At 70.9% G+C, this 56,498-nt stretch carries 48 protein-coding genes, 3 pseudogenes and 1 riboswitch (2 of these 52 only partly in view); of the genes and pseudogenes, 28 read left to right on the top strand and 23 right to left on the bottom strand.

Features of this window, described 5'->3' with window-relative positions; translation table 11 throughout:
* From OVA15_RS06920 to OVA15_RS06910, 3 genes and pseudogenes are all read left to right on the top strand, one after another.
* A pseudogene (locus OVA15_RS06920) lies at nt 1-249 on the top strand (recombinase family protein); it begins 340 nt to the left of the window's first position.
* Nucleotides 134-1,435, top strand: a pseudogene (locus OVA15_RS06915) (Mu transposase C-terminal domain-containing protein); the annotation flags it as partial. The pseudogenes OVA15_RS06920 and OVA15_RS06915, both read left to right, overlap by 116 nt.
* Before the next feature lie 45 nt (nt 1,436-1,480).
* Nucleotides 1,481-2,239, top strand: coding sequence for an AAA family ATPase (locus OVA15_RS06910; protein WP_197017399.1), 759 nt, complete (start codon nt 1,481-1,483; stop codon nt 2,237-2,239).
* 33 nt (nt 2,240-2,272) lie between these two features.
* Here OVA15_RS06910 and OVA15_RS06905 read toward each other — a convergent pair whose 3' ends face one another.
* From OVA15_RS06905 to OVA15_RS06890, 4 genes are all read right to left on the bottom strand, one after another.
* The gene (locus OVA15_RS06905; RefSeq protein ID WP_053447721.1) at nt 2,273-2,461 is read right to left on the bottom strand and encodes a hypothetical protein; all 189 of its coding nucleotides are present in this window, start codon (nt 2,459-2,461) and stop codon (nt 2,273-2,275) included.
* Between the two features lie 609 nt (nt 2,462-3,070).
* Complete coding sequence (locus OVA15_RS06900) at nt 3,071-4,873, bottom strand: acetyl/propionyl/methylcrotonyl-CoA carboxylase subunit alpha (protein ID WP_204782061.1); 1,803 nt, start codon at nt 4,871-4,873, stop codon at nt 3,071-3,073.
* 381 nt (nt 4,874-5,254) lie between these two features.
* Nucleotides 5,255-6,022, bottom strand: a complete 768-nt coding sequence (locus OVA15_RS06895) for a response regulator (RefSeq protein WP_268143956.1) — start codon at nt 6,020-6,022, stop codon at nt 5,255-5,257.
* The gene (locus tag OVA15_RS06890; protein ID WP_268143954.1) at nt 6,019-7,368 is read right to left on the bottom strand and encodes a sensor histidine kinase; all 1,350 of its coding nucleotides are present in this window, start codon (nt 7,366-7,368) and stop codon (nt 6,019-6,021) included. The genes OVA15_RS06895 and OVA15_RS06890 overlap by 4 nt, the downstream gene beginning before the upstream one ends.
* A gap of 137 nt (nt 7,369-7,505) precedes the next feature.
* Between OVA15_RS06890 and OVA15_RS06885 the strand changes: the two genes are divergently transcribed.
* Entirely contained in the window at nt 7,506-8,255 is a 750-nt protein-coding gene (locus OVA15_RS06885) for a GAP family protein (protein ID WP_259871018.1), read from the top strand.
* 12 nt (nt 8,256-8,267) lie between these two features.
* On the opposite strand, the gene OVA15_RS06880 is transcribed toward OVA15_RS06885, so the two are convergent.
* The 3 genes from OVA15_RS06880 to OVA15_RS06870 form a co-directional block, all read right to left on the bottom strand.
* Complete coding sequence (locus tag OVA15_RS06880; protein WP_053447716.1) at nt 8,268-8,597, bottom strand: branched-chain amino acid transporter permease; 330 nt, start codon at nt 8,595-8,597, stop codon at nt 8,268-8,270.
* Nucleotides 8,590-9,411, bottom strand: coding sequence for an AzlC family ABC transporter permease (locus OVA15_RS06875; RefSeq protein ID WP_061711383.1), 822 nt, complete (start codon nt 9,409-9,411; stop codon nt 8,590-8,592). The genes OVA15_RS06880 and OVA15_RS06875 overlap by 8 nt, the downstream gene beginning before the upstream one ends.
* A gap of 132 nt (nt 9,412-9,543) precedes the next feature.
* Nucleotides 9,544-10,182: a Maf family protein gene (locus OVA15_RS06870; protein ID WP_268143950.1), complete on the bottom strand. Its 639-nt coding sequence runs from the start codon at nt 10,180-10,182 to the stop codon at nt 9,544-9,546.
* Between the two features lie 303 nt (nt 10,183-10,485).
* Between OVA15_RS06870 and OVA15_RS06865 the strand changes: the two genes are divergently transcribed.
* The gene (locus OVA15_RS06865) at nt 10,486-11,556 is read left to right on the top strand and encodes a lipoate--protein ligase family protein (RefSeq protein WP_053447713.1); all 1,071 of its coding nucleotides are present in this window, start codon (nt 10,486-10,488) and stop codon (nt 11,554-11,556) included.
* A gap of 23 nt (nt 11,557-11,579) precedes the next feature.
* Here OVA15_RS06865 and OVA15_RS06860 read toward each other — a convergent pair whose 3' ends face one another.
* From OVA15_RS06860 to OVA15_RS06820, 9 genes are all read right to left on the bottom strand, one after another.
* Nucleotides 11,580-12,005, bottom strand: coding sequence for a ChaB family protein (locus OVA15_RS06860; protein WP_268143947.1), 426 nt, complete (start codon nt 12,003-12,005; stop codon nt 11,580-11,582).
* A 165-nt stretch (nt 12,006-12,170) separates the two neighbouring features.
* Nucleotides 12,171-13,205, bottom strand: coding sequence for an alcohol dehydrogenase AdhP (gene adhP / locus OVA15_RS06855; RefSeq protein ID WP_082803362.1), 1,035 nt, complete (start codon nt 13,203-13,205; stop codon nt 12,171-12,173).
* A gap of 243 nt (nt 13,206-13,448) precedes the next feature.
* The gene (locus tag OVA15_RS06850; RefSeq protein ID WP_268143944.1) at nt 13,449-13,868 is read right to left on the bottom strand and encodes a DUF779 domain-containing protein; all 420 of its coding nucleotides are present in this window, start codon (nt 13,866-13,868) and stop codon (nt 13,449-13,451) included.
* A complete protein-coding gene (gene exaC, locus OVA15_RS06845) occupies nt 13,868-15,391 on the bottom strand; it encodes an acetaldehyde dehydrogenase ExaC (RefSeq protein ID WP_268143943.1) in 1,524 nt (507 codons plus the stop codon). Before exaC ends, OVA15_RS06850 begins: the two co-directional genes overlap by 1 nt.
* 463 nt (nt 15,392-15,854) lie before the next feature.
* Entirely contained in the window at nt 15,855-17,390 is a 1,536-nt protein-coding gene (locus OVA15_RS06840) for a dicarboxylate/amino acid:cation symporter (protein WP_268143942.1), read from the bottom strand.
* A 204-nt stretch (nt 17,391-17,594) separates the two neighbouring features.
* The gene (locus OVA15_RS06835) at nt 17,595-19,352 is read right to left on the bottom strand and encodes a DUF885 domain-containing protein (protein ID WP_053447708.1); all 1,758 of its coding nucleotides are present in this window, start codon (nt 19,350-19,352) and stop codon (nt 17,595-17,597) included.
* A gap of 38 nt (nt 19,353-19,390) precedes the next feature.
* Entirely contained in the window at nt 19,391-19,645 is a 255-nt protein-coding gene (locus OVA15_RS06830; protein ID WP_053447707.1) for an acyl-CoA carboxylase subunit epsilon, read from the bottom strand.
* Nucleotides 19,642-21,225, bottom strand: coding sequence for an acyl-CoA carboxylase subunit beta (locus OVA15_RS06825; protein ID WP_024290083.1), 1,584 nt, complete (start codon nt 21,223-21,225; stop codon nt 19,642-19,644). Before OVA15_RS06825 ends, OVA15_RS06830 begins: the two co-directional genes overlap by 4 nt.
* A 187-nt stretch (nt 21,226-21,412) precedes the next feature.
* The gene (locus tag OVA15_RS06820) at nt 21,413-21,697 is read right to left on the bottom strand and encodes a YciI family protein (protein WP_137802216.1); all 285 of its coding nucleotides are present in this window, start codon (nt 21,695-21,697) and stop codon (nt 21,413-21,415) included.
* A gap of 270 nt (nt 21,698-21,967) precedes the next feature.
* Between OVA15_RS06820 and OVA15_RS06815 the strand changes: the two genes are divergently transcribed.
* The 5 genes from OVA15_RS06815 to OVA15_RS06795 all read left to right on the top strand — a co-directional run bounded on the left by OVA15_RS06815 (nt 21,968) and on the right by OVA15_RS06795 (nt 26,081).
* Nucleotides 21,968-22,768, top strand: coding sequence for a biotin--[acetyl-CoA-carboxylase] ligase (locus OVA15_RS06815; protein ID WP_268143940.1), 801 nt, complete (start codon nt 21,968-21,970; stop codon nt 22,766-22,768).
* Nucleotides 22,738-22,851, top strand: coding sequence for a hypothetical protein (locus OVA15_RS06810; protein WP_268143938.1), 114 nt, complete (start codon nt 22,738-22,740; stop codon nt 22,849-22,851). The genes OVA15_RS06815 and OVA15_RS06810 overlap by 31 nt, the downstream gene beginning before the upstream one ends.
* Complete coding sequence (locus OVA15_RS06805; protein WP_006215018.1) at nt 22,848-23,459, top strand: hypothetical protein; 612 nt, start codon at nt 22,848-22,850, stop codon at nt 23,457-23,459. The genes OVA15_RS06810 and OVA15_RS06805 overlap by 4 nt, the downstream gene beginning before the upstream one ends.
* Before the next feature lie 91 nt (nt 23,460-23,550).
* Entirely contained in the window at nt 23,551-24,963 is a 1,413-nt protein-coding gene (locus OVA15_RS06800; RefSeq protein WP_053447704.1) for an adenylate/guanylate cyclase domain-containing protein, read from the top strand.
* Nucleotides 24,960-26,081: a PP2C family protein-serine/threonine phosphatase gene (locus tag OVA15_RS06795; protein ID WP_053447703.1), complete on the top strand. Its 1,122-nt coding sequence runs from the start codon at nt 24,960-24,962 to the stop codon at nt 26,079-26,081. Before OVA15_RS06800 ends, OVA15_RS06795 begins: the two co-directional genes overlap by 4 nt.
* Nucleotides 26,082-26,791: 710 nt before the next feature.
* Here OVA15_RS06795 and OVA15_RS06790 read toward each other — a convergent pair.
* Together OVA15_RS06790 and OVA15_RS06785 are read right to left on the bottom strand one after the other, a co-directional pair.
* On the bottom strand, nt 26,792-28,957 hold the full coding sequence (locus OVA15_RS06790; protein WP_268143935.1) for an acyl-CoA dehydrogenase family protein: 2,166 nt from the start codon (nt 28,955-28,957) through the stop codon (nt 26,792-26,794).
* A gap of 93 nt (nt 28,958-29,050) precedes the next feature.
* On the bottom strand, nt 29,051-29,773 hold the full coding sequence (locus OVA15_RS06785; protein ID WP_268143933.1) for a TetR/AcrR family transcriptional regulator: 723 nt from the start codon (nt 29,771-29,773) through the stop codon (nt 29,051-29,053).
* A gap of 93 nt (nt 29,774-29,866) precedes the next feature.
* Here OVA15_RS06785 and OVA15_RS06780 point away from each other — a divergent pair, with 93 nt between their 5' ends.
* The 5 genes and pseudogenes from OVA15_RS06780 (at nt 29,867) to OVA15_RS13245 (ending at nt 37,490) form a co-directional block, all read left to right on the top strand.
* Nucleotides 29,867-31,249, top strand: a complete 1,383-nt coding sequence (locus tag OVA15_RS06780) for an acetyl-CoA C-acetyltransferase (protein ID WP_268143931.1) — start codon at nt 29,867-29,869, stop codon at nt 31,247-31,249.
* A 57-nt stretch (nt 31,250-31,306) separates the two neighbouring features.
* Nucleotides 31,307-32,775 (top strand): annotated as a pseudogene (locus OVA15_RS06775) (3-oxoacyl-ACP reductase).
* Nucleotides 32,776-33,010: 235 nt separating this feature from the next.
* The gene (locus OVA15_RS06770) at nt 33,011-33,823 is read left to right on the top strand and encodes a MaoC family dehydratase (protein WP_268143929.1); all 813 of its coding nucleotides are present in this window, start codon (nt 33,011-33,013) and stop codon (nt 33,821-33,823) included.
* A gap of 109 nt (nt 33,824-33,932) precedes the next feature.
* A complete protein-coding gene (gene ligA, locus OVA15_RS06765) occupies nt 33,933-36,203 on the top strand; it encodes an NAD-dependent DNA ligase LigA (RefSeq protein WP_024290094.1) in 2,271 nt (756 codons plus the stop codon).
* A 528-nt stretch (nt 36,204-36,731) separates the two neighbouring features.
* Entirely contained in the window at nt 36,732-37,490 is a 759-nt protein-coding gene (locus OVA15_RS13245) for a LysM peptidoglycan-binding domain-containing protein (RefSeq protein WP_281197046.1), read from the top strand.
* A 502-nt stretch (nt 37,491-37,992) separates the two neighbouring features.
* Here the strand turns inward: OVA15_RS13245 and OVA15_RS06750 are convergent.
* Nucleotides 37,993-38,766 (bottom strand): hypothetical protein, encoded by a 774-nt coding sequence (locus tag OVA15_RS06750; protein ID WP_053447697.1) that lies wholly within the window; start codon nt 38,764-38,766, stop codon nt 37,993-37,995.
* 304 nt (nt 38,767-39,070) lie between these two features.
* On the opposite strand from OVA15_RS06750, the gene gatC reads away from it, so the two are divergent.
* From gatC to OVA15_RS06730, 4 genes are all read left to right on the top strand, one after another.
* Nucleotides 39,071-39,367, top strand: coding sequence for an Asp-tRNA(Asn)/Glu-tRNA(Gln) amidotransferase subunit GatC (gene gatC, locus OVA15_RS06745; RefSeq protein WP_006215007.1), 297 nt, complete (start codon nt 39,071-39,073; stop codon nt 39,365-39,367).
* Nucleotides 39,368-39,373: 6 nt separating this feature from the next.
* A complete protein-coding gene (gene gatA, locus OVA15_RS06740) occupies nt 39,374-40,975 on the top strand; it encodes an Asp-tRNA(Asn)/Glu-tRNA(Gln) amidotransferase subunit GatA (protein ID WP_268143925.1) in 1,602 nt (533 codons plus the stop codon).
* The gene (gatB, locus tag OVA15_RS06735; RefSeq protein WP_268143923.1) at nt 40,972-42,471 is read left to right on the top strand and encodes an Asp-tRNA(Asn)/Glu-tRNA(Gln) amidotransferase subunit GatB; all 1,500 of its coding nucleotides are present in this window, start codon (nt 40,972-40,974) and stop codon (nt 42,469-42,471) included. Before gatA ends, gatB begins: the two co-directional genes overlap by 4 nt.
* A gap of 107 nt (nt 42,472-42,578) precedes the next feature.
* The gene (locus tag OVA15_RS06730; RefSeq protein ID WP_058871702.1) at nt 42,579-43,391 is read left to right on the top strand and encodes a CPBP family glutamic-type intramembrane protease; all 813 of its coding nucleotides are present in this window, start codon (nt 42,579-42,581) and stop codon (nt 43,389-43,391) included.
* 19 nt (nt 43,392-43,410) lie between these two features.
* Here OVA15_RS06730 and OVA15_RS06725 read toward each other — a convergent pair whose 3' ends face one another.
* Nucleotides 43,411-45,588, bottom strand: coding sequence for a S9 family peptidase (locus OVA15_RS06725; protein ID WP_268143920.1), 2,178 nt, complete (start codon nt 45,586-45,588; stop codon nt 43,411-43,413).
* A 72-nt stretch (nt 45,589-45,660) separates the two neighbouring features.
* On the opposite strand from OVA15_RS06725, the gene OVA15_RS06720 reads away from it, so the two are divergent.
* From OVA15_RS06720 to OVA15_RS06700, 5 genes are all read left to right on the top strand, one after another.
* Nucleotides 45,661-46,437, top strand: coding sequence for a CPBP family intramembrane glutamic endopeptidase (locus tag OVA15_RS06720; RefSeq protein WP_268143919.1), 777 nt, complete (start codon nt 45,661-45,663; stop codon nt 46,435-46,437).
* Between the two features lie 68 nt (nt 46,438-46,505).
* Nucleotides 46,506-46,620: riboswitch (SAM riboswitch) on the top strand.
* Between the two features lie 67 nt (nt 46,621-46,687).
* The gene (locus OVA15_RS06715; protein ID WP_268143917.1) at nt 46,688-48,049 is read left to right on the top strand and encodes a bifunctional o-acetylhomoserine/o-acetylserine sulfhydrylase; all 1,362 of its coding nucleotides are present in this window, start codon (nt 46,688-46,690) and stop codon (nt 48,047-48,049) included.
* Between the two features lies 1 nt (nt 48,050).
* Nucleotides 48,051-49,232: a homoserine O-acetyltransferase MetX gene (metX, locus tag OVA15_RS06710; RefSeq protein WP_024290103.1), complete on the top strand. Its 1,182-nt coding sequence runs from the start codon at nt 48,051-48,053 to the stop codon at nt 49,230-49,232.
* A 758-nt stretch (nt 49,233-49,990) separates the two neighbouring features.
* On the top strand, nt 49,991-50,530 hold the full coding sequence (locus tag OVA15_RS06705; protein WP_268143915.1) for an endonuclease domain-containing protein: 540 nt from the start codon (nt 49,991-49,993) through the stop codon (nt 50,528-50,530).
* Nucleotides 50,531-50,692: 162 nt separating this feature from the next.
* Nucleotides 50,693-51,328 carry an alpha/beta hydrolase gene (locus OVA15_RS06700; protein ID WP_024290105.1) on the top strand — a complete coding sequence of 212 codons (636 nt, stop codon included), beginning with the start codon at nt 50,693-50,695 and terminating at the stop codon, nt 51,326-51,328.
* Nucleotides 51,329-51,345: 17 nt separating this feature from the next.
* Here the strand turns inward: OVA15_RS06700 and OVA15_RS06695 are convergent, their stop codons facing one another.
* The gene (locus tag OVA15_RS06695) at nt 51,346-51,582 is read right to left on the bottom strand and encodes an RNA-binding S4 domain-containing protein (RefSeq protein ID WP_053447689.1); all 237 of its coding nucleotides are present in this window, start codon (nt 51,580-51,582) and stop codon (nt 51,346-51,348) included.
* Nucleotides 51,583-51,657: 75 nt separating this feature from the next.
* Here OVA15_RS06695 and OVA15_RS06690 point away from each other — a divergent pair, with 75 nt between their 5' ends.
* Nucleotides 51,658-52,722, top strand: a complete 1,065-nt coding sequence (locus OVA15_RS06690; RefSeq protein WP_268143912.1) for a DMT family transporter — start codon at nt 51,658-51,660, stop codon at nt 52,720-52,722.
* 57 nt (nt 52,723-52,779) lie between these two features.
* On the opposite strand, the gene OVA15_RS06685 is transcribed toward OVA15_RS06690, so the two are convergent.
* Nucleotides 52,780-53,187: a hypothetical protein gene (locus OVA15_RS06685; RefSeq protein ID WP_268143910.1), complete on the bottom strand. Its 408-nt coding sequence runs from the start codon at nt 53,185-53,187 to the stop codon at nt 52,780-52,782.
* Between the two features lie 42 nt (nt 53,188-53,229).
* Nucleotides 53,230-53,874: a hypothetical protein gene (locus OVA15_RS06680; protein WP_268143909.1), complete on the bottom strand. Its 645-nt coding sequence runs from the start codon at nt 53,872-53,874 to the stop codon at nt 53,230-53,232.
* 117 nt (nt 53,875-53,991) lie between these two features.
* On the opposite strand from OVA15_RS06680, the gene OVA15_RS06675 reads away from it, so the two are divergent.
* The 3 genes from OVA15_RS06675 to OVA15_RS06665 form a co-directional block, all read left to right on the top strand.
* Nucleotides 53,992-54,627 carry a TetR/AcrR family transcriptional regulator gene (locus tag OVA15_RS06675; protein ID WP_268143907.1) on the top strand — a complete coding sequence of 212 codons (636 nt, stop codon included), beginning with the start codon at nt 53,992-53,994 and terminating at the stop codon, nt 54,625-54,627.
* Nucleotides 54,628-54,829: 202 nt separating this feature from the next.
* Entirely contained in the window at nt 54,830-56,209 is a 1,380-nt protein-coding gene (locus OVA15_RS06670) for a glycine--tRNA ligase (protein ID WP_268143905.1), read from the top strand.
* Nucleotides 56,210-56,221: 12 nt separating this feature from the next.
* Nucleotides 56,222-56,498: the start of an N-acetyltransferase gene (locus tag OVA15_RS06665; RefSeq protein ID WP_268143903.1), read on the top strand. 704 nt of this gene lie beyond the right edge of the window; the window shows 277 of its 981 coding nt (coding positions 1-277); its start codon is at nt 56,222-56,224; the stop codon falls past the right edge of the window.

Below are 56,498 nucleotides of genomic sequence, written 5' to 3'. Positions count from 1 at the left end.
GTCGCCGAGTTCGAAGCCGACCTCATCCGTGCCCGCACCCGCGAGGGGATGAAGGTCGCCAAGGCCAAGGGCCGGCTGCGCGGGAAGTCACCGAAACTCACCACCCGGCAAGAAGCTCACCTCGTCCAGCTACATGCTGCCGACGAGCACACCGTGGGCGAGCTGGCCGAGCTGTTCAGCGTGGGCCGCTCCACGGTCTACCGCGCCCTTCAGCGCGCCGAGCGCGGGCGCGAGAACGCCTTGCAGTAGGTGCGTCGTGGACGCTCGAGCGCGGTGGCGAATCCTCAGGCTCCACGTCGAGGACCAGGTGCCCCTCGCGCGCTTAGCTCGCGAGACCGATGTAGGGCTGCGGACCCTGGAGCGCTGGCACGCCCGCTACCGCGCCGACGGCTACGCCGGACTGGAGACGGCCTCACGGGCGGACGCCGGCTCCCGCCGCCTTCCGCCCGACCTCGTCGACCTGATCGAGGGCCTGGCACTGGGCAAGCCGCGGCCGGCCATCGCCACGATCCATCGCAAAGTCACGGGCATCTGCGCCGCCCGGAGGTGGCCGGTCCCCTCCTACTCGGTGGTGTGGGACATCGTGCGGACCCTGGATCCCGGCATGGTCACCCTCGCCCTGGAGGGCGCAGCGTCCTACCGCGACAAGCACGAGCTGGTGCTACGCCGGCAAGCAGAGCTGCCCAACGCGATGTGGCAATCCGATCACACCATGCTCGACATCCTGGTGGTGGGCACCGACGGCAAGCCCGCACGGCCATGGCTGACAACGATCATCGACGACTGCTCCCGGGCGGTCTGCGGCTACACAGTCTTCCTGGGCGCACCGTCGGCGATGAACACCGCCCTGGCGCTGCGCCAAGCGATCTGGCACAAGACCGACCCGGCCTGGCCGATGTGCGGCCTGCCCGACGTGCTCTACGTCGACCACGGCAGCGACTTCACCAGTGACCAGCTCGCCCACACCGCCGTCGACCTCCACATCCGACTGATCCACTCCACCGTCGCCCGACCCCAGGGACGGGGCAAGATCGAGCGGTTCTCCGGCACCATCAACACCGAGCTACTCGCCACCCTGCCCGGACACATCACCGAAGGGCACCCCTGGCCGACACCGAAACTGTCCCTGGCCGCCCTCGATAGCGCCCTGGAGGCGTTCGTGGCCACCTACAACGACCGCACGCACAGCGAGCTCGGAACCTCCCCGCGCAGCGCGTGGATCGCCGATGGCTGGCTGCCCCGAATGCCCGAGAGCCTGGAAGACCTCGACAGACTGCTGTTGACCGTCGCCAAGACCCGCGTCGTGCGCCGCGATGGCATCCGCTTCCAGGGCCTGCGCTACGTCTCGCCAACTCTGGCCGGCTACGTCGGACGCTCGGTCGTGATCCGCTACGACCCCCGCGACATCACCGAGATCCGCGTCTTCGATCACGACGAATTCGTCTGCAAGGCCGTCAACCAAGAGCACCACGACCAGGCCGTGCGCCGCGGGCACACCATCGGTTTGTGCTTCGGATCAGCCGGCGTAGGAAAGACACTCTCCGCGCGCCGCTACGCACACTACGAGAAGGCTCATGACCTGCTGACCTACTGGGGGCCGCGCTCCGACAACGACGCCAAGATCTACGCCGCCTTGAACCGGAGCCGCACCGTGCTCTACACCCCCAGCGTGCTGACCACCCCGCGGACCCTGAAGGACGAGCTGACCCAAGCCATCACCCGCACCAACATGTGCATCGAGCAGCACCTCGTACCTCCCGGCACGCCCACTGCCGAGGCCTGGGGATGGCGACACGGCAGGAACTACGTGGAGCTGATCATCGTCGACGAGGCCGAACGACTGCGTCCCGCCGCTCTGGAACTGCTGCGCGATCGCTATGACCGCGACGACATCGCCCTGATCCTGATCGGCATGCCCGGCCTGGAGAAGCAGTTCAGCCACTACCCCCAGTTCTACAGCCGAGTCGGCTTCGCCCACCAGTACCGGCCCCTGGGACAAGACGAACTGCTGTTCGTCCTCGAGCGACACTGGCGATCCCTCGGCAAGACCCTCGACCCCGACGACTTCACCGACGCCCAAGCCATCGCAGCCATCGCACGGATCACCCGCGGCAACTTCCGGCTCCTCGAACGCCTCTTCCCCCAGATCCAGCGGGTCCTGAAGATCAACGAACTCGACACCATCACCAACGACGTCATCGAAGCCGCACAGAGCAACCTGGTCATCGGTGTCACCTGACCCCGCCACGAAGCGACCGAAGAACCCCGCCATTCAGCAGACGAAGTCACAGGCGTTGTACTCGAGCGCCGTGCGCTGCTCGCGCCAGGCCAGGTCCAGCACGAACCGCGGCCCATCCCGCACGATGACCGGCAGGTTCATGGATGGCTCAGCGAATCCAGTGCGCACGACGAGCAGCCTCAGCAGCACCGAACGCAGCCCGAGGCTCTTGTGGAGGAGCATCGCCCCGCTGTGCTCGTGCTGCCGTTGCTCCACGCAGGACAGCTGCGGCCGGGATTCCAGCGCTCGGAAACGGGACTCCTCGCCCAGTGATCCGTGCGTCCAGGGCGCGGGTGAGGGGCTCAGTGGCCGCCCCACAGCTGCGCAGCACTCAGGTGGGAGACGAGAAGGCTGTCCGCGTAGTGCAGCTGCCGCAGCGCGGCTCGCTCCCAGACCCTCAGGATGGGCTGTGGTTCACCTTCGCCCACGGAGACGAGCTGGTCCGCGGCCGTCGTCGTCCGTGAACGCGCAGCGGGTGGCAGCCTGGCCCAGAGGCTGCGGGTGACTCGTTCGAAGCTCGGGTCGCCGGCGAGGCTGCGGGGGCTGCGGCTCCAGGCGGCGGCGGTGCGCAGCTCGGGGCGAGAGAAGCGAGCGCGGGCGCGATGATCATGCAGGCGCGGCAGGCTAGGGGCGGAACCGGGGCCGGGGCGCCCATCCACAGGGACGACTCAGCGCTGCACCTGCTCGGTCCTGATGCCGTCGACTCGGTCCCGAATCGGGGCCAGGGGCCGGATCGGCGCAGGGAAGCGTCGATCCGGCCCCTTCACGAGGCGGCCCAGGCGGGCCGGCGGCTCAGCGGATGGTGGCCAGGGTCGTGCCGGCGGAGACGGTGTCGCCGGGGGAGACGTCGAGCCCGGAGACCGTGCCGTCCTTGTGCGCCTTGAGCGGCTGCTCCATCTTCATGGCCTCGATGACCACGACCGTGTCGCCCTCGGACACCTTGGCGCCGTTCTTCACCGCGAGCTTGACCACGGTGCCCTGCATGGGCGAGGTCAGGTCGTCGCCGGAGGCCTTGGCGGCACCGCGGCCGCGCTCGCGCCGGTTCTTGGCCGCCGGTGCTGCGGCGGGCTTGCCGGAGCCCAGCACGGTGGCCGGCAGGACGACCTCCAGGCGCTTGCCGGAGACCTCCACGACGACCGTCTGGCGCTCCTCGGCCTCGCTGCCCGAGCCCGGGGCACCGGCGAACGGCTCGAGATCGTTGACGAACTCGGTCTCGATCCAGCGGGTGTGCACGGCGAACGGCTGCCCGTCGGCCGGGGCGAACGCCGGGTCCGAGACGATCGCGCGGTCGAACGGCACGACGGTGGCCATGCCCTCGATCTCCAGCTCGGCCAGCGCGCGGCGGGACCGGGCCAGCGCCTGGTCGCGGTCGGCGCCGGTGACGATGAGCTTGGCGATCATGGAGTCGAAGCTGCCGGAGACCGTCTCGCCCTCGACCACGCCGGAGTCCACGCGCACGCCGGGCCCGGACGGGAAGCGCAGCGTGGACAGCGTGCCCGGAGCCGGCATGAAGCCGCGTCCCGGGTCCTCGCCGTTGAGGCGGAACTCGATGGAGTGGCCGCGCACGACGGGGTCGTCGTAGCCCAGGGCCTCGCCGCGGGCGATCCGGAACTGCTCGCGGACCAGGTCGATCCCGGTGACCTCCTCGGAGACCGGGTGCTCGACCTGCAGGCGGGTGTTGACCTCCAGGAAGGAGATGACGCCGTCCTGGCCGACCAGGAACTCGCAGGTGCCCGCGCCCTGGTAGCCGGCCTCGCGCAGGATCGCCTTGGACGAGGAGTAGAGACGCTCGTTCTGCTCCTCCGTGAGGAAGGGCGCCGGCGCCTCCTCCACGAGCTTCTGGTTGCGCCGCTGCAGCGAGCAGTCGCGGGTGGAGACCACGACCACGTTGCCGTGGGTATCGGCCAGGCACTGGGTCTCGACGTGGCGCGGGGCGTCCAGGAAGCGCTCGACGAAGCACTCGCCGCGACCGAACGCGGCGACGGCCTCGCGCACCGCGGACTCGTAGAGCTCCGGGATCTCCTCGCGGGTGCGGGCGACCTTGATGCCGCGGCCGCCGCCGCCGAAGGCCGCCTTGATCGCCACGGGCAGCCCGTGCTCGTCGGCGAAGGCCACGACCTCCTCGGCGCTGTCGACCGGGTCGGTCGTGCCGGGCACGCGCGGGGCGTCGACGGCCTCGGCGATGCGGCGGGCGGCGACCTTGTCGCCCAGGGACGAGATCGCGTGCGGGGGCGGACCGATCCAGGTCAGCCCGGCATTGATCACGGCCGCGGCGAAGTCCGCGTTCTCGGACAGGAAGCCGTAGCCGGGGTGGACGGCATCGGCGCCGGAGCGCGCGGCGGCGTCGAGGATCTTGTCGATCACCAGGTAGGAGTCCGCGGCGGTGGTGCCGCCCAGGCCATAGGCCTCATCGGCCATGCGCACGTGCAGGGCGTCGCGATCGGGATCGGCGTACACGGCGACCGAGGTCAGCCCCTCGTCCTGGGCGGCACGGATCACGCGCACGGCGATCTCGCCGCGATTGGCGATCAGCACCTTGGTGACGGGTCTGCGCGCGGCGGAGGTGCCGGTCTCGGGGGCCTTCTGTGCGGTCACTGTGGTTGCTCTCCTGTAAAAGACGCGGCTCGCGCGCAGGTACGGCGTTCCCCTGGGCAGGGGGCGGATCAGACGCTCATTCGATCACATCTGCCCGCGGATCGAGATGTAGGGGATCGACAAAGCTGGCGGTGCCGAGGCTGGCTCCTTCAGCCCGTGCGGCATGCGCACATGAGATGGCCTCGAGTGTAGCCAGGGGCGGCTTCCGGGGCAGGACGTCTCCTGTGCGTGCGGGCTCTGACGTGGGCGGTCCGGTGGGAGTGCGGCACGCCGACGACGGGCCGACGGCACCGAGATCGCGCTCTGCACGGCTCGGGCGGGTCATCAGACTGCGTCAGCGGGGCTGTGCCGTTCGCACAACAAGGGACGGTCGCGGGGGCGTCATCCTTCGCCGTGACGGCCCCACCACAGCGCGGCCTGCACCCGCGAGGCGGCCCCCAGCTTGGCGAGCACGTGCGAGACGTGGGTCTTGACGGTCGACTCCGCCACGACGAGCCGCGCGGCGATCTGCTGATTGCTCAGCCCCTGGGCCAGCAGACGCAGGACCTCCCGCTCGCGTCCGGTCAGCGGTTCGGTGAAGCCCGATGCGCCCGACGCCGGCGGGGCAGCCCGCTGCTCAGACGCTGCCGTCCGAACCGACGACGCCTGCGCCGAGATCGGTGCGCTCGTGGCCTGCGTGTGCCCGGGAGGCCCCGCAAGCTGCGGATCTTCCGCCTGCCTTGATCCGTCCGGCTGGGCGATGGCCCTGTCGATCACGGTGCGCATCACCTCCGGCGACAGCGCCGCATCGCCTGCCGCCACGCGCTGCACTGCGGCGGCGATCTCGGACGGCTCGGCCGTCTTGACCAGGAAGCCGGCGGCCCCTGCACGCAGGGCGGCCAGCACGTAGTCGTCCAGGGCGAAAGACGTCAGCATGACGATCGCAGCGCCCGTGCCGCGCAGGGCCTCGATCACGGTGAGCCCGCTCGCCCCGGGCATGCGGACGTCGAGCAGCACGACATCCGGGCGGGCGCGCGCAGCGAGCTCGAGCGCATCCTGCGCCGTGCTCGCCTCGCCCACCACGCGGATCGGCGGCTGCGCGGTCTCCAGGATCAGGCGGACACCGGCGCGGATGGCGGCGTGGTCATCGGCCAGGACGACGGTGGTCACCGGACGGGCTCCTCTGCACGACGGTGAGGCTCCGTCGGTCCGGCCGCCATCTCCGACGATCCCGATGCGAGCGTGTGCGCGTCCCAGCACGCGCGCACGTGCCAGGTCCGCTCGTCGACCGGACCGGCTTCCAGCTTCCCGCCGGTCTCCCGAGCGCGTCGGAGCATCGAGGGCAGGCCGATCCCGGAGCCGTCGTCGGCCACGGCATGGTCGGCCAGGGGCGAGCGGATCTCCAGCACGACGCGGCCGTCGTCGTCCGTCAGCAGGAGCGACGCAGGGCCCGGTCCGGCGTGCTTGAGCACGTTCGTGACCGCCTCCTGGCCGATGCGCAGCGCCTGCCCGCTGAGCCCGGCGGCGTCGAGTCGTGCCGCTGCTGCGGGATGGACGACGATCGTGGCCTCCGGTCGCAGGGCGCGCAGCCGAGCGCTGAGCCCATCCCAGGAAGCGCTGTCGTCATCGGCGGGCTCATCCGTGCGCAGGACGTCGATGAGCCGCCGCATGTCGGCCATGGCCTCCACTGCGCTGGTGCGCACGACCTCGAGGGAGCGCTCCAGCGCCGCGGGGTCCTGGCGCAGGGCCGAGCTCGATCGCAGCGCGCCGGTCTGCAGGGCGACGGCCGATAGGTGCCCGGTCACCCCGTCGTGCAGCTCCTGGGCCAGGTGCGTGCGCTGCTCCTGGAGGCGCAGCGCGGCGCGCGCTTGCTCGAGCTCCAGCTGACGAGCGGCCGTCTCCCGCTCCGCCTCCGCCGCCCGCTCGGCCTGGGCTCGGGCCTCCTGATGACCGCGGACCTCTCCGGCCCACAGCAGCGGCAGGATCAGCACGACGCCGGCCATCACGGCCAGCTGCGTCCACAGCTCACGGTGCTCGGGCAGGGCCAGTGCGGCCAGAAGAGCTGCGGCCGTCGCGCCCAGGCACAGGATGCACGTGAGTCGATGGAGGCGACGTGAGCCGTAGCGGACAGCGGTGAAGATCGCTTCGAAGAGCAGCAGGGCGGAGACAGGGCCGGCGTCGAGGCCGACCGACGCGGCTGCAGCCGGGGCGGTGACCAGCAGGACGACCCATGCTCTGGTCGTGCGCAGGACCAGAGCGGCGGCCGCCGTGAGCTGGAGTGCGAGCCCCGTCCAGCCGGGCACGGGCATGCCGAGCACGCGGGTGGCGGGTTCGAAAGGCAGCAGAAGCTGCGCCAGGACGGCGAGCAGTGCATACGCGCAGGCGACCGCGACGTCGCGTCGACGCACAGCCAGGCCCGCAGGCCGGGACGTGCTCCTTGCGGCTGTCTGATGCTCGGGCGGCGGCTCAGCTCCTGGCTCGAGCCACTCCGCGGTGCGGGGCTCGGCGGTGGTCATGGCGCTCACGCTATACGAGCGCCGCGCGCCGCAGGGATGTCGTGGTGAGATCTCCCCCGAAAGTCCAGGCGCCCCGCGTGGAAGATGCCCCCGACGGCCGATGCCCGCACACGGCCGTGCTCGCGAGGCTGGTTGCCATGGATGCGATGCGAGAGCTCACGGCGATCAGCAGCGGCGACCAGATGCTGCTCACCGGGCTGGCCCTGCTGGATGCCACCAGCATGGGGACCCTGGCCCTGCCAGCGGTCCTGCTGCTGATGAGCGGCAGATCGCGAGGCGTCAGCGCGCGGGGGATCGCGCTGCGGGTGCTGGCCTATCTGGCGGTCATCGCCGTCTTCTACTGGATGCTGGGACTCGTCCTGCTGGCGGGGCTCCAGGCGGCGCTGGCTCCGCTCGGACAGCTGCTCGAGCAGCGCCCCGGGGCGCTGGTCCTGGTGGTGCTCGGCGCAGGACTGGCGTGGCTGAGCTGGTGGCTGGATCCGGAGCAGGTGCGCAAGCGCGGGGGCGACCCCCAGGCCTCCATGAGGCGGTGGATCGACCGGGCCGATCGCGTGGCCGGAAGCTGGCGCGGAGTGGGCCTGCTGGCCATGGCGGCCGGGCTGGTCGAGGCCGCCACCATGATCCCGTATCTCGCGGCGATGGCTGGGATCGGGCGCTACGACCTGGGGCCGGTGGCCTCGGGGATCGTGCTGGGGCTGTACTGCGCGGTCATGGTGCTGCCGGCGGCACTGCTCGCGCTGGGACGACTGGCCCTGGGGGAGCGGGTGAGCCGTGGGGTGTCGTCGGTGCGGGAGCTGGCGGTGCGCACCGCACCGGATGCCGCGGCCTGGGGGCTGGGGATCGTCGGCGTGATCCTGCTGGTGCGCGGTGTGGGGCAGCTGTGGTGAGCCGGGCCGGCCTCAGGCCTGCCACAGTGACGCCAGCACCACGTGGGTGACCGTGCCGACCAGCAGGGACAGGATCATGTTCCCGCGCCATAGGTGCAGTCCGATGGTCACCGCCAGCGCGATCGCCGCCGGGACGGAGACGCTCGGCGAGACCAGGTCCAGGTCCTCGAGGGTGTAGATCACCAGGATGATCATCACCCCCACGCCCAGCCGGTCGCCGATGTAGGGCAGCAGCCGGGACTCCTGCAGCGGGGCCAGCACGGCGAACGGCAGCGCCCGCAGGGCCCAGGTGATGCCCGCGGCCACGCCCACGGCGGCCAGGATGTAGCTCGGCTCAGACATCTCGCGGCTCCTGCCCGGCCGTCGTGCCGTCGTCGGGATCGACCACGTCCAGCTCGCCCGTGCGCGGCAGCTCCCGCCCGCGAGCACGGCTGATGAGGTAGCCGATGATCAGCACGAGGACGTAGGCGCCCATGGCAGGGGCCAGCATGTTCGCACCGAACAGCGCGGCGCTGACCAGCCCGATGCCCACCGCGATCACAGGCTGGGGGAGGGACCGGCGGGCCTTGTAGGCGTCGATCGCCAGGACGACGAACAGCGCCGTCATCGCGAAGTCCAGCCCCTTGATCCACGGCGGGATCAGCGAGCCCAGCAGAGCGCCGGCGGTCGAGCTCGCGACCCAGAACAGCTGGAAGGTCCCCTCCAGCGTCAGGATGCGCGTGCCGGACCAGCGCTGCGCTTCGCGACCGGAGGTGAGGGCGAAGGCCTCATCGGTCAGGGCGAAGGTGCCGTAGGTCTTCCCGGGGATGCTGCGGATGCGGTGCAGGGGGAATGTCAGCGCGTAGAACGCGTGGCGGAAGTTGACGATCAGCGCGGTCAGCGCGATCTGGACCAGCGGGGCTCCTGCGGCCAGCAGCCCGGCGAGCAGGAACTCTATCGAGCCGGCGAACACGATTCCAGACAGCAGCGGCGCGACCCACCAGGGCAGGCCGTACTGGATGACCAGCACGCCGAAGGCCAGCCCCACGGGGATCACCGCCGCCCCGGCAGGCAGACCCGTCAGCCAGCCGAGGCGCAGCTGCTCGCGGATGCCGTCGGTCCGTGCACCGGCATGCGGGTCGGGCGGCTGTTCCGAAGCGCCGCGGGAGGAGGTCATCAGGAGAGTCTAGCCGTGGGCAGACCACGACGACCGCCTCCCGGGAGCCGGTCCGATGCAGGGGCTGGAGCGCTCGCGGCCGTGCCCTCGACGCAGCGGTGCGCTTGGTGCGATCGTCGGCCGTGCCGCGGCTCAGGCCTCGCGCCCCCACAGCCGCCGCACCGGGACGCCGGCTCGTCCAGCCAGCTGCCGCAGGGTGTTGATCGACAGCCCGATCACCGCGTGCAGATCCCCGTCGACGCGCTCGATGAAGGCCGCGCCGTACCCGTCCAGGGTGAAGGATCCGGCCACCCACAGGGGCTCCTCGGTGTCCACGTAGGCGGCGATCTCGTCGTCGGTCATCGCCGCGAAGGTCACATCCGCCCCGGCCAGGGCGCCTTCGCTGAGCCCGGTGCCGCCGTCGTCGGGGCTGCGGGTGTCGATCAGCCAGTGACCGGTGTGCAGGTGCCCTGTGCGTCCCCGCATCTGCCCGATGCGCTCGCGGGCGACCGTTGCGGTGTACGGCTTGCCCAGGGGCTGGCCGTCGAGCTCGAAGACCGAGTCGCAGCCGATGACCAGCCGCCCGGCCGCCTGGGGGAGAGCGGCGACGGCCTCGCACTTGGCGCGCGCCAGAGCCAGCGCGATCTCCGACGGCTCGGTGAGTCCGGCCTCGGACACGACGGCGTCCTCGTCCACCTCGGAGCCGAGCTGGTCGAAGACGATGCCGGAATCGCGCAGCAGCTTGGCGCGCGACGGCGAGGTGGAGGCCAGCAGCAGGATCGGGTCGGTCATGGTCCCCACTGTAGGAGGCTCTGGGAAGGTGCTTTCCCGTGCGTCGGCGTGAGCGGTCGCGGTCGACCCGCATCGCCGATGCCGAACTCACGCTTCCCTGCACGATTCCCGCCGAACTCACGCTTCCCTGCGCCGATTGGCCCGAATGGCGCGGGTGGGCGTCGACTCGGCACGGATCCTGCAGGGAGGCGTCAGTTCGGCGGGTGGCGAAGATCCCTGGCGAGGAAGACCTCCCTGGGCCAGGCTGGCAGCACACGTCGAGGGCCCGGAGACTCGAGCGGGCTCGGAGAGGCAGGTTCAGTCATGCACGGTGAGTACAAGGTCCGCGGCGGGAAGCTCGTCGTGGTCGATCTGGAGGTCGACGGCGACGGAGACGACGCGGTCTTCCGCGACGCCGTGGTCTCGGGCGACTTCTTCCTGGAGCCCGACGACGCCCTCGAGGACCTCACCGATGCGCTGAACGGGCTGACCGCGTCGTCGTCGGTGGCCGAGATCGCCGCGGCGATCCAGGCGGCGCTGGACCGGCGCGACGGCGGCGTCGAGCTGATCGGCTTCACGACCGAGGCCGTGGGGATCGCCGCCCGGCGCGCGGTGGGCGCGGCGGTGTCCTGGGACGATCTCGACATCGAGGTCATCGGCATGAAGACCCTGCCGCCGGCCGAGCACGTGGCGCTGGATCAGGTCTTGTCGGAGGAGCTCGCCGCCGGCCGTCGCGGTCCGGTGCTGCGCTTCTGGGACTGGAACGACGCCCTGGTGGTCATCGGCTCGTATCAGTCGGTGCGCAACGAGATCGATTCCGAGGCGGCTCGTGAGCTGGAGGTGGGCGTCACTCGGCGCATCACCGGAGGCGGCGCCATGTTCATGGAGCCCGGCAACTGCGTCACCTACTCGCTGATCGTGCCCGCCAGCCTGGTCGAGGGCCTGAGCAACGAGCGTGCCTACGCCTTCCTGGACGAGTGGGTGCTCGGGGCGCTGCAGGAGATCGGCGTGGAGGCGCACTACGTCCCGCTCAACGACATCGCCACCCCGCAGGGCAAGATCGGCGGGGCGGCCCAGCGCCGGTTCGCTGACGGCACCCTGCTGCACCACGTGACCATGAGCTACGACATCGACGCCGACAAGATGCTGCAGGTCCTGCGCATCGGGCGCGAGAAGCTCTCCGACAAGGGGATCAAGTCCGCCAAGAAGCGCGTGGACCCCATGCGCAGCCAGACCGGCATGGCGCGGGCGGACATCATCGAGTCCTTCCGCTCCTACTTCCTGTCGCACTACCGCTCGCACGAGGGCGACTACACCGACCAGGAGCTCGCCCGTGCGAAGGAGCTCGTGGACGAGAAGTTCGGCACCGACGAGTGGACGCTGCGGGTCCCGTGATGCCCTGACCCGGCGACCGGGATTCAGTCTTCGCGGGCCTGGGCGGTCTTGCGGTCGTTCGCCTTCCGGATGGCCTCGATGAGATCGTCCTTGGTCATCTCCGACCGGCCCTCGATCTCCAGGCGCTGGGCGACCTCGTAGAGGTGGTCCTTCGTGGCGTTGGCATCCACGCCGCCTGCAGACTCGCCGCCGGTGCGCCCGCCGTGCTCGGAGCGCTCGTCCGACGGGCCGTTCTCGTCCTTGGGCTCCCAGTGGTCGCCGACCTTCTCATGGGTGCGCTTCACCGCAGCCCAGGCGGTCTGGTGCGCGCGGGCTCCGGAGCCGTACTCCTCGCGCGCGTTCTCGAGGGCTGCGGCGTAGGTGTCCTGCGCCTTCTGATCGGAGCGCTCGAGCGTGGAGGGGATCTCCTCGCGCTCGGCGGGCTTGTCGGAACTGCTGGTCGGGCTCACGGCTGCCTCCTTGAGGGTCGTTCATCAGCAAGCATAGGAACTCGGACGCGACAGCACGACGGTTCCGGGCGACGTCGCCCAGGCACGACGACGCCCCCGTGCCGGCCCGGGGAGGATCGAGGCGCGGAGGCGTCGTCGGGGAGTCTGCGGTGAACGGATGCCGACTCAGTACTCGAGCACCACGCGGCCCTCGATCTTCCCGTGGTCCATCTCGTCCAGGACCTCGTTGATCTCGTTCAGCGGGCGCTTGCTGAACGTCGGGTGGATCAGACCGCGGGAGTAGAACTCCAGGGCCTCCTCCATGTCCCTGCGGGTGCCGACGATCGAGCCGCGGATGGTCAGCCCCTTGAGCACGATGTCGAAGATCGGGGCCGGGAAGTCGCCTGGCGGCAGGCCGTTGAACACGATGGTCCCGCCGCGGCGGACCATGCCGATGGCCTGGCCGAAGGCATCCGGGTGCACCGCCGTCACCAGGACTCCGTGAGCTCCGCCGACGGCCTCCTGGATGGCCTCGGCGGGGTCCGGGCCCATGGCGTTGATGGTGATCTCGGCGCCGTGGCGCTCGGCGAGGGCGAGCTTGTCATCGGCGACGTCGACCGCGATCACGCGCATGCCCATGGCCACCGCGTACTGCACGGCGATATGGCCCAGGCCGCCGACTCCGGAGATCACGACCCACTGGCCGGGGCGCACCCCCGTCACCTTGAGCCCCTTGTAGACCGTGACACCGGCGCACAGCACCGGGGCGATCTCGAAGGGATCGGCTCCCTCCGGGATCAGCGGGCAGTAGCGGGCGTCCACGAGCATGTACTGCCCGAAGGAGCCGTTCATGCTGTAGCCGCCGTTGACCTGGTTCTCGCACAGCGTCTCCCAGCCCTCCTGGCAGTGCTGGCATTCCCCGCACGCGCTCCACAGCCAGGCATTGCCCACGAGGTCGCCGACGGACACGCGGGTGACGCCCTCGCCGACGGCGACGACCTCGCCCACGCCCTCGTGGCCCGGGACGAAGGGCGGCTCGGGCTTGACGGGCCAGTCGCCGTGCGCGGCGTGCAGGTCCGTGTGGCAGACGCCGGAGGCGATCAGCCGTACGAGGGCCTGGTCGCGCCCCGGCTCGGGCAGGGGCAGGTCCTCGATCTCGAGGTCCTCGCCGAAGGCGGTCACGACCGCAGCGGACATCTTCTCGGTGGTGGAATCCGTCATGATCCTTCAGATCCTCTCGGTGCTGGCCCCAGGCCGCCCATCGGTCTCGGAGCCCTCTCATGTGCGACGACGGCGCCGCCGCGGCTTTCGCAGGTCTCGATGCCCGCGGTCGTCTTCTTGGTATCGGTCTTGGTGTGGGTGACGGGGGAGGGCGACCGTCGGGTCGACGCTTCCGTGCACCGGATCGGTTCATCAGGTCCACGGAACCGTCGATCCGACGCCGCCCTGGGGCTGCGCAGCCCCTCAGACCGCGCAGAGGTCGCTTCGGGTGAGGAAGCGCCGGCCCAGCGGCGCCTCGAGCGAGAACCCGGAGCCGCGCCCGGGCACCGCGTCGATGAGCAGCCGAGTGTGCTTCCACGCCCCGAACTGCTCGCGCGAGATCCACAGCTCCAGCTCGCCGAGCTCCTCCCCGGAGGGGTCGTCGAGCGTTGCGGTGCCCAGCAGGACGTCCGCGTCTCCCGTGCGGAACTCGCCGACCGGGAAGCACATGGGAGCGGAGCCGTCGCAGCACCCGCCGGACTGGTGGAGCATCAGCGGGCCGTGGACCGCCCACAGCTCCCGCAGCAGCTCGACTGCGGCCTGGGTGTAGCCCACGCGCGCGACGTCGTCCTCCGGTCCGGGTCGTGCCTGCAGGGCGACGTCCGGCTCGTCCTGCGCGCCCATCAGAAGAAGCCCTGCGCCTTCTCGGAGTACGAGACCAGCATGTTCTTGGTCTGCTGATAGTGATCCAGCATCATCAGGTGGTTCTCCCGCCCGATGCCCGAGGATTTGTACCCGCCGAAGGCCGAGTGCGCCGGGTAGTTGTGGTACTGGTTCACCCACACGCGACCGGCCTGGATGGCCCGGCCTGCGCGGTAGCAGGTGTTGGCGCTGCGCGCCCAGACGCCGGCGCCCAGCCCGTAGAGGGTGTCGTTGGCGATCGAGATGGCGTCGTCGTAGTCCTGGAACGACGTCAGCGACAGCACCGGCCCGAAGATCTCCTCCTGGAAGATCCGCATGTCGTTGGTGCCGGCGAAGATCGTGGGCTTCACGTAGTAACCGCCGGCCAGGTCGCCGGGCAGCTCCAGGCGCTCGCCTCCGGTGAGCACCTCAGCGCCCTCCTTCTTGCCGATGTCCAGGTAGGAGACGATCTTCTCGAGCTGATCGGTCGAGGCCTGCGCTCCCACCATGGTGTCGGTGTCCAGCGGGTCGCCTTGCACCATCTTCTGGACCCGCTCCACGCCGGCGGCCACGAAGTCGTCGTAGATGGACTTCTGCACGAGCGCGCGCGACGGGCAGGTGCAGACCTCGCCCTGATTCAGCCCGAAGAACGCGAAGCCCTCCAGGGCCTTGTCGTAGAACCCGTCCTTCTCCTGGGCGATGTCCTCGAAGAAGATGTTCGGCGACTTGCCGCCCAGCTCCAGGGTCACCGGGATGATGTTCTCGGAGGCGTACTGCATGATCAGCCGGCCGGTGGTGGTCTCTCCGGTGAACGCGATCTTGCGGATCCGCGGGTTCGACGCCAGCGGCTTGCCGCACTCCACGCCGAAGCCGTTGACGATGTTGATGACGCCGTCCGGCACGAGGTCCTGGATCAGCTCCATCACGACCAGCAGCGAGACCGGGGTCTGCTCGGCGGGCTTGAGGACCACGCAGTTGCCGGCGGCCAGGGCCGGAGCCAGCTTCCACACGCCCATGAGGATGGGGAAGTTCCAGGGGATGATCTGGCCCACGACGCCCAGCGGCTCATGGAAGTGGTAGGCGACCGTGTCCTCGTCGAGCTGGGACAGCGAGCCCTCCTGCGCCCGGATCGCGCCGGCGAAGTAGCGGAAGTGGTCGATGGCCAGCGGGATGTCGGCGTTGAGGCACTCGCGCACCGGCTTGCCGTTGTCCCAGGTCTCCGCCACGGCGATCTTCTCGAGGTTCTCCTCCATGCGGTCCGCGATGCGGTTGAGCATCAGAGCGCGCTGGGTCGGGGTGGAGGCGTTCCAGGACGGGGCGGCGGCCCAGGCGGCGTCGAGCGCGGCCTCGATGTCCTCAGCGGTGCCGCGGCCGACCTCCGCGAAGGCCTTGCCGGTCACCGGGGTGATGTCCTCGAAGTACTGGCCCTTGACCGGCGGGGTCCACTTCCCGCCGATGAAGTGCTCGTAGCGGGACTTGAACTCGACCTTGGCATCGGGCTGTCCGGGGTGGGCGTAGACCGTCATGGGAGGCTCCTTCGACTCTCGCGGTGGGCTGCGCGACGACGAGGCATCGCCAATGTGATCTGCAGCACATTTCTACACTGTAGATCCCGAGCCGACGGGTCGCCAGGGCATGACGCAGGTTCGGAGTCAGTTGCCTGGCTGTGACGGGAGCGGGCCTGGTCACGAGGCGGAGCCGGCGTCAGATCTGCGGTGCACGGCGCTCGGCGGACTGACCTGCCCAGCTCCCTGCGCCGAGATCGCGCTGAAATGCACCGACCTCTCCGAGATCCCGCTTCCGTGCGCGGATTCCGCGATTCAGCGCATGGAAGCGAGATCTCGGCGCCACGCGTGCACGGAAGCGGGATCTCGACGAGCGTGGACATGCGACGACGGCGGGCATCTCCTGCAGAAGGAGATGCCCGCCGTCGTCGTCCGGCAGGGGGTTCCCGGAAGCGGTGAGCCTCGGCGAGTCCCGGAAGGGGAGTCAGGCCCGCGAGGCCCGACCGGAGCCGTGTGCCGCGGCCGAATCGGGGGCGGTGGCCCGGTGTGCGGAGGCCTCCTCGTCGGGGACGCGGGCCTCGGCATCGCCGGGCTGGCCCGAGGCTGCGACGGCCTGCTGCGAGGAGGTCGTCTCCTCGACGAACGGGTCGCCGCCGCTGCGGGGGGCGTCGTAGAGCCCGCGGTCCAGAATGCCCTCGCGCTTGGCGACGATCGCGGCCACGACCGTCTGACCTGCCACGTTGGTGGCGGTGCGGCCCATGTCGATGATCGGCTCGATCGCCAGCAGCAGACCCACTCCGGCCAGCGGAAGGCCCAGGGTGGACAGCGTCAGGGTCAGCATGACCGTCGCGCCCGTGGTCCCGGCGGTGGCCGCCGAGCCCAGCACGGAGACCAGCGCGATCAGCACGAAGTGGATGGGCTCCAGGGGGACGTCGTAGAACTGCGCCACGAAGATCGCCGCCAGTGCGGGGTAGACCGCCGCGCAGCCGTCCATCTTGGTGGTGGCGCCCAGCGGGATCGCGAACGACGCGTAGCTGGAGGGCACTCCCAGGTTGCGCTCGCTCACGCGCTGCGTCAGCGGCATGGTGCCCAGCGATGAGCGCGAGACGAAGCCCATCTGGATGGCGGGCCAGGCGCCGGAGAGCCACTGCCGGATGCTCAGCCCGTTCAGGCGCATGAGCAGCGGGTAGACGCCGAACAGCACGAGGGCCAGGCCCACGTAGAGGGTCACGACGAACACGGCCAGCGAGCCCATGGAGGTCCAGCCGTACTCGAAGACGGCGCGTCCGATCAGGCCCAGCGTGCCGATCGGAGCCAGGCGGATGATCCACCACAGCACCTTCTGCACGATCGCCAGCAGCGAGCGGATGACGTCCAGGAAGGGCTTGGCCGGCTCGCCGACCTTCAGCGCGGCGATGCCCACGACCATGGAGATCACCAGGATCTGCAGGATGTTGAAGCTGGCGGCGGCGTCGATCGCTCCGGAGTCGGTGAGCTCGGCGTCCACGCCCAGGCCCAGGAAGTTCACCGGCACGATCGACTGCAGGAAGCCCAGCCAGGAGCCCTCGGTGCCGGAGTAGGGCTCGGTGGGAGCCTCGATCGACTGGTTCGACCCGGGCTGGACGACGACGCCCAGGACCATGCCGATCACCACGGAGATCAGCGCGGTGATGCAGAACCACAGCAGGGTCTTCCACGCCAGGCGGGCGGCGTTGGTGACCTGATCCAGGTTGGCGATCGAGGCGATCACGGCCGTGACCACCAGCGGCACCACGGCCGCCTTGAGGATCGTGACGTAGGTGCTGCCGATGATGTCGAGCACCGACATCAGGGCGTTCGGCGAGGTCTCGGGATCGCCGCCGATGGCTCGGGCGATCAGGCCCAGGATCAGACCCAGGACCAGGGCCGCGATGACCTGGAAGGAGAAGTTGGACAGGAGGGCGGGGAGACGACGACGGGATCCGTCGTGCTCGGGCGCGCTGGCGGTGCGGGACTCTGCCGCGGAGGACGAGGTGGACATGCGTGAAAGGCTAGGACGCTCGATGCAAGTCGCGCGAGGGAATATGACAGTCTGTTACGCGAAATCCCGGTGATGTTCCCCACCGACTCCCAGGGGAACACCAGCTCCGCGCGGTGCGTTGACCTCGCGCCTCATCTGCCGTGCCTGCGTGCGCGACGTCGCGCTATCCGTGCACGGAGGCACGTCGGCGCGACGGGGTACGGCCTACAGGCTCAGCGCGTAGTCCAGGGTGTCCAGACCCACGGAGCCGATGCCCAGGGCGCGGGAGTGGAAGCGGGCGAGATCGAAGTCCGCACCGGCCTGGGCGGCCGCATGGTGGCGCGAGCGCTCCCAGGCCTCCATCCCCAGCGAGTACGACGGCGCCTGACCCGGCCAGCCCATGTAGCGCATCCACTCGAAGCGCAGGCTGTCCGGGTCCATCACGATGTTGCGGCGCAGGAACGCCCAGCCGTCTTCCGGCGTCCAGGCCCGGCCCGGCTCGGCTCCGCCCAGGATGTCGCCGAGGCGCCCCGGGATCCTGAACCCGCAGTGGAAGCCGATGTCGAAGACGACGCGGGCCGCGCGCATCCGCTGAGCATTGAGCATGCCCATGCGGTCGCCGTCGTCCTCGAAGAACCCCAGCTCGGACATCAGGCGCTCCGCGTACAGCGCCCAGCCCTCGCCGTGCCCGGAGACCCACAGTCCGAGCCGGCGCCACAGGTTGAGCTCCTGCGCGTGGGCGACCACGTGCGAGAACTGCAGATGATGCCCGGGGACGCCCTCGTGGTAGACGGTCGTGCGCTCGCCCCAGGTGCGGAACACCTCCTTGCCCTCCGGCACCGACCACCACATCCGCCCGGGACGGCGGAAGTCGGCCGAGGGCGGCGTGTAGTAGATGCCGCCGTCGGAGGTGGGTGCGATCCGGCACTCGAGACGGCGCATCTCGTCGCTGATCTCGAAGTGGCTTCCGGACAGGGCGTCCATGGCGTGGGTGCTCACGCCCTGCATCCAGGTCAGCAGCTGGTGGCGGCCGTGCAGCTGGCGGTGGGGATCCTCGTCCAGGGCGTCCATGGCCGCCTGGATCCGGTCGTCGCCGGCGTGGTCCGGGAGGATCCGCTCGGCGGTCGCGCTCATCTCGGCCACGATGCGCTGCAGCAGGTCGATGCCCCACTCGTAGGTCTGGGCCAGATCGGGGCTCAGTCCCGTGAACTGCCGCAGGCGCAGCCGGTACTCCTCGAGTCCGACCGCCATCTCCTCGGGCGCCTCGCGGCTCAGCTCGCGCAGCTCGTCGGCGAAGCGCACGTAGGCCTGACGGGCCCGATCGACGCCCGAGTAGACGCTGCGTCGAAGCTCGGGGGGCAGCTGGGTCACCCGGGAGGAGCGGGACAGGTTCATGAAGGACCCGTTCGCGGAGGCATAGCCGTCGGCCAGCGAAGCGGCGTTGGCCAGCTGTGCCGCGGCGGTGACCGGCCCGTGGGCCTGCTGATGGCGTGCTGCGACGATCGCGGAGTCCACAGCCTCGGGCACGCAGCGCAGCTGATGCTCGATGACCTCCCAGTCCTGCTCCGTGTACTTGGGCAGGTTGTCGAAGGCCTCGCGGATCTTCTGCACGGGGGAGGAGATGTTGTTGATGCGCGATCCGTCCAGCCCGGCCTCGTGCAGGCGGGTCTCCAGGCTCAGCTGCGAGTCCAAGGCGTGGGCGGTCACGCGGTCGACGTCGTCGACGGGTTCGGTGCGCGCCAGTGCGGCGGCCGCCGCGCGGGTGACGTCGAACTCCGCCGACAGGCCCTCGGGGCTCACGTCGCGGTAGCCCCAGCCGTGGTCGGGGGCGCCCAGCTCGATGGCCCACGCGGGATTCAGCCGCAGCTTGGAGCGGAAGTACTCCTCGGCCACGGCGTCCAGCGGCGTGGGGCGGCGACGCGGCTGCTGCGCTGCCTCCTGCTCGTGGTGCGAGGACGCGGAGTCGGAGGATGCGGAAGCCATGGGCCGAGTCTAGGCCGCGGTGCGCAACGGCCCCGACGTCACCGGAACGGCAGGGTGCGCCGCCAGGCCCCGCGGCCGGGGCGCAGCCGCAGGCCGAGGCGGGCCCGGCGGTTCTGGGCGCGTCGTCCAGCGGTGCCGCCGGCGGCCGTCTCTGTCTCCGCGGTGGCGGAGAGCACCACGGCGGTGACCGCCGCGACCTCCTCCGGGGTGGGGTTCCCGCCCACGAACTTCAGCATGGGAGCCTGCTGCTCGTCCTGCCCGGTGCCCAGGGCGTCCGTCTGCTCGGCGCTCACAGCGGGATGTTCCCGTGCTTCTTCGCGGGCGTGGAGGCGCGCTTGTCGCGCAGGCCGCGCAGGCCGCGCACGATGTTCTCGCGAGTCTCGGACGGGGCGATCACCGCGTCCACGTAGCCGAGCTGCGTGGCCTGGTACGGGTTGAGCAGGTGCTCCTCGTACTGGGTGATCAGCTCCTGGCGCTTGGCCTCGACGTCCTCGCCGGCCTCTGCGGCGGCCTTGAGGTCGCGGCGGTAGAGGATCTCCACGGCTCCGGAAGCGCCCATGACCCCGATCTGGGCCGTGGGCCAGGCCAGGTTGATGTCCGCACCGAGCTTCTTGGAGCCCATCACGATGTACGCGCCGCCGTAGGCCTTGCGCGTGATCACGGTGATCAGCGGGACCGTGGCCTCGGCGTAGGCGTAGAGAAGCTTGGCCCCGCGGCGGATGATGCCGTTGAACTCCTGGTCCGTGCCGGGCAGGAAGCCGGGGACGTCCACGAGCGTGAGGATCGGGATGTTGAAGGCATCGCAGTGGCGCACGAACCGCGCGGCCTTCTCCGAGGCGGCGATATCCAGGGTGCCGGCGAACTGCATAGGCTGATTCGCCACGATGCCGATCGTGTGGCCCTCCACGCGGGCGTAGCCGATCATCACCGACGGCGCGTAGAGCTCCTGCATCTCCAGGAAGTGCCCGTCGTCGACGACGGCGGCGATGACGTCGCGCATGTCGTACGGCTGGTTCGCGGAGTCCGGGATCAGCTCGTCGAGTGCGAGGTCGTCCTCGGTCGGATCGGGGCCCTGGTCGTGCTCGAGCAGCGGCGCCTCGGCGAGGTTGTTCGAGGGCAGGAACTCGAGCAGCTCCCGGAGGAAGTCCAGGGCGTCGGACTCGTCCTCGGCCAGATAGGTGGCGGTGCCGGTGACCTCGTTGTGCTGGCGGGCCCCGCCCAGGGTCTCCATGTCCACCTCCTCGCCGGTGACCGTCTTGATGACGTCCGGGCCGGTGATGAACATGTGGGAGGTCTGGTCGACCATGATGATGTAGTCGGTCAGGGCGGGGGAGTAGGCCGCACCGCCGGCGCACGGACCCATGATCAGCGAGATCTGGGGGATGACCCCCGAGGCCCGCACGTTCATGTTGAAGATGTCGGCGAACATGGCCAGCGACGCCACGCCCTCCTGGATGCGGGCGCCGCCGCCGTCGTTGATGCCGATCAGCGGGCAGCCGTTCCTCAGCGCGAACTTCTGCGCCTTGACGATCTTCTCGCCGTTGGCCTCCGACAGGGACCCGCCCAGCACCGTGAAGTCCTGCGAGTAGACGACCACCTGTCGGCCGTCGACGGTGCCGTAGCCGGTCACCACACCGTCGCCGGCGAACTTCTTGGACTCCATGCCGAACGCGGTGCTGCGGTGCTCCCGCAGGGCGTCGAACTCCACGAACGAGCCCGGATCCAGCAGCTGGTCCACGCGCTCGCGCGCAGTGCCCTTGCCGCGGGAGCGCTGTCGCTCGAGGGCGGCCTCTCCGGCCGGGGCGTACGAGCGCTCTCGGCGCTCGCGGAAGTCGGCGATCTTGCCCGCCGTCGTGGACAGGTCGTGGGTCATGGCACCTCAGAGCTCATACGGGGCGCTCGGGCGCCGTGCTGGCCGATCGGCCAGTGCGGCGGGAGCATGCGGGCGGTGGGATGCAGGCCAGTCTAGGGAGCGCCTGCGAGCAGACCCGTTGTGGGGGATCTACAACATCAGGGGCTCCGGCAGGGCCGTGCGGGATCTTCCCGTCGGCCGGGTCGGATCAGTCGAGCTGGCCGATCGAGATCTTCCACGGCCGGGCGGTGCGCTCGGTGATCACGCCGACCTCCAGGAGGGGATCGGGCGCCAGCAGCTCGAGCGCGGCCTCCGGGGTCTCGGCGCGCATGAGCAGCAGGGCACCGGCGGGAAGGTCGTCGTCGTAGGGGCCGGCGAGCACCAGGGAGCCGTCGGCGAGCAGCTCGCGCAGGAAGTCGCGGTGGCGCGGGCGGTGCTCGGTCAGGGCCTGCGGGTCCCCGCCGTATACGTAGGTGACGGCGATGATCGCCATGGTGCTCTCCTGTCATGGTCGACGGCGAGCAGTCAGTGGATTCCCCGGAAGTCACCTGCAGGCGCTCCGGGAGCCCGACTACTACTGTGTATGGAACGAACATAGCGGGCCGCTCGGACGCCACGAGCAACCCGTTGCGGATGTCGGCCCAAGGGTGGTCGGCACCGGGCGGTTCGCGGACCGAGGCACTGACAGCACGGGCCTCGCCCACGGCCTCGCCCGGCGGTGGAAGAAGCGGCGGACGAGGCAAGGACCGAGACAGGAGCGACGATGACCCCCACGGACCCCCGGGCCCAGGCCGCCCCTCTGCTCGACGACGCCCAGACCGACCGGCTGGCGGAGGTCCTGCGCTCGCCGTTCGAGGTCCTGCCGCAGATCCCCTCGACCAACGACGAGCTGGTGGAGCGGGCCCAGCGTGCAGCCCGTCGCGGACAGCCGCTGCCCGATCTGAGCCTGCTGGCCGCCGAGCACCAGTCCGCGGGCCGCGGGCGCCTGGACAGGAAGTGGGTCACCGGACCCGGCGACGCCCTGACCTTCTCCCTCCTGCTGCGTCCCGCGCACGGCTCCGGTCCCACGGCTGTGCCGCTGGCGACGCAGAGCTTCCCCTGGCTGACCGTGCTGCTGGCCGCGGCGATCGCCCAGACCCTGCGCGCTCAGGGCATCGAGGCCTCCCTGAAGTGGCCCAACGACGTCCTCGTGGAGACCGGGAGCGGCTTCCGGAAGATCTGCGGCGTGCTGGCTTCGCTCGTGGTCCACGACGGCTCCGTCCCGGCACTCGTGCTGGGCGCCGGACTCAACGTGGCCGTCGCCCCGGAGGGCGCTGCCAGCGTGCGCGGCGAGGGATCGGAGGCCTCGCGCGGCGACCTGCTCGTGGAGATCGCCGAGCGCTTCACCGCCCTCTACCGCCTCTTCGCCGAATCCCCCGAATCGCTGACCGGGCCCGGAGAGCTGCGCGCAGCCGTCGAGCAGCTGCTGTCCACGCTCGGGCGGCGCGTGCGCGCCGAGCTGCCCGGCGGGCAGGCCCCGCTCGAGGGGTGGCCGTGGGCCTGGACGAGCGGGGCGCGCTGCTGATCGACCACGACGGCGGACGCACCGCCGTCTCGGCCGCCGACGTGGTGCATCTGCGCCCGATCGAGGAAGGAGACCGAGCATGAGCTCACGGCTCGAGCTCGGCCCCGGCGAGCAGGTGGTGGTCTCCACGCGGGCCCATGCCAGCAAGCTGTGGCGCCCCCTGGCGGTGCTCGTGATCGCCGTGTTCCTGCACTCGCTGCTCCAGCGTGCGCTCGAGGTCCGCTGGCGCCCCATGGACCAGCCGTGGACGACCGTCCACACCGCCCTGGGCTGGGTCGTGACTCTGCTGCTGCTCCTGGTGATCCTGCTGGCCGTGCTGCGCCCGGTGATCCGCTGGGCCAGGACCCGCTTCGTGCTCACGGACCAGCGGCTGATGCTGCTGGGCCCGTCGGCGCCGTCCGGGGGAGTGCGCATCCCGCTGGCCTGGCTCGTGTCCGTGCACGGCAGCCGCGCCCGCGGCCCCATGGGCGGTGCCGGGATCGGCACGCTGAGTGCGGACTTCGGGCAGGCGGGGATCCTGCGGCTGGGCCACTCGCCGAGCGTCCAGGAGTTCGCCGGCCTGATCGAGGAAAAATCCGCCCGCTTCCGTCGTCAGCAGGGCCCCGGAACCCCCGGACCCGCCTACGGGTGGAGCCCCCAGGCCCCGGGCGGGTATCCTCCGGCGGGGCCGAGCACAGGGGCCGCCTGGTGATCGGCCCGCGCACAGCGGCCCGGCGCGCGACCCCGTCGACGTGCACGACCGCGGCCTCAGAGGCCGGGCGCAGAAGCGGAAGGAGCGCAGCATGACGGATCGCGATCCTTCACGACCAGGCGCGCAGTCCTGGTTCTCGCGCCTGCGCGGGGCCGGCTCCTCGCAGCGACCCGCCGATCCGGCCGCCCGGCCCGCGCAACCGTCCGCAGCCCGGACCGGCTCCGAGGACGGCTCATCGCGGCCGACGACCACGCGCGAGCTGCCCGTCGTGGGCCCCGCCACCGGGAGTCGCCTCGGGCAGCCGCCGGCCGAGGGGTCGAGCGGTCCCTCGGGCGATCCTGCCGCGCATCGGGTGGACGGGGAGCTCGACGAGACCTTCGAGGACCCCGAGGTCGGCCCGCAGACGGCGGCGATCAACCTCAACATGCACAACCCGGTGCAGGCCGATGCCTACGGCTCCCCGGAGTCCCGCGAGGCCTTCCACGGCCTGGAGCACGGTCTGCTGGGCGGTGAACGCACCATGGACCGCAAGCGCGCCGCCCACGCCGGAGGGCTGTCCATCCTCAGCGCCCGCAAGATCTGGCGAGCCATGGGCTTCCCCAACATGAGTGCCGACGAGATCTACTTCACGCAGCGCGACAGCGAGGCTCTGCGCCGGATCTCGGGGATCGTCGAATCGGATCGGCTCTCCGAGGAGGCGGCGCTGTCGCTGATCCGGGCCATGGCGCAGATGACCGACCGCATGGTCGTGTGGCAGGTCGAGGCCATCGTCGAGGACCTCGTGATGAACCGCGGATACTCGGATGCAGAGGCTCGGCAGGAGCTGCTCGAGCTGCTGCCGCGGATCCAGGAGGACCTCGAGTACCTGCTGCTCTACACCTGGCGCCGCCAGCTCAACGGCGCCGTCCAGCGCCTGGGCATGCGCCAGGAGAGGTCCATGGATGCGCCCCAGCCGGATGAGGTGGGCGACGAGTCTGCCTCGCTGCCGCTGGCCCGCGGGATCGGCTTCGCGGACATGGTCTCCTTCACGACCCTGTCCCGGAAGATGAACGAGCGCACTCTCGCGGCTCTCGTGCAGCGCTTCGAGCAGCGCTGCGCAGAGATCATCTCCGCAGGCGGGGGCCGCCTCATCAAGACCATCGGCGACGAGGTCATGTACATGTCGGAGTCCCCGGAGGAGGGCGCGCTGATCGCGCTGGCGCTGCGACGTGCCATCCTGGAGGACCCCGAGCTGCCCAAGACAAGGGTCGGATTCGTCTGGGGGCGGGTCCTCCCGCGCCTGGGCGATCTCTACGGGCCCACCGTGAACCTGGCCTCGCGACTCGTCGCGCTGGCCGAGCCCGGGGGCGTCCTCGTCGACGCCTCCACGGCCTCCGTCCTGGAGGACGACGACAGATTCATCCTTGACCCGCAGCCGCCGCAGAGGGTGCGGGGCTTCGGCGACGTCCGCCCCGTGCGGATCACCGCTGGGACCGGCCCCCAACTGGAAGTTGACTACGAATGAGTGCTCCGCTCGTCATCAGAGCAGGCGCCGCGACCGACCGCGGTCGTCACCGGGAGACCAACGAGGACTCGCTCGTGGTCACCCGGACCATGTGCGCGGTCGCCGACGGCATGGGCGGCCACGAGGCCGGCGAGGTCGCCTCCGCCATGGCCGTGCGCACCCTGGGCGGCTCCGCGCTGTTCAGCTCCCGCAGGCCCGCCGAGGTCGAGGTGCCCGCCGAGCCCGAGCCGCCGGAGGACGTGGCGCGGTTCCGCGAGCGGATCGAGCGCGAGATGAAGCTCGATCCGGAGATCCCGGCCGAGGCCCTCGTGCTGGTGCGCAAGCTGCGTGCGGTGCTCCACCAGGCCGACAGCTCCATCCAGGACGAGCTCGGCGGGCGTGCGGGGACCACCGTCACCGGTGCCTGGCTGGTCGAGATGGGAGGCGATCCCTTCTGGGTGGTCTTCAACATCGGCGACTCGCGCACCTACCGCCTGCTGCGCCCCCAGGGGGAGGCCCCCGCGCCAGATCACGCTGCGGTCGCCAAGCGGGCCACGGATCAGTTCTCCGCCTACAAGGAGGCGGGAGTGGAGGTCACGGACGTCATCCCGATCTCCGACGAGCGCGTGGCGCCGCCGCAGCAGGTCGGCCTGGAGGAGGGCTCCTCCACCGAGCGCCTCACCCCCGTGCCGGGCGCGCCGGAGGCCCCGCAGCCTGAGCTGCAGCAGATCACGGTGGATCACTCGGAGGTCCAGTACCTGGTCTCGATCGGGCAGATCACCCCGGCCCAGGCCATGGTCCATCCGCGCCGCAACGTGATCACGCGCGCGCTGGGCACCGGCCAGGTCTGGGAGCCGGACGTGTGGGTCCTGCCGGCGCGAGCGGGCGATCGCCTGGTGCTGTGCTCCGACGGGCTCACCGGCGAGGTCTCCGTGGCGCACATCGCCCGCGTGGTGCACTCGGTGCCCCACCCCAAGGAGGCCGCCGACGTCCTGGTCAACGCCACGCTGCGCACCGGGGCTCGCGACAACGTCACGGTGATCGTCGCCGACGCCGTGAGCTCGCGCCCGGCCGACGAGGACACCACCACGTTCGTGCCGATCGAGCTGCGCCACGAGCTCGACGGCGGCGCCGCCTAGGTCCGACCTCCATCAGGTCGGCGGCACTGGACCGCCGGCCTGCGCACCGATCCGCACCGGCCCGCACCGCTGCGCGGTGAGCGCTCGGCCTCGCGTCGACGATGCCCGACCTGACGCTGCGTCGCGGAACCTGCGCCGGCCGGCCGCTGCCTCACCGCTGATTCCAGCTCTGCGAGCTCCAGGAACGGCGCCGTGCTGCCCTGGCCCTCTGAAACCGCCGCCCCCGCCCCCATCGAGTGGCGCCGTGGTGTGCGCTGGAGCTCCTCGCTGCACCGAGTGGCCCCGGGGTGTGCGCCGCCGCGTCCAGACGCACACCCCGACGCCACTCGAGGGAGCAGGGCACACCACAGCGCCACTGGATGGGGGATGCGACACCACAGCGCCGCTCGAGGACGGCGTCGAGGAGGCCAGAGCGCATCGAGCGGCCGATCCCTCACCCCACCTCGATCCAGCGGCCGTTTCGTCACCGTCTCAGCGCGGAAGCGGAGAATCCTCGGCCGGTCGATGGCGGAACGGGCCGGATTCGGCCACTGGATGTCGCCGAGGGGATGACAGGGCGGGTTCGACGCCCGACCTGGCACCCGGCCCCAGCGGCCGAGGCTGCGCAGCAGGGGGCGATTGCGGGCATGGGGCGGGGCCCCGGGACCGATGTCCCGGGGCCCCGCCCCTCGTCAGGCTGAGCTCGTGCGGCACGAGCCCAGCCGGTGCGCTCACATGGTCTCGAGCGGCTTGTCCAGCGTGGGATCGGCCTGCGCGGGCGCGGTCTGATCAGAGCTGGGGTGCTCGGCGTCCGAGGAGTCCCGGGACGAGCCCTCGGCCGCGGCGGCCACGCCGGCCGCCTCCTCGGCGGCGCGGTGATCGGCAGCCTCCTGCTGGCGCTGGGCCTCGGCGCCCGAGGCGATCTTGGCGCGCAGCAGCTCCTGCGGGAAGTCGAAGGCCGCCACCACGTCCATGATGTGCGGACGCAGGCGCCCGACCAGGCGCTGCAGGTAGGCATCGACCATGCGACCGCGCATCAGCGACAGGCGGCCGTGGGCCAGGTACCAGTCCAGGTTCTCGTCGATGATGCTCAGCCCGAACAGGTCGCGCAGCCAGATCATGACCTGGCGGGTGCCGTCGTCGTCGATCTCATCCAGCGCCCGGGTGAAGGCCTCCCACTGCAGCAGGTGCCCGTGGGCTCGGGCGGCCTCGATGAGGCGGTTCTGGTTGCGGTCGAAGGCGTCGGCGGCTGCCTGCGGGTCGGAGCGGTCCGCGCCGCGCATGTTCTCGGCGGCCTCCTCGACCATGGTGCGCACGCGATCGGAGAGCAGGCCGTGCTGCGTCTCCGGATCGCGCAGGAAGTTCACCGAGCGGCGGGGGTCGCCGGTGTCGCGCAGGACCTGGGAGAGCCCGCGCAGCCCGGAGCGGCTGAGTGTGGTCTCGGCGGCGCGGCTGGCGGCCCAGCGCGCCTTGCCCGCGGCCGGCAGCGACGAGATGCCCTTGGCGAAGTCGCCGAGAAGGCGCTTGGCCACCAGCTGCATGAGAACGGTGTTGTCGCCCTCGAAGGTCGCGTAGACATCCAGGTCGGCGCGCAGCCCGGTGAGGCGGTTCTCGGACAGGAAGCCAGCGCCGCCACAGGCCTCGCGGCACTCCTGCAGGGAGTCCAGGGCCAGACGGGTGGATGTCGCCTTGAGCGCGGCGGCCATGGTCTCCAGGTCCTGGCGGGACTCGTCGGTGTCGTTGCGCCCGGAGAAGACGCCGTCGAAGGCCTCGAGCAGCTCGTCGTGGGCGAAGCCCGCGGCCAGGACCTTGGCGACCAGCGGGAACAGGCGGCGCTGGTGCTGGTGGTAGTCCAGCAGCACCGACTCCTCCTCGCCCTTGACCGGGGCGAACTGACGGCGCTGCGAGGCGTAGGTCAGGGCGATGTCCAACCCGGCGCGCGCGGCGATGATCGACGCACCGTCGAGGGAGACGCGGCCCTGGACCAGCGTGCCGAGCATCGTGAAGAAGCGGCGGCCCGGGGACTCGATGGGGGAGGTGTAGGTGCCGTCCTCGGACACATGGCCGTAGCGGTCGAGCAGGTTCTCGCGCGGCACGCGCACGTGGTCGAAGTGCAGGCGGCCGTTGTCGATGCCGTTGAGACCGCCCTTGTGGCCGTCGTCCTCGCCGCCGACGCCGGGCAGGAACTCGCCCTCGTCATCGCGCAGCGGCACGAACAGGGCGTGGACCCCGTGGTTCACGCCGTCGACGATCAGCTGGGCGAACACGACGGCCGCGCGGCCGTGCAGAGCGGCGTTGCCCAGGTAGTCCTTCCAGGCCCCGCGGTGGGGCGTGTGGATCTCGAACTCCTGCGTGCTGGCGTCGAAGGTGGCGGTGGTGGCGATCGAGGCCACATCCGAGCCGTGGCCGGTCTCCGTCATGGCGAAGGCGCCCGGGATCTTCAGGGACCAGATGTCCTTGAGCCAGCGCTGGTGGTGCTGCTCGGTGCCCAGGTTCACGACGGCGGAGCCGAACAGGCCCCACTGCACGCCCGCCTTGATCTGCAGCGACGGATCCGCGAGGACGAACTCCTCGAAGCCCGAGAGGTAGGAGGCGGGATCTCCTGAACCGCCCAGGGAGGCAGGCAGCCCGGCGCGCACGGCATCCGACTCGGCCAGGATCGACAGGTTGTCGAAGGTCTTCTCCCGGTGCTCGGACCAGTGGGTGCCCGGGGCGATGTGCAGGCGCGGGTCCGCGGCCAGGCGGCGGGCCTGGCGGCGCTGCTCGGCCCAGCGCCCGGCCAGGATGTCGCGCAGGACGTCGTGGTGGACGACAGCGCTCTCTGCGGCAGGGTCCAGGTGAGGGCCGGCTGCCTGCTCGGCGGCTGCGGTGGTGCTCTTCTCGGCGATGGTGGTCATGGTGTCCTCCTGCGGTGGGTCGGCTCGGCCGCTGTGCGGCCTGTCGGGAGTGCTGGGACGGTTCAGTGCGAGGTCGAGTGAGAGGGCGACGGCTCAGGGCGAGGCGCGCGCCGGGGTCTGGGAGTCAGCGGCATCGGAGCCGGGCGGGGTCGTGCCGGCGATGATCCAGCCGGTGACGATCTCCACGAACTCGTCGAGCTGCGGGCGCTCGTCCCTGCTGCGGTCATCCGGCTCGGAGAGGCTCCAGGACTCTCCGGCGCCGCGGGCCATCCCGACCACGCCGGCGGCCCAGTAGCGGGCCATCGCCGGTTCGAGCCATCGCTCGGTGGGGGCGTGGCGGCGGTGGGCCTCCACCAGCAGATCGGCGACGGCGGCGGCGAAGCGGCCCACGGGGTCCTCGCTCGAGCCGTCCGTGCCCTGGGTCACGAAGCGGTAGACGTCCGGGGCGTTCTCTAGCTGCCAGAGGTACTGCTCCACGATCGTGCGGATCGAGGCGCGGAACGACGGGGCCTCCGCGGCCGCGCTGCGCATCCGCTGGGCCATGCGCTCGACCACGTAGGTGGCCAGCTCGCGGCGCAGGCCCTCCTTGTCCTTGAAGTAGCGGTAGAAGACCGACTTGGAGGTGCTGCAGGCCGCGGCGATCTCCGCCATGGAGGCGCCGGGGCCCAGCTCGGCGACGGCGCGGCGGGACAGCCGCAGCAGCTCGAGGCGGCGCTGCTCCCGGTGGCGGTTCCATCGGCGGGCGCGGCCATCGGCCTGCTGCGGGTCCTCGGCGGTCCCGAGGCGGTTGCGGTGCTGCACTGCTGAGCGGTTCACGATACCGAGAGTATCAGGTACTCTCGGTATCTAGTGACCCAGATCGCAGAAAGATGCGCGATCGTCCGATCCTCGATCCACAGGAGATCCCCCATGACCGCCTCTGCAGCCTCCGAGTCCGTTCCCACCCCCGCAGATCTCGCCCGCGGCGCCGAGACGGGGGAGGCCGCCCCCCGCCTGCGCTCGGCGTGGGTCGTGGCCGGCGACCGCATCCCGTTCGCCAAGTCCGGCGGCGCCTACGCCCAGGCCTCGGTCCAGGACATGTTCACCGCCGTGCTGGACGGCCTGGTCGCACGCACCGGGCTGGCCGGACAGCGCCTGGGAGCCGTCGCCGGAGGTGCTGTGCTCAAGCAGCCCAAGGCCTTCAACATGGTCCGCGAGTCCGTGCTGGGCTCCGCACTGGATCCGCGCACCCCGGGCATCGACGTCCAGATGGCCTGCGCCACCGGCATGGAGACCACTTCGCTGATCGCCAACAAGATCCGCTGCGGCCAGATCGACGTCGGGATCGCCGGAGGTGCCGACTCGGCCTCGGACGCCCCCATCGTCGTGGGCGAGGGCCTGCGCCGCGTGCTGCTCGAGCTGAACTACGCCAAGACCACCGGCGCCAAGCTCAAGGCCCTGTCCAAGCTGCGCCCCGGCGATCTCGCCCCCGTGGCCCCCGGTGTGGCCGAGCCGCGCACGGGACTGTCCATGGGCGAGTCGCAGGCGATCACCGGCAAGAAGTGGGGCGTGACCCGCCAGGCCCAGGACGAGCTGGCCGCCGCCAGTCACCAGAACCTCGCCGCTGCCTGGGACCGCGGCTTCTTCGACGACCTCGTGACTCCGTTCCGCGGCGTCCGCAGGGACACCACACTGCGTCCGGACACCACCGCCGAGAAGCTCGCCGGGCTCTCCCCGGTCTTCGGCAAGTCCCTGGGCGAGGCCTCCATGACGGCAGGCAACTCGACTCCCATGACCGACGGCGCCTCGGCGGTCCTGCTGGCTTCCGAGGACTGGGCGCGCGAGCACAAGATGCCGCGCCTGGCCGAGATCGTGGACGTCGAGTCGGCGGCCGTGGACTTCGTGGACGGTGACGAGGGCCTGCTCATGGCCCCCGCCTACGCCATGCCGCGCCTGCTGGCTCGCCAGGGGCTGCGCCTGCAGGACATCGACCTGGTCGAGATCCACGAGGCCTTCGCCTCCACGGTCGTGGCCACCCTGACCGCCTGGGAGGACGAGCAGTTCTGCCGCGAGCGCCTGGGCCTGGACGAGCCGGTCGGCCCCGTGGACCGCTCGCGCCTGAACGTCAACGGCTCCTCGCTGGCGACCGGACACCCCTTCGCCGCCACCGGCACCCGCATCGTGGCCTCGCTGGCCAAGGAGCTCAAGGCCCGCGCCGTCGAGCTGGGCCGTCCCACCACCGGCGTGATCTCCGTGTGCGCCGCCGGCGGCCAGGGCGTCGTGGCCCTGCTGCGCGCCCAGCCGCAGGACTGACCCGCCGGCAGCACACACCTCCGAGACCTCGCACGCACTCCTTCGAAAGGCCCTCGCATGCCCAAGACCCCGCGCTGGACGCGAACCCTGACCGACCTGCGCTCGTCGCAGGACGCCTACCTGGACGTCGTCGCCACCGGCCCCGGCCGCTCCGTGGCCGGCGCTCTGGGGCTGCCCGCCCCGGTGTCGCTGACCCGCCACGAAGCCGGGAGGCCGGAGAAGCCGCGCACCGTGCTGGTGATCGCGGACGAGTCGTCGTCGGCTGATGCCGATGCCCTCGCCCAGGCGCTGAGCGCTCGCGGGCACGACGTCCGCCGGGATGCCCAGGCCGTCGCCGAGGGATCCGAGCGGATCCAGGCCGCGCTGCTGGTGCTGAGCCAGGCGCACGGGCCGTCGGATCTCACGGCGCCGTCGCTGTCGCTGGGCTCCGTGCTGCGCCGGCTCGACCGCGGCGCCCGCGTGGTGGCGGTCTCCCATGCGGCGGAGGGCGTGGCAGCAGGCTCGGCCGTCGCCGTGTCAGCCTCGGCCGTCGAGGCCGGGACCGAGTCCGTGCGCCGCAACGCGGCCCGGCAGGGCGCGGTCGGCCTGGTCCGCTCGCTGGCCCAGGAGATGCGCGGAGGGGCCACCGCCAACGGCATCGTGGTGGCGGAGGGCATCGCCGTCGATGCCCCCTCCGTGCTCGGCGGCCTCGACTTCCTGCTCTCCGGACGCAGCGCGTTCGTCTCGGGGCAGTTCCTGCCCGTCACCTCGAGGCCGGACCCGCCTCGCTGGCTCAGGCCGCGCTGGGGGAGACGCCGCTCGAGGGCCGGGTCATCGTGGTCACCGGCGCCGCCCGCGGGATCGGCGAGCAGATCGCCCGTCTGCTGCACGCGCAGGGCGCCCAGGTCGTGCCGATCGACGTCCCGGCCGCCGGTGACGCCCTGGCCAAGCTGGCCAATGCGATCGGGGCCGCCTCGCTGCCGCTGGACGTGACCGCCGATGACGCCGGCCAGCGCATCCTGGAGCACTGCCGGACCCGGTTCGGGCGGATCGACGGCATCGTGCACAACGCCGGGATCACCCGAGACAAGATGCTGGCCAACATGGATGAGGGCCGCTTCGCCTCGGTCCAGGCCGTCAACGTCGAGGCCCCGCTGCGGATCACCCAGCAGCTGCTGGCCGACCCGCTGGCCCAGGGGCTGCGGGTCGTGGGGCTCGCCTCCACCTCGGGCATCGCGGGCAATCGCGGGCAGACCAACTACGCGGTCTCCAAGGCCGGCGTGGTCGGGATGGTCGCCGCGCTGGCCCCGGAGCTGGCCGCCGGCGGCGGCACCGCCAATGCGGTGGCTCCAGGCTTCATCGAGACGGAGATGACCGCCAAGATCCCCATGGCCCGGCGCCAGGTCGCCCGCCGCCTGAACTCCCTGCAGCAGGGAGGCCTGCCGGTGGACGTCGCCGAGGCCATCGCGTTCCTGCTCTCGGATGCGGCAGCCGGGATCTCCGGGCAGACCCTGCGCGTGTGCGGGCAGAACCTGGTGGGAGCGTGAGCATGCACGACCAGCAGACGCACCTCGACGGCGCCGATCGCGACGTCGTCCTCCTGCCCGAGCTGCCCGCGCTCGGCCCGCTCTACGCCCGGGCGGCCGGGGATCGGCACTCGGCGCGGGCACCCGCACGGTCCGCGGCCTGTGGGCCAAGGCGGCCGGCGCGATCCCTGGGCTGGGCTCGGGCAGCGCCTCCTCCGGCGGGACTCGGCTCGAGCTGCCGGCGGTGGACCTGCTCGTGGCCGACGTCCCCGTCGACGACCAGGCACACCGCGGCTTCTGCGATGTGGTCGGGGCCCCGATCCGCACGCGGCCCGACGGCGGCGTGGAGGCCTTCAGCGGTTATCTGCACGCGCTGTCGTTCCCCGCAGCCATGGCGCTGCTGACCCGCGAGGACTTCCCGCTGCCGCTGCTTGGGCTGGTGCACCTGTCCAACTCGGTCGTGCACGAGCTGCCGCTGCTGGTGGGCGAGCACGTGGGCATCACGGTGCGCGCCCAGAACCTGCGGCCGCATCGCTCCGGGGCGCAGTTCGATGTCGTGGCGGAGCTGCGCACCGAGGACACCCAGGAGCTGGCCTGGACGGGGACCTCCACGTACCTGGCCCGGGGCGTGCGCCTGCCGGAGGCGGAGAAGGTCGAGCAGGCATCGCGTCCGGAGTTCGAGGCGCCGCTGCCCACCGCCCGCTGGCAGCTCGGCGCCGACACCGGTCGGCGCTACGCGGCCGTCTCCGGGGACGTCAACCCCATCCACCTCAGCGGGGCCTCGGCCAAGGCGCTCGGGATGAAGGGCGCGATCGCCCACGGCATGTACACGGCCTCCCGCGCCCTGGCCATGGTCGATGCCCCCGCGCCGCTGCGGTGGGACGTCGAGTTCGGCGCCCCGCTGCTGCTGCCCGGCGCGCCGTCCGTGGCGGTTCAGCGCGACGGACGCGGCACCGAGCTGCGCACCGCCGAGGTCGCGGTGTGGGATGCCCGTCGCGGCCGTCCGCACGCCGCGCTCAGCGTGCGCAGGCTCGACGAGCACTCGCGGCGCCGGCACGTCGCCTACTGAGCTCTCCCGGGAGCGCTCTCGGATCGCCGGGGCGGGCAGGATCTGCGGGTCCTGCCCTCCCCGGCGTCGTCGACGCCGTGTCGTCGGAGCAGTGCGCCACAATGACGGGGTGAGCCAGCAGAACAGGACCGCGGCGCAGGCCGCGAACGCAGCCGAGCAGGACCAGCCCGTCGAGATGTCCGCGGAGGAGATCCCGGCGGACGCCCTGCGGGAGGAGTACGCCGAGCTCGTGGAGCGCGTGCGCCAGGCGCGGGTCGAGTACTACCAGCAGGATGCCCCCACCGTCTCGGATGCCCAGTACGACCAGGACTACCGGCGCCTCGAGGAGCTCGAGTCCCTGCACCCGGAGCTGCAGTCGAACGACTCGCCCACGCAGGAGGTCGGCGGCGAGCCCTCGGCGGCCTTCGCCCCGGTGCGCCATCTCGAGCGGATGTACTCGCTCGAGGACGTGTTCTCCATCGACGAGCTGCGCGCCTGGCTGGAGCGCGCTGAGACCCAGGTCCAGACCCTGCACGGGGCCGCCGAGCTGCGCTGGCTCACCGAGGTCAAGATCGACGGCCTGGCCATCAACCTGCTCTACCAGGACGGCCGCCTGGTCCGGGCGGCCACCCGCGGCGACGGCACCACCGGCGAGGACGTGACCCACAACGTCGCCACCATCTCCACCATCCCGCAGCAGCTGCGCGGTGAGGACCTCCCGCAGCAGATCGAGATCCGCGGCGAGATCTTCATCTCCACCCAGGACTTCCAGAAGGTCAATGAGCAGCGCGTGGAGGAGGGGAAGGCCCCGTTCGCCAACCCGCGCAACGCGGCCGCCGGCTCCCTGCGCCAGAAGGATCCGGCGGAGACGGCCAAGCGCCCGCTGTCCATGTACGTCCACGGCATCGGCGCCGCCGAGGGCCTGCAGATCAGCGCCCAGTCGGAGGCCTACGACCTCATGGCCGCCTGGGGGCTGCCCGTCAGCCCGTACTCGCAGGTGCTCAGCAGCATCGATCAGGTCGTGGCATACATCGACGAGTACGGCGACAAGCGCCACTCGCTGGATCACGGCATCGACGGCATCGTCGTGAAGGTCGACGACCGCGCCACGCAGCGCCAGCTCGGACACACCTCCCGCACGCCGCGCTGGTCGGTGGCCTACAAGTATCCGCCGGAGGAGGTCCACACCAAGCTGCTGGACATCCGCGTGGGCGTGGGCCGCACCGGGCGCGTGACCCCGTACGGCGTGATGGAGCCGGCCCTCGTCGCCGGCTCCATGGTGGAGATGGCCACGCTGCACAACCAGGACGTCGTGCGGGCCAAGGGCGTGCTGATCGGGGACACCGTCGTTCTGCGCAAGGCAGGAGACGTCATCCCGGAGATCGTCGGGCCCGTCGTCGCCCTGCGCGACGGCACCGAGCGCGAGTTCGTGATGCCCACCCACTGCCCGTCGTGCGGCACCGAGCTGCGCCCGGCGAAGGAGGGCGACGTCGACATCCGCTGCCCCAACGCGCGCTCGTGCCCGGATCAGCTCAAGGAGCGGGTCTTCCACGCGGCCGGTCGCGGCGCCTTCGACATCGAGGCGCTGGGGGAGGAGGCCGCCGTAGCGCTGACGCGTCCCGCCGAGCCCGCCGATCCGCCGCTGACCTCGGAGGCCCAGCTCTTCGATCTCTCCGCCGGGATGCTGAAGGACGTGAAGATCGAGCGGCAGAAGCGCGGCGCGGGGGCCGAGCCGGGAGACACCGAGCTCGTGCCGTACTTCTGGACCAAGGGCAGCGCCAAGCACCCGTCCAAGCCCAGCGCCAACACGGTCAAGCTCTTCGACGAGCTCGCCAAGGCCACCTCCCAGCCGCTGTGGCGCGTGCTCGTGGCGCTGTCCATCCGGCACGTGGGCCCCACGGCGGCGCGCTCGCTGGCCACGGCCTTCGGCTCCATGGACCGGATCCGCGAGGCCTCGGAGGAGGATCTGGCCGCCACGGACGGCGTGGGCCCGGTGATCGCACGAGAGGTCATCGACTGGTTCCAGGTGGACTGGCACCGCGAGATCGTCGAGTCCTGGGCCGCTGCGGGCGTGCGCATGGAGGACGAGGTCGACGACTCCGTTCCCAAGGTCCTCGAGGGCCTGACCATCGTGGTGACCGGCACGCTCGAGGACTACTCCCGCGACTCCGCCAAGGAGGCGATCCTCACGCGCGGCGGCAAGGCCTCGGGGTCCGTGTCCAAAAAGACCGACTTCCTGGTGGCCGGCGCCTCGGCAGGATCCAAGCTGGAGAAGGCCGAGTCGCTGGGGGTCACGGTGCTGGACGAGGCCGACTTCACGCGGCTGCTCGCGGAGGGCCCGGAGGCCTTCCAAGCGCCTTCCGGGGACGCAGAGGAGACCGAAGTCCATGAAGGCGACTGATTGGTCAACGAAAGTGAGCAGGATCTCCCGGCAGTTCTGAGTCTGCTCTGACCAGCGCCGTTGCAGGCGATCGAGGCCTTCCGGGGAGGTCGCTGGTCCCGCTGGAGCTGTCCGCTCAACAGCGGGTCGTGACCTGACCGTGACCTTGCTGTTATGGTGCTGTGACCTCGCGAGGCGCGCCGGAGATCCGGGCGGATCGCGGAGGGAGGGAGCGGCTCTCGCGGTCGTCCCGCTGAAGGGACCTGGATCCTCGGGGGTCAACCTTTCAGATTGGCACAGATCACAGCTCAAAAGGGTTGCCAAGCCGAATCGTTACGGTAATGTGATCTTCGAACTTCCGGAGCGAGCCTGCGGGCATCGATCCAGCACCTCGACTGCTCGTCGAGTGCCACACGAAATCCAGGTTGCAGTCAGCCGTCATCGCTGTCGACAGCTGCATCCCAGACCCAGACCATCTGAACGGAAAGACAGCGACGCTATGACGCCGGGGACGGCACGAGCGGAGACGGCGCCGTCATGGAGCCTGTCGTGAAGAAGAACATCAAGAACACCATTGTCGCCGGCACCGCCGCTGTCTTCGGCGGCGCAGCCCTCCTCGGTGCGGCTGCCCCCGCACAGGCCGCCGACAAGTGGGACCAGCTCGTCGAGTGCGAGGCCAGCGGCGACTGGAGCGCCAACACGGGCAACGGCTTCTCCGGCGGCCTGCAGTTCACCCCGTCCACCTGGGCCGCCTTCGGCGGCTCCGGCAGCGCTGCGAACGCTTCCGCAAGCGAGCAGAAGGCTGTGGCTGAGCGCGTGTTGGCCGAGCAGGGCTGGGGCGCATGGCCCGCCTGCTCCGCCAAGCTGGGCCTGTCCGGCGGCTCGGGCTACTCGGGCGGCGCTGCTGCCTCCACCCCGGCCCCCGCCGCTGAGACCCAGGTCTCCACCCAGTCCGTCGAGACCCCGGCTCCGGCTCCGGCCGCTGAGGAGGCCCCCGTGGAGCAGGCTCCCGCCGCTGAGGCGCCCGCCGCCCAGGCCCCCGCCGCTGAGGCGCCCGCCGCCCAGGCCCCCGCCGCTGAGGCTCCGGTCGCCGAGCAGGCCCCGGTCGTCGAGTACACCGCTCCGGCCGCTCCGGTCGCCGAGCAGCCCGCCGTTGCCGGCGCCTACACCGTCGCCTCGGGCGACACCCTGGGCTCCATCGCGGCTGCCCACGGCACCGACTGGGAGACCCTGTTCGCCGCCAACCCGGACACCGTGGCTGACCCGAACCTGATCTTCGTGGGCCAGACCCTGAACATCCCCGCCTGATCCACTCGATCAGCCTCCGCACCGACGGAGAGCTGACGATCATCTGATCGTCAGCAGGGACCGAGAAGCCCCGCAGCGTTCACGCTGCGGGGCTTCTCGCATGTCCTCAGGAAGCTTCGGGACCCCGGGAGCTCGCCGAGCGCCGAGTGGTGCGCCTCTTCCACTGGCTGGAGTCGGCACGCACCCCGCTCAGCGCATCGATCGGCCCCAGATTGTGATGTGGGCGCCTGTGGCACATCGAGTGGTCTCGGGCTGTGCTCACGGGGCCCCGCGCAGATCGAGTGGTGCCGCAGTGCGGCTCTGGGGCCTCAAGCGCACATCACGGGGCCAGTCGATGGGGACCGGCACACGCTCAGGCAACTCGATGGTCGTGACCGCGACGGTGGCTGACGGGAGCACACACGGAGACCGCTCGAGGACGGAGCCGTCGGCGTGCCGATCGAGGAGATCACGCGCGCGGGCCTCTCGATGCGGGCGACCTGCCGGAGGAGGCTGGCGGTGCTCAGTCCTGCGGGTCGCCCGATGCCGAGGGGGTGGTGCCCTCAGCAGGCTCGGTCTGCGAAGCGCTCTCGGAGGACTCGGGCTGAGCAACGTCCGCGGAAGCCTCGGGCTGCGAGGCGGCACGGGAGGACTCGGAGCGAGACGCACCCTCGGAAGGGCGGGGCCGACGCAGGAGGGAAGCCTCGCGCTGCTCCACGGTCGGGTCCTCGAGCTCGGTGGACTTGGCGCCGCCGCGGCCGCCGATCCTGTAGCCCTGGACCAGAGTGAGGCTGACGCCGTCGCGGTGCTCGATCTCGATCACCAGCGCAGGAGCCCCGGAGCGATCCGGGAGTGTGGCCGGCAGGGCGAGTGCTGCGCCCAGCAGCTCCGGGGCCTTCTCGAGAGCCATGGCGCGCAGGGCGGCCTCGGGATCGTCGGAGTGGTGCAGCTCGGTGAGCTCGGCGGCATCCTCGGGCTCGAGCTCGTCGACGGTGGCGCCCTCCTCGGCGGGCTCGATGCTGTCCAGCTCGAACTCCCCGTCGCGGCGCGCGGTGATGAGGAAGGCGGGGAACGCGCCGAAGTCCTCCAGCTGCTGCAGGGCCACGGTCTGCACATGGGCGGCCATCTGATCGACGGTGTCGGCGGTCGCCTCGGAGACGCCCTGGCGCCAGGCGTTCGCCGCGTCCTGCGAGGGCGTGCGCGCTCCGGGGGAGGGGCGCGTCCCCGCTCGGGCTGCTGCCTTGGCGCGGCGCGCTGCCCCGCGGTCCTTCTTCGGCTTGCCGTCCTTCTTGGCCATGCGGGCCTCCTTCCGCCCTTCAGGGGCAGGTGGTGCGGTGCCCCGGCGATGGGGGCGTCTGTCGTCTGCCTCCAGGGTAGGCGTCGTCGGCATCCCGACGGTGCTACTCGGTGGTCGGGGCCGGGCGCGGCCGCTCCGGTCGGAGCCGGGGCTGTCCGGGTCGGCGGATAGGATGGGCCCCGCTGGCCCCGTCGTCGAGCCTCTGCCGGTCCGTGCCACCGGCAGGATCGCTCCGCGGGCCTCATCGAGCATCACGAGCACGGTGAACACCGAAGACAGCAACACCGAAGAACAAGGAGCGTGCATGTCCGCGATCAGTCGCGATGAGGTCGCCCATCTGGCAGACCTCGCGCATATCGAGATGTCGGAGGATGAGCTGCAGTCGCTGGCCGGCGAGCTCGGCCAGATCGTGCAGTCGGTCGCCTCCGTCAGCGAGGTCGCCGGGGACGACGTCCCCGCCACGAGCCACCCCCTGCCCCTGCGCAATGTGATGCGCGAGGACGTCGTGGGGCAGACGCTCAGCGCGGAAGAGGCCCTGTCGGGCGCACCGGACGCGGAGGACGGGCAGTTCAAGGTCCCGGCCATCCTGGATGAGGACTGAGGCGATATGAGCGAGAACATCATCGAACTGTCCGCGGCCGAGCTCGCGCAGAAGCTGCAGGCCGGTGAGGTCACCTCGGTGCAGGCCGTGCAGGCGCACCTGGACCGCATCGCGGCCACCGACGGCGCTGCCGCGCAGGAGCGCAGCCACGGCAAGGCCGGTCTCAACGCCTTCCTGCACCTCAATGCGGAGGAGGCCCTCGAGGTCGCCGCCGACGTGGATCGGGATCGCGCCGAGGGCAAGCAGCTGCCGCCGCTGGCCGGCGTGCCGATCGCGGTCAAAGACCTCATCGTGACCAAGGGCCAGCCCACCACGGCGGCCTCGCGCATGCTCGAGGGCTGGATGAGCCCCTACGACGGCACCGTCACCGAGAAGCTGCGCGCGGCGCGCATGCCGATCCTCGGCAAGACCAACCTCGACGAGTTCGCCATGGGCTCCACCACGGAGCACTCGGCCTTCGGCCCTACCCGCAACCCGTGGGATCTCAGCCGCATCCCGGGCGGTTCGGGCGGCGGCTCGGCTGCGGCTGTCACTGCGTTCCAGGCCCCGCTCGCTCTGGGGACGGACACCGGCGGCTCCATCCGCCAGCCGGCCGCCGTGACCGGATCGGTCGGCGTGAAGCCCACCTACGGGTCGGTCTCGCGTTACGGCGTGATCGCCATGGCCTCGTCGCTGGACCAGGTCGGCCCGTGCGCGCGCACCGTGCTGGATGCGGCCATGCTGCACGAGGTCGTCGGCGGCCATGACCCCAAGGACTCGACCTCGCTGAGCGATCCGGCCGAGGGCTTCGTCGAGGCCGCACGGGCAGGTGCTGCCGAGGGCGGGCTGAAGGGCCTGCGCGTGGGCGTGCTCAAGGAGCTGACCGGCGAGGGCTTCCAGCCCGGCGTCGAGCAGCGCTTCCGCGAGGCCGTCGAGGCACTGGAGAAGGCAGGGGCGAGCGTCGTCGAGATCGAGACGCCGAACTTCAAGTACGCCCTGGGCGCCTACTACCTGATCATGTCCTCGGAGGTCTCCTCCAACCTGGCCAAGTACGACGGTGTCCGGTTCGGCCAGCGCGCCCTGCCCAAGGACGGGCACGTGACCATCGAGCGCGTCATGTCCGCCACGCGCGCGGAGAACTTCGGCGCGGAGGTCAAGCGCCGCACGATCCTGGGCACCTACGCCCTGTCGGCCGGCTACTACGACGACGCCTACTACGGCTCGGCGCAGAAGGTCCGCACGCTCGTGCAGCGCGATCTGGACGCGGCGTTCGAGCAGGTCGACGTCCTCGTCTCGCCCACCGCTCCCACCACGGCGTTCCCGCTGGGCTCGGTCGACGAGCAGGCCGATCCCATGCAGATGTACCTCAACGACATCGCCACGATCCCCACCAACCTGGCGGGCGTCCCGGCGATCTCGATCCCGGCGGGCCTCTCGCCCGAGGACGGGATGCCGGTCGGCTTCCAGTTCATGGCCCCCGCTCGTGAGGACGCGCGCCTCTACCGCGCGGCCGCCGGTCTGGAGCGGCTGATGGAGGAGGCGAACGGAGGCCCGATCTGGAAGGACCTGCCGGACGTCGTCGAAGCCGTGGCCAAGCTGTCGGAGACCACTGAGGGAGGCGCCAAGTGAGCGATCAGATCCTGTCCTTCGAGGAGGCCATGGAGGACTTCGACCCCGTGCTCGGGTTCGAGGTCCACGTGGAGCTCAACACCGCGACCAAGATGTTCGACTGGGCGCCGAACACCTTCGGCGACGAGCCGAATACCAACACCACGCCCGTCTCGCTGGGACTGCCCGGCGTGCTGCCCGTGGTCAACGGCAAGGCCGTGGAGTACGCGATCAAGCTCGGGCTCGCCCTGGGCTGCCAGATCGCCCCGGTCTCGCACTTCGCCCGGAAGAACTACTTCTACCCGGACACGCCCAAGAACTTCCAGACCTCCCAGTACGACGAGCCCATCGCCTTCGACGGCCAGCTCACCGTCGAGCTGGAGGACGGCACGCCGTTCACCATCGAGATCGAGCGGGCCCACATGGAGGAGGACGCCGGCAAGCTGACCCACAAGGGCGGTGCCGGTCGCATCCAGGGCGCGGAGTTCTCGCTGGTCGACTACAACCGCGCTGGCGTGCCGCTGGTCGAGATCGTGACCCGCCCGATCGTCGGAGCCGGGGACCGCGCTCCGGAGCTCGGCAAGGCCTACGTCAAGGCGATCCGCGAGATCGTGAAGAACCTCGACATCTCGGATGCCCGCATGGAGCGCGGCAACGTGCGCTGCGATGCCAACGTCTCCCTGATGCCCAAGGGCACCACCGAGTTCGGCACGCGCTCGGAGACCAAGAACGTGAACTCCCTGCGCGCGGTCGAGCGCGCCGTGCGCTACGAGATCCAGCGCCATGCCGCGGTGCTCAAGGCCGGCGAGAAGATCGTCCAGGAGACCCGTCACTGGCACGAGGACACGCGCTCGACCACCTCGGGCCGTCCCAAGTCGGACGCCGATGACTACCGCTACTTCCCCGAGCCGGACCTGGTGCCCGTGTGCCCGGATCCCGCCTGGGTGGAGCAGCTGCGGGCCTCGCTGCCGGAGCCCCCGGCCCAGCGCCGCGCGCGTCTGAAGGAGGAGTGGGGCTACTCGGACGAGGAGTTCCGCGACGTCGTCAACGCAGGCGTGACCGAGGAGATCGCCGCCACCATCGAGGCCGGCGCCTCCAAGGCAGCTGCCCGCAAGTGGTGGATGGGCGAGATCGCCCGCCTGGCCAACAACGCGGGCGTGGAGACCGCGGATCTGGGGATCACCCCGGAGCACGTGGCCGAGGTCGAGTCGCTGATCGGCGAGAAGACCATCAACGACAAGATCGCCAAGCAGGTCCTGGGCCACGTGGCCGAGGGCGAGGGCACCCCGGCGCAGATCGTGGAGGCCCGTGGCCTGGCCGTGGTCTCCGACGAGGGCGTGCTGATCTCCGCGATCGACGACGCCATGGCGCAGATGCCGGACGTCGTCGAGAAGGTCAAGGGCGGCAAGGTCCAGGCCGTGGGCGCTCTGATCGGCCCGGTCATGAAGGCCACCAAGGGCCAGGCGGACGCCGGCCGCGTCCGCGAGCTGATCCTGGAGAAGCTCGGGGTCTCCTGAGCCGTCTCGTGAAGGTCGATCGCGCCCGGGAGCCATGCTTCCGGGCGCGATCTGCACTCCGGCCCGGGTCGGCATTCCCGGCCCGACGACACCCTGAAGGAGCACACATGACCACCATCTGGAACTACCGCGGCGACGACCGGGCCCTGTGGGCGGTGATCGCCGCGATCGTCGGCTCCTATGTGCTGGCCATGCGCCTGGCGCGGTGGGATGCCACCTGGCAGTGGGTTCCGCTCGCCCTGCCGGTCGCGGTGCTGCTCATCTGGTTCTTCCTGGCCGAGGCGGGTGTGCGTGATCTGGGGTTCCCCGCGCCCAGGGATCGGGGCAGCGCCGCAGCCGGGCCGCTGGGCGGGGCGAGCGCGCTCGTGATCGGCGCTGCGCTCGGTGGCGCCGGGGCGGCGGTCCTGCCGCTGCTCCAGGGCGGCCAGCCCGAGCTGCTGGGCCAGGCGGCGGTCTCGAGGCTCGGCGGACCGGCGGTGGCCGCTGTGCTGGCTGCGGTCGCTGCGGCGGCGCTGGAGATCGTGTTCCGCGGTGCGCTGCTCCGGCTGGCGATCGCACGGTGGTCGTCAGGCACTGCGATCACGGTCTCGGTCCTGCTGGCGGTGCTCGGGCTTCTGCCCGTCATGCTCACGCGCAGCGCAGGCACCTGGTCCTGGCTAGCGGCCTCGGCGTGCGCGGTGGCGGTGCTGAGCCTGACGCTGGCCTGGGCTGCCGTGCGCACCAGGTCGCTGTGGATGCCCCTGGGCTGGGCGGCGGGACTCGCAGGAACGGGCGCCGCCGTGCTGCAGGGCTGGCCTGCTCAGGCCCTCGGGGCATGGGCCGCCGCCGGCGCCGCTGCCGCTGCCGGTCTCCTGCTGATCCCCGCGGTCCTGGTGCTCGAGCGGGTGCGGCCCTCCGGCTCAGAACGCCGGGCGGCGTGAACGGGCGGATTCCTTCGGCTCAGGCCAGCCCCAGGCGCTCCAGGGCCCAGGCGTCCTCCCACGCGTTGTCGTGCCACTGCTGATAGCGCCCCGAGGCTCCGCCGTGGCCGCCGGCCATCTCGATGCGCATGAGGATCTGCTCGCGCTTGTCCGGGTTCTCGTGACGCAGGGCCGCCACCCACTTGGCGGGCTCCACGTAGAGCACGCGGGTGTCGTGCAGCGAGGTCACGGCCAGGATCGGCGGGTAGTCCCTGGCGGAGACGTTCTCGTACGGGGAATAGGCCTTCATGGTTCGGTAGACCTCCGCGGAGTCGAGGGGATTGCCCCATTCCTCCCATTCGAGCGCGGTCAGCGGCAGCTCGGGCATGAGCATGGAGGTCAGCGGGTCCACGAACGGCACCGCGGCCACCGCACCGCAGTACAGCTCGGGGGCCAGGTTCAGCACAGCGCCGACCAGGAGTCCGCCGGCTGAGCCGCCCATCAGCACGACCCGGTCGGCGTTGATGTCCGAGCGCGCGCCCAGGTGCCGGGTCGCCGCGACGACGTCTGTGAAGGTGCGCCGCTTGTGCTCCTTCTTGCCGGACTCGTACCACTGCCGCCCGAGCTCGCCGCCGCCGCGCACGTGGGCGATGGCCCAGACCGCACCGCGGTCCAGCAGCGAGATCCGCGAGTACGAGAACGACGGATCCATGCTGATCTCGTACGAGCCGTAGGCGTAGACCACCGCGGGTGCCGGCTGCGCGGCGTCCCGGCGGCGGATGAGGGTGATCGGGATCCGCGTGCCGTCCTCGGCCTGGGCCCAGTCGCGCTCCACGCTGTAGTCGGCAGCCGAGTAGTCGCCCAGCACCGGCTGCTCGCGGCGCAGGACCGGATCGGGCAGCTCGGTCCCCGGCGCATCCAGGATGAGGTCGAAGACGCGCCGCGGGATCACGAAGGACTCGGCGGTGAAGCGCAGGACGGGGGAGTCCGGCTCAGCGGCGGTGAGGGAGACAGCCGTGAGCTCGCCGGGCACCTCGAGGACATGGGGCTCGGCCTGGCTCTCCGTGCCGAGTCCCTTCAGCGGCAGGATGCGCAGCCCCGGCAGGATGTCCTCGCGGACCTCGAGAACCAGGTGATGCTGTGTGGCGGCGAAGCCCAGCACGCGCAGTCCCTCCCTGGGTGCCACGATGTCGATGCCGGGCGGGAATCCGTCGCCGGGCAGTTCCGCCGACTCGCCGGGCAGGTCCGACAGCTCGATCAGGCTCAGGCGTCCATCCGGAGCCTGGCGATCGTGCTGGAGCAGGACGACGTCCCGGCCGTCGATCCGCACGGGCTCCGCCGAGGCGAGAACGCCGGCCCCGCGCGGCACGACCACCTGTGGGGCCTGCTCGCCGGCCTCCTCGATGCGCAGGATCGAGACCTCCGAGTACTCCGAGCACCCGGCCTCGAGCACGAGCCAGCGCCGGTCCGAGGAGAGCTCGGCCCCCAGCCACAGGCCGGGGTCGTCCTCCTGGGCGATGGTGATGTCCTGCTCGAGCGGGGTCCCGAGCACATGGCGGCGCAGGCGCCACGGCCGCCAGGTGTCGTCGACCTCGGTGTAGAAGACGGCGTCTCCGGCGGGGGAGAGGAAGGCGCCGTAGGAGGTCTCCGGGATCTCGTCGTCGAGCGTCCGGTCGGCTGCGAAGTCGTGGACGCGCACCGTGAAGCGCTCATCCCCGGTGGTGTCCTCGGCCCAGGCCATCCGGGTGCCGTCGTGGGTGATGTCGAAGGCGCCCAGCGACCAGAACTCGTGCGGCTGCGCGCGGGCGTTGCCGTCCAGGAGGGTCTGCTCGCCGGGCAGGGACTGACCTGCCACGATCTGCGGCGGCTCCCACCCCTCCTCAGCAGCCGGGACGCGGCACTGCACCGAGTGCTCCCCGCCCTCCACGGTGCGCGTGAAGTACCACCAGTCGCCGCGCCGCCACGGCACCGACAGGTCCGTCTCCTGCACGCGGGTCCGGACCTCCTGGAAGAGCCGCTCGCGCAGCGGGGCCAGCCGGGCGGTGGCGGACTCGGCGTAGGCGGTCTCGGCCTCCAGATGCGCGATGACCTCCGGGGACTCCTTGTCCCGCAGCCACTCGTACGGGTCCAGGAAGGCATCGCCGTGGAACTCGCGGACGTGGTCGCGACGCACGGCCGACGGGGGAGCGAGCGGAAAATCCGAGTTCTGGGAGGTCATGGCGCCCATCGTAAGAACCGGCGCCGACAGCATAGGCCGCTGCCGTCGTGCCCCTGGCCCACAATGGAGCCCATGACCGAACAGCGCTCCCAGGCCCCAGCCCAGCCGTCGTTCGGCTCCCAGAGAGCCGATCTGTGGCTGCAGATCCTGCTCGTGCTGGGCGTCTCGCTGGGGGCCAGCGCCCTCTGGTCGCTCCTCGACCTCGCCGAGACGCTGTCCACCAGCTCGATCGCCGAGTCGAAGGCCTCCATGAACGCGGCGCAGAGCGGCTTCCCCCTGTTCGACGTCCTGCGCCGCAGCCTCGGGATCCTCTTGGCTCTGGTCCCGCCGCTGCTGGCGCTCTATCTGCTGGCGGGCTCGGCCGGTCAGCTGCGCGGGCTGCTGCACCGGATCGGCCTGGACCGCCGGGCCCCGCTGGCGGATCTGGGGCTGGGGGCGCTGCTCTTCGCCGTCATGGGCCTGGGCACCCTGGCGCTGTACCAGGCGGGCCGCCAGCTCGGGATCACCGCCGAGATCGTCACCAACGCGGGCGGGACCTCCTGGTGGGAGGTGATCCTGCTGCTGGCCTCGGCGCTGCGACACTCGCTCGTGGAGGAGATCATCGTCGTCGTGTTCCTGGCCGATCGCCTGCTGCGCGTGGGATGGACGTGGCCGGCCGTGCTGATCGGCTCGGCCCTTCTGCGCGGCAGCTACCACCTGTACCAGGGCGTCGGTCCGGCGCTGGGCAACGTGGTGATGGGACTGGTGTTCCTGTGGCTCTACCGCCGCACCGGACGCGTGATGCCGCTGATCATCGCCCACTTCCTGCTGGACGCCGTCGGCTTCCTGGCCGGACCCCTGCTGTTCTGACGGAGGGCTCCACAGACCACGGAACCCTGGTTTGCGCCGGAGCCGTGCTCGTCCGAGAATGGGAACCAGGTCACGAGAGCCAGCGACAAGCCCCAGCTAGCTGGCCGGCAACCCTCCTTCCGCGGTGGGGTGCCCTGGGTGAGGACCGGGCCGGTCGCGCACGCGGCACGGCAAGCGCGGGTCACGGCACCCGGTCCGACGGGTGCGTCGGACCTCGGTCCGCGGCCCTGGAAGACAAGGAGTCGCCGACATGTCCGCACAGCAGCCCACCCCCTCCGCACCGCAGGGCTGGAGCTTCGAGACCCGTCAGATCCACGCCGGTCAGGAGCCCGATCCCGTCACCGGCGCCCGCGCGCTGCCGATCCAGCAGACCACCTCGTACGTCTTCCCGGACGCCGAGACCGCAGCCGGTCGCTTCGGGCTCAGCCAGGTCGGGCCCATCTACACCCGACTGACCAACCCCACCACCGAGGTCGTCGAGAACCGCGTCGCCTCCCTGGAGGGCGGGACCGCAGCTGTCATGGTCGCCTCCGGTCAGGCCGCCACCACCTACGCGATCCTCAACGTGGCCGGGGCCGGCGATCACATCGTGGCCAGCCCGTCGCTGTACGGAGGGTCGTTCAACCTGTTCAAGCACACGCTGTCCCGGCTCGGGATCGAGACCACTTTCGTCTCCGATCCGGACGATCCCCAGGCCTGGCGCGACGCCGTGCGGCCCAACACGAAGGCCTTCTACGCGGAGTCCATCCCGAACCCCCGCAACGACGTCCTGGACCTGGAGACGGTCTCCGCGATCGCCCACGAGTCAGAGGTCCCGCTGATGGTCGACAACACCATCGCGACCCCGTACCTGCTGCGGCCGTTCGAGCACGGCGCGGACGTGGTGATCCACTCCGCCACCAAGTTCCTCGGCGGGCACGGAACCTCGGTCGGCGGGTTCATCGTGGACTCCGGGCGCTTCGACTACACCCGCTATCCGGATCGCTTCCCGGGCTTCACGGAGCCGGACGAGTCCTATCACGGCCTCGTGTTCGGCGAGGTCTTCGGGGAGAACGGGCCGTTCGGGGCCAACGTGTCTTTCGCGTTCAAGATCCGCACGCAGCTGCTGCGCGACATGGGCGCTGCCATCTCCCCGTTCAACGCCTTCCTGATCGAGCAGGGCATCGAGACGCTGTCGCTGCGCATGGAGCGCCACGTCGCCAACGCTCAGACGGTCGCCACCTGGCTGGAGGCCCACGAGGGCGTCGAAGCCGTGTCCTACGCCGGGCTCGAGTCCTCTCCGTGGCACGAGCGTGCGCAGAAGTACGTCCCCGGCGGCGCAGGTTCGATCCTCGGCTTCGTGCTCGACGGCGGCTCGGAGGCCGGCCAGGCCTTCGTGGACGCGCTGAGCCTGCACTCGAACGTCGCGAACATCGGTGACGTCCGCTCGCTGGTCATCCACCCGGCCTCCACCACGCACGCTCAGCTCTCCCCGGAGGAGCAGCTGGCCGCCGGCGTCGCCCCGGGGTTCGTGCGGCTGTCCGTGGGACTGGAGCACATCGACGACATCCTCGCGGACCTGGAGCTCGGTTTCGCCGCGGTCAAGGCGCGCGGCGCAGGGGGATCGGTCTGAGGTGACCGCCATCCAGAGCACGACCGCGCGCTCGCAGCAGCCCTTCCGCACCGAGGGGCTGCTGCGCCGCGCCCGCATCGGCGACCTCGGGCTGGAATCCGGGGCCGTGCTGCCCGATGTCGAGCTGGCATACGAGACCTGGGGCGAGCTCGACGACCGCGCCTCCAACGCGGTGCTCGTCCCGCATGCGCTGACCGGGGACACCCATGTCACGCGCGGACGGGTCGCCGAGGACGCCACCTCCTTCGACCGTGTCTCCGCCGAGGCACCGGGCTGGTGGGACGGACTGGTCGGGCCCGGGCGGGCGATCGACACCGACCGCTTCTTCGTGGTCGCCATCAACATGCTCGGGGGCTGCTACGGCTCCACTGGTCCGTCGACTCTGATCCCGGAGGACAGCCCGCGGGCCGGTCTTCCGTGGGGATCGGACTTCCCCGCGGTGACGATCCGCGACTCGGTGCGCGCCGAGCAGCGCCTGGCCGAGCAGCTGGGCATCGCGTCCTGGCGGCTGGTCGTCGGCGGTTCCATGGGCGGTGCGCGGGCTCTCGAGTGGGCCGCCACGTTCCCCGAGCAGGTGCGCGCCTGTGCGGTGATCGCCTCGACCGCCGCCTCGAGCGCCGAGCAGATCGCATGGGGCCAGGCGCAGCGCCTGGCGATCCGCAACGACCCCGACTTCCGCGGCGGCGACTACTACGACGGCGTCATCCCCTCCGTGGGCCTCGGAATCGCACGGCGGATCGCGCACACCACCTACCGCGCGGCACCGGACCTCAACGCGCGCTTCGGCAATGCGGCGCAGGCCGGCGAGGATCCGGGGGCGCCGCTGCCGGGGCGCCGTCGGGGCCGGTATGCGATCGAGAGCTACCTGGATCATCAGGCCGCCAAGCTCGTGGGCCGCTTCGACGCCAACTCCTACCTGGTGCTCAACGACGCCCTCATGGGCCACGACGTCGGCCGCGGCCGCGGCGGCGTCAGGCAGGCGCTCGCGGCCACCACCTGCGACTGGCTCGTGGCCTCGGTCGACTCGGATCGGCTCTACCTGCCCTCGGAGTCCGAGGACCTCGCCCGGCTTCTGCCCGGCGACGTCCCCCACCGCACCATACGCTCCGGGGCCGGGCACGACGGCTTCCTGATCGAGCACGAGCAGATCGGCGAGCTGGTCCGAGCCGCCTTCCTCTCCTGAGGGGGCCCTACCGAAGCGACCCATCGACCCTCCTCGCCGCCGAGGGGACCCATTCGTCACGATTCACGCCGGATTAGACGTCCGATGCGTCCCGTCGGCGATCCCGTGCGCCCTGTGCGTCCCCTCGGCGTACTGGGCGCACGAGATCCCCGGTCCACACGGAATCCCGGACAACGGAGATCCGAAGTACGGAGTTCATGCCTCCACAGACGCCCTTTCGGGCACTGGACCGGGGCGACGACGGCGGGGAGCGGATCCGTTCGCATCGGTCGGCGCCGTGATCCGCTGCACTGTCTGCCATGCCGAGACCACGTCACAGTCCACCTGCCTGCCTGCAGGGCCGCGTCTTCACGACCGCCGAGGCTGAAGCGGCAGGCGTCGCGAAGCGTCATCTGTCGGGGAGGCAGTACTGCTCCTGGGGCAAGGGCCTGTGGTCCTGCGCCGATTCGCGCCCTGACCCCCGCACCAGATCCGGTCTGCTGAGGATCCTCCCGGCTCTGCAGCAGGAAGGCTGGGCAGCCAGCCACACGACGGCCGCCATCCTCCACGACTTCCGGCTCCCCGGCAGGCTCGGGCATGTCGGCGGCATCCATCTGTGCTCCTCGACAGGATCAAGGCCTCGAGGACGCGGCGTTGTCGGGCACCGGAGTCAGTTCCATGCCGAGGATCTCTGGACCGACGGATCGGTCCGCCTCACGTCCCCGGCCCGAACACTGCTGGACCTGGCCGCATCGACAGACGCCCGCGGTCGGCACGTCATGACTCACCAGCAGCTCGTGGCCGTCATCGACGGTGTGATCTGCGAGCACCGCACGGGCATCAGCCGGGGCGTGCCGGCGCTTCGCAGCCAGAGAGACCTCAGCAACGATCTCGAGCGGTTCGAGAGCCATCGCGGCGTCCGCAGGGTGCGCCAGGCCCTGCTGCGCGCGGTCGTCGGAGTGGACTCGCCGCTGGAGACCTATACGCGGCTCGTGCTGGAGGACCATCGCTTCACCGGGTGGGAGGCTGATGTCGAGATCCGATCCCCGGGTGGCCGTCGGGTCCACCCTGACCTCGCGGATCGCAGGCACCGGCTGGCCGTGCAGGTCGACGGTGCGGTCCACGAGGACCCCCGGCAGCGACTTCGGGATGTGGAGCGGCAGCGGGCTACGGAAGCGGCCGGATGGACGGAGCTGCGTGTGGTGCACACGGATCTCGACGTCGTGGATCCGACGGATCCTGGATGCGAGCCAAGGATCGTCACCCTGGTGCGGGCACATCGGCAAGCGGTCCGGGCGCGGGAGCTCGCAGGGCCCTGACGAGCCGCCGCCCGAGTGCGAGATCTCGTGAAGGGACGCGTGCGACACGATTCAGGCGCGGGAAGACGTTCGTTGCGTCCCCTCAGCGGCAGTTCCTCCGCGCGGGAGCGAGAGGAGCGACGGAAGCGGGGCGTGCTGCGCGCGGATGCCATGATGGTCGGCATGAGCGAGAACCCCGTCGTGATGTGGAACCGTGACCCCGCCGAGTCCCCGGAGGCGCCCCTGCTGGTGCTCTTCCACGGCTACGGCTCGAACGAGCAGGACCTCATGGGCCTGGTGCCGCAGCTGCCGCAGGATTTCGTGGTGGCCTCGGTGCGCGCCCCGCTGGCCCAGCCTCCCGGCTACAGCTGGTTCCCGCTCTACGACGAGGAGGCCTTCGGCCCCGATGCCATCCGCGCCGCGGTCGAGCCGCTCGTGGGATGGCTGCGGGAGCAGGCCGAGGGGCGTCCGTCGACCACGCTGCTGGGGTTCTCCCAGGGCATGTCGATCGCCACGTCGCTGGTGCGGGCCATGCCGAGCGAGATCACTGCGGTCATCGGGCTGTCGGGCTTCGTGGTGCCGGAGCCGCTGGAGATCTTCCGCGACGACGAGCTGAAGGAGAAGCCCTTCAAGCTCTTCTGGGGCCGCGACCCGCAGGACCCCATCGTCAACGACCAGCTGGTGGACATGACCGCCGAGTGGCTCGTGGAGCATGCGGACACCATGAAGGTCCACTACCAGGGCATCGGCCACAGCGTCTCGCCGCAGGAGATCGGGCACGTCAATGAGTACCTGACCCGCATGGTCCTGGGACGCTGAGCCAGGCCGGGGCCCGTTCAGCCCTCGGCGCGGATGACCAGCGAGGTCCCGTTGTAAGTGATGACGTCGCCGTCGTGCAGCTGTCGGCCGCGGCGGGTCTCGATGTCGTGGTTGACCTGGACCATGCCCTCCTCGACGGCGGTGCGCGCCATGGCGCCGTCCTCGACCAGGCTGCCGAGCTTGAGGGCCTGGCCCAGTCGGATCATCTCGTCGCGGATGGGCAGCTCTTCGGGGGTGCTTCCGGTGGTGGTCATGGCTCCATTGTGGCCCACCGAGGCCATGAGCCCAGCTCGGGGAGGACCGGAAGGGCCCGGGAGTAGCCTGATCCGGTGCCCACCTCAGAACCCCTCCCCGAGAATGCCGACCAGCCCGAGGACCCGCAGCCGCCCCAGGATGTCGTGATGGCCCCGGCGCAGACCCACAGTCCCGTCACGGTGCTGATCGCCCAGATCGCAGCCGTGCTCGCAGGCGGCGCCATGGCCGTCCAGTCGCGCGTCAACGGCGAGCTGGGCGCGCGCACCGGGGACTCCGTGGCCGCAGGCCTCACCGGCTTCTCCGTGGGCTTCGCGATCGTGCTGCTGGGCACCGCGCTGATCCCCGCCGGACGGCGCGGCCTCATCACGGCGCTGGGCGCCTTCCGGGCCCGACGCCTGCCCGCGATCTTCCTGCTCTCCGGCGTCTTCGGCGCGTTCCTGGTGGTGGTGCAGACCGTGACCACGCCGATGGTGGGCGTCTCGGTGTTCATCCTGGGCATGGTCGTGGGCCAGTCCGTCGGCGGGCTCGGGGTGGATCGTGCGGGCATCGGCCCCGGAGGCATGAAGCCGCTGACCGGCTGGCGCCTGCTGGGCACGGCGATCATCGTGGTCGCGGTGCTGATCGCGCAGCTGCCCCACCTGGGCGGCGAGGAGGGAGCTCCTCAGCGCAGCATGGCGGTGGTCCTGGCGCTGCTGCTCCTGCCGGTGCTGGCCGGGCTCGGCTCCGCCCTGCAGACGGCCTTCAACGGGCGGATCGGGGCGGAGGCCGGGACGCCGATCACCCCGACCGTGCTGAATTTCGCCGAGGGCGTGCTGGCGCTGATCGTCGCCACGGTGATCCACCGGCTCACCGCTGACCTGCCGCCGTGGCACTTCCCCTCCGAATGGTGGCTCTACCTGGGCGGCGTGTGCGGCGTGCTGTTCGTGGCGGCAGGAGCGGTGCTCTCGCGGATCATCGGGATCCTGCGCACGAGCCTGTCCCTGACCGCCGGGATGCTCACCGGCGCGCTGCTGCTGGATCTTCTCGTGCCGACCAGCGGCGCGGTGGTCGCCCCGCTGACGGTGCTGGGGACGGCGCTGACCTTCGCGGGCCTCGTCGTCGTGTCCCTGCCCTGGAAGCGGCGGGCGAGCACCGCCTGAGACGACGACGGCCGCCGCGCTCGTCAGGGAGCGCGGCGGCCGACGTGAGCGGTCGGGTCAGCGGGCTGCGTGCCGTCCGCTCTGAGCGGCGGTCGGTGAAGAGCCCGACGAGTAGTCGATCGACGTGTCCTGGGCGGCCGGCTTGGGGCCGCCCGAACGGCGCACCGCGCGTCGCTCGGAGGCCAGCCCGATGCCGATCAGCACGATGCCGAGCACCAGCCACCCCGAGAGCACGAGCCACTGCATGGTGGTGTCGGCTTCCGGGAAGTAGGAGATGCCGCGGATCAGCGTGGAGATCGCCCCCGGCGGGAGGTACTGCCCGATCTCGCCCCACGGGCCGGGCAGGAACTCCTTGGGGGAGTTGGTGCCGGAGATCGGGTTGGCGAAGAACATGAACAGCAGCGCGGCCACCGGGATGCCGGGGGTGCGCAGCACGGTCACCAGTCCGGCGACGGTCGCGGACATCGCCGCGAACGCCAGTCCGACGGCCAGCCAGGTCAGCTCGAACTAGCGTTGGAAGACGTCGAGCAGCGGCCCGCCCAGAGCGGTCACGGCGAAGCCCGCGAGCACGCCGTAGAGCAGCACTGCTACGATCTTGCGGCCGCCGCCGATCACCTGAAGCCCGATCACGATGCCTCCGGCGAGCCCGCCCATGACCATGGGGAAGGACAGCACGCCGAGCCCGGCGCCGTTGGGGTCGTTCTCGCTGAACGGGATCAGGTCCGTCTGGGTCACGGGCATGCCTGTCTTCTGGCCGAGCTGCTCTCCCACGCGGTGCAGGATCTGGCCGGTCGCGGCATTGTTCGCCGAGGCGGAGAGGACCTCCACGGGCTGGCCGATCACGATGGCGCCGTAGACGTCGCGGTGCTCGATGTCCTCGACGGCGGCGTCGCGGTCATCGCCCGTCGTGATGTCGAACAGGTCCGGCTGGGCGTCCTCGAGCTGGTCCTGGACCATCTCGACCTGCTGCTCGGGGCCCGCGATCATCAGCGGGATCGACTTGGGCTCGGAGGTCACCGTGGGCCAGGAGAAGGCCAGGACGATGATCGAGATGGCCACGGCGGACATCAGCGCCGTGATGAGGACCTTGGGCCACGGCGTGACCGGCTTGGCGCTGAGCTGGCCGTGGACTTCCAGGCTGGGACTGGACATGGGGAGACCTCACGATCGGGCGCTGGCGCCGTAGATGGGAAACGGAGAGCTGATCTCCGCCCGGGAGGCTAGCACGCAGATGGAGGTCGCGTCTCCGGTTATGCGACGATGGGTCCTATGTCCTCTCCCACATCCGGTTCCCGCAGCGACGCCCGCGCCAACCGCAGAAAGATCCTGGTGGCCGCAGACAGGGTCTACGCCGCCGAGGGCGTCGACGTCACGCTCGATCGGATCGCCCAGGAGGCGGGCGTGGGAGTGGGGACCGTGTACCGGAACTTCGCGAACAAGGGGGAGCTGATCGAGGCGGTCCTGGCGGATCGCCTGGACGGCATGCTGAGCTTGGCGCGCTCGTGCGCCGAGCACGACGACGCCCGCGAGGGCCTCTTCCGCTTCCTGCGCACCGTGGTGGGCTGGATCAGCGACTCCGTGGCCATCGGGCAGCTGCTCGACGGGCGCTCGGAGCACCAGGCGCGCCTGCTGCGAGTGCGCGCGCAGTTCATCCCGCTGGTCGAGCAGCTGATCGCCCGCGCCCAGCGCGACGGCCAGATCCGCGCCGACTTCAGCTCCGCCGACCTGCCGATGTTCTTCACGATGCTCGGGGCGGTGCAGGAGCGCGCCGGGTCTGTGGATCCGAAGCTCGTGCACCGCTACGCGGATCTGCTGCTGGATGCGATCTCCCTTCCCGAGGCGACCTCCGAGCATCCGCCGCTGAGCGAGGCGCAGCTGGTCGAGCTGCTCGGTCGCAGCGGCTGATCAGGGTCGCCGTACAGGGAGCAGATATGACCGCATTCGCCGTCTGGAGAGCTGAGCACCGCTGAGCGCACCGGGAGTCGCGGGCCGTCGTCGTCGTTGACTACCCTGGCGGTCGGTGCCTTCGTGCACCCGAGGACCCCGTACGGAAACCCCAGGCCAGGCCGCAGCCAGCGGTCGCGGCAGATACCGGAGTGTGCATCTCATGGCCCCCAAGTCCACGCTGGACAACGTCATCTCGCTGTGCAAGCGACGCGGCTTCGTGTTCCAGGCGGGTGAGATCTACGGCGGCTCGCGCTCGGCCTGGGACTACGGCCCCCTGGGCGCGGAGCTCAAGGAGAACATCAAGCGCGAGTGGTGGCAGACCTTCGTGCGCGGACGCGAGGACATGGTGGGCCTGGACTCCTCGATCATCCTGCCCTCGGCCGTGTGGGAGGCCTCCGGGCACGTCGCCACGTTCACGGACCCGCTGGTCGAATGCACCTCGTGCCACACTCGCCACCGCCAGGATCACCTGGAGGAGGCCTTCGAGGACAAGAAGGGCCGCGCGCCCGAGTCCATGGCCGAGGTCAACTGCCCCAACTGCGGCGCCAAGGGCGAGTGGACGGACCCGCAGCAGTTCTCGGGCCTGATGAAGACCTACCTGGGCCCCGTCGACGACGAGAAGGGCAAGCACTACCTGCGCCCGGAGACCGCCCAGGGCATCTTCGTGAACTTCCTCAACGTGGTGACGGCCGCCCGTCAGCGTCCGCCGTTCGGGATCGGCCAGATCGGCAAGGCCTTCCGCAACGAGATCACCCCGGGCAACTTCATCTTCCGCACCCGCGAGTTCGAGCAGATGGAGATCGAGTACTTCGTGCACCCGGAGGAGGCCAAGCCCTCGTTCGACACCTGGGTGGATGACTGCGAGCGCTGGTTCACCGATCTGGGCGTGAACCCCGAGAACCTGCGCCGCTTCGACGTCCCGGACGGCGAGCGCGCCCACTACTCGGACGCCACGATCGACCTGGAGTACCGCTTCGGCTTCCAGGGCTCGGAGTGGGGCGAGCTGATGGGCGTGGCCAACCGCACGGACTTCGACCTGAGCAACCACACCGAGGCCTCGGGCACCAAGATGCAGTACTTCGACCAGGCCTCCGGCGAGCGCTACACCCCGTACGTGATCGAGCCGTCCTTCGGCCTCACGCGCTCCATGATGGCGTTCCTGGTGGACTCCTACCGCGAGGAGGAGGCCCCCAACACCAAGGGCGGCACCGACGTGCGCACCGTGCTCGGACTGGATCCGCGCCTGGCCCCGGTCAAGGCCGCGGTCCTGCCGCTGTCCAAGAAGGACGACCTCAAGGGCGTGGCCGGGGACCTGGCCGCCGAGCTGCGGCGCCGCTGGAACATCGACTACGACGACGCCGGGGCCATCGGCCGCCGCTACCGCCGCCAGGACGAGATCGGCACGCCGTACTGCGTGACGGTGGACTTCGACACCCTCGAGGACCAGGCCGTGACCATCCGCGAGCGCGACGAGATGACCCAGGAGCGCGTCTCCCTGGACAAGGTCAGCTCGTACCTGGCCGACAAGCTGGGCTGCTGAGCGGGGGATCGCATGAGTGTGGAACTTCGCTCCTGGGAGCAGGGCGATGATCTCGCCCTGCTCGAGGTCCTGCCCGCCCCGGAGGCCGACCCCGTCGTCGCCCTGCGGGCACTGATGGGTCCGGACACCGACGAGCCCGCGTGGTCGCGCACGGTCGTGGCCGTCGACGACGACGTGGTGATCGGCGGCGGAGCCGTGCAGCTGCACCCGCTGCACCCGGAGCGGGTGTGGGCCTTCGCGGAGGTCGCCACGGCCAACCGCGGCGAGGGCACGGGCCGGCTGATCGCGG

The organism is Kocuria sp. SL71 (assembly GCF_026672465.1).
Classification (GTDB): Bacteria; Actinomycetota; Actinomycetes; order Actinomycetales; family Micrococcaceae; genus Kocuria; species Kocuria palustris.
The sequence above is the reverse complement of the archived record's forward strand: the minus strand, read 5'-3'. Positions and strand labels throughout refer to the sequence as shown.

Bases quoted from the DNA above. Each gene is read 5' to 3' on its own strand.
- OVA15_RS06680 (WP_268143909.1), bottom strand. From the start codon at position 53,874: ATGTCCAGTCCCAGCCTGGAAGTCCACGGCCAGCTCAGCGCCAAGCCG.
- OVA15_RS06670 (WP_268143905.1), top strand. From the start codon at position 54,830: ATGGCCCCCAAGTCCACGCTGGACAACGTCATCTCGCTGTGCAAGCGA.
- OVA15_RS06700 (WP_024290105.1), top strand. From the start codon at position 50,693: ATGAGCGAGAACCCCGTCGTGATGTGGAACCGTGACCCCGCCGAGTCC.
- OVA15_RS06750 (WP_053447697.1), bottom strand. From the start codon at position 38,766: ATGGCCAAGAAGGACGGCAAGCCGAAGAAGGACCGCGGGGCAGCGCGC.
- OVA15_RS06685 (WP_268143910.1), bottom strand. From the start codon at position 53,187: ATGTCCGCGACCGTCGCCGGACTGGTGACCGTGCTGCGCACCCCCGGC.
- OVA15_RS06715 (WP_268143917.1), top strand. From the start codon at position 46,688: ATGTCCGCACAGCAGCCCACCCCCTCCGCACCGCAGGGCTGGAGCTTC.
- OVA15_RS06825 (WP_024290083.1), bottom strand. From the start codon at position 21,225: ATGACCCACGACCTGTCCACGACGGCGGGCAAGATCGCCGACTTCCGC.
- OVA15_RS06905 (WP_053447721.1), bottom strand. From the start codon at position 2,461: ATGCTCCTCCACAAGAGCCTCGGGCTGCGTTCGGTGCTGCTGAGGCTG.
- OVA15_RS06795 (WP_053447703.1), top strand. From the start codon at position 24,960: ATGAGTGCTCCGCTCGTCATCAGAGCAGGCGCCGCGACCGACCGCGGT.
- OVA15_RS06875 (WP_061711383.1), bottom strand. From the start codon at position 9,411: ATGACCTCCTCCCGCGGCGCTTCGGAACAGCCGCCCGACCCGCATGCC.
- OVA15_RS06695 (WP_053447689.1), bottom strand. From the start codon at position 51,582: ATGACCACCACCGGAAGCACCCCCGAAGAGCTGCCCATCCGCGACGAG.
- OVA15_RS06890 (WP_268143954.1), bottom strand. From the start codon at position 7,368: ATGACCACCGCCGAGCCCCGCACCGCGGAGTGGCTCGAGCCAGGAGCT.
- exaC (WP_268143943.1), bottom strand. From the start codon at position 15,391: ATGACGGTCTACGCCCACCCCGGACAGCCCGATGCCAAGGTCGAGTTC.
- OVA15_RS06805 (WP_006215018.1), top strand. From the start codon at position 22,848: ATGAGCTCACGGCTCGAGCTCGGCCCCGGCGAGCAGGTGGTGGTCTCC.
- OVA15_RS06820 (WP_137802216.1), bottom strand. From the start codon at position 21,697: ATGGCGATCATCGCCGTCACCTACGTATACGGCGGGGACCCGCAGGCC.
- gatC (WP_006215007.1), top strand. From the start codon at position 39,071: ATGTCCGCGATCAGTCGCGATGAGGTCGCCCATCTGGCAGACCTCGCG.
- adhP (WP_082803362.1), bottom strand. From the start codon at position 13,205: ATGACGGATTCCACCACCGAGAAGATGTCCGCTGCGGTCGTGACCGCC.
- OVA15_RS06780 (WP_268143931.1), top strand. From the start codon at position 29,867: ATGACCGCCTCTGCAGCCTCCGAGTCCGTTCCCACCCCCGCAGATCTC.
- gatA (WP_268143925.1), top strand. From the start codon at position 39,374: ATGAGCGAGAACATCATCGAACTGTCCGCGGCCGAGCTCGCGCAGAAG.
- OVA15_RS06865 (WP_053447713.1), top strand. From the start codon at position 10,486: ATGCACGGTGAGTACAAGGTCCGCGGCGGGAAGCTCGTCGTGGTCGAT.
- OVA15_RS06835 (WP_053447708.1), bottom strand. From the start codon at position 19,352: ATGGCTTCCGCATCCTCCGACTCCGCGTCCTCGCACCACGAGCAGGAG.
- OVA15_RS06870 (WP_268143950.1), bottom strand. From the start codon at position 10,182: ATGACCGACCCGATCCTGCTGCTGGCCTCCACCTCGCCGTCGCGCGCC.
- OVA15_RS06840 (WP_268143942.1), bottom strand. From the start codon at position 17,390: ATGTCCACCTCGTCCTCCGCGGCAGAGTCCCGCACCGCCAGCGCGCCC.
- OVA15_RS06800 (WP_053447704.1), top strand. From the start codon at position 23,551: ATGACGGATCGCGATCCTTCACGACCAGGCGCGCAGTCCTGGTTCTCG.
- OVA15_RS06815 (WP_268143940.1), top strand. From the start codon at position 21,968: ATGACCCCCACGGACCCCCGGGCCCAGGCCGCCCCTCTGCTCGACGAC.
- OVA15_RS06730 (WP_058871702.1), top strand. From the start codon at position 42,579: ATGACCACCATCTGGAACTACCGCGGCGACGACCGGGCCCTGTGGGCG.
- OVA15_RS06675 (WP_268143907.1), top strand. From the start codon at position 53,992: ATGTCCTCTCCCACATCCGGTTCCCGCAGCGACGCCCGCGCCAACCGC.
- OVA15_RS06705 (WP_268143915.1), top strand. From the start codon at position 49,991: ATGACTCACCAGCAGCTCGTGGCCGTCATCGACGGTGTGATCTGCGAG.
- OVA15_RS06725 (WP_268143920.1), bottom strand. From the start codon at position 45,588: ATGACCTCCCAGAACTCGGATTTTCCGCTCGCTCCCCCGTCGGCCGTG.
- OVA15_RS06790 (WP_268143935.1), bottom strand. From the start codon at position 28,957: ATGACCACCATCGCCGAGAAGAGCACCACCGCAGCCGCCGAGCAGGCA.
- OVA15_RS06720 (WP_268143919.1), top strand. From the start codon at position 45,661: ATGACCGAACAGCGCTCCCAGGCCCCAGCCCAGCCGTCGTTCGGCTCC.
- OVA15_RS06880 (WP_053447716.1), bottom strand. From the start codon at position 8,597: ATGTCTGAGCCGAGCTACATCCTGGCCGCCGTGGGCGTGGCCGCGGGC.
- OVA15_RS06885 (WP_259871018.1), top strand. From the start codon at position 7,506: ATGGATGCGATGCGAGAGCTCACGGCGATCAGCAGCGGCGACCAGATG.
- OVA15_RS06850 (WP_268143944.1), bottom strand. From the start codon at position 13,868: ATGGGCGCGCAGGACGAGCCGGACGTCGCCCTGCAGGCACGACCCGGA.